45 protein-coding genes, 4 tRNA genes and 2 pseudogenes (1 of these 51 only partly in view) are annotated in these 48167 nt (G+C 60.1%); 20 read left to right on the top strand and 31 right to left on the bottom strand.

Going from position 1 to position 48167, the window contains the following annotated elements; all coding sequences use genetic code 11:
- Positions 1-37: 37 nt before the first annotated feature.
- On the bottom strand, positions 38-1576 hold the full coding sequence (locus HBJ55_RS02820) for an NCS2 family permease (protein WP_167110828.1): 1539 nt from the start codon (positions 1574-1576) through the stop codon (positions 38-40).
- Positions 1577-1729: 153 nt separating this feature from the next.
- On the opposite strand from HBJ55_RS02820, the gene HBJ55_RS02815 reads away from it, so the two are divergent.
- A complete protein-coding gene (locus HBJ55_RS02815; RefSeq protein ID WP_167110826.1) occupies positions 1730-2476 on the top strand; it encodes a Crp/Fnr family transcriptional regulator in 747 nt (248 codons plus the stop codon).
- Positions 2477-2565: 89 nt separating this feature from the next.
- Here the strand turns inward: HBJ55_RS02815 and HBJ55_RS02810 are convergent, their stop codons facing one another.
- From HBJ55_RS02810 to cfa, 4 genes and pseudogenes are all read right to left on the bottom strand, one after another.
- Entirely contained in the window at positions 2566-3753 is a 1188-nt protein-coding gene (locus tag HBJ55_RS02810) for an amino acid aminotransferase (RefSeq protein WP_167110824.1), read from the bottom strand.
- Positions 3737-3903 (bottom strand): annotated as a pseudogene (locus tag HBJ55_RS22680) (4a-hydroxytetrahydrobiopterin dehydratase). The gene HBJ55_RS02810 and the pseudogene HBJ55_RS22680 overlap by 17 nt, the downstream one beginning before the upstream one ends.
- A 161-nt stretch (positions 3904-4064) precedes the next feature.
- On the bottom strand, positions 4065-4976 hold the full coding sequence (locus HBJ55_RS02800) for a GGDEF domain-containing protein (protein ID WP_167110822.1): 912 nt from the start codon (positions 4974-4976) through the stop codon (positions 4065-4067).
- A 221-nt stretch (positions 4977-5197) separates the two neighbouring features.
- Positions 5198-6349, bottom strand: coding sequence for a cyclopropane fatty acyl phospholipid synthase (gene cfa / locus HBJ55_RS02795; RefSeq protein WP_167110820.1), 1152 nt, complete (start codon positions 6347-6349; stop codon positions 5198-5200).
- A 179-nt stretch (positions 6350-6528) separates the two neighbouring features.
- On the opposite strand from cfa, the gene pyrF reads away from it, so the two are divergent.
- Positions 6529-7230, top strand: a complete 702-nt coding sequence (pyrF, locus tag HBJ55_RS02790) for an orotidine-5'-phosphate decarboxylase (RefSeq protein ID WP_167110818.1) — start codon at positions 6529-6531, stop codon at positions 7228-7230.
- 6 nt (positions 7231-7236) lie between these two features.
- Here pyrF and lapB read toward each other — a convergent pair whose 3' ends face one another.
- The 3 genes from lapB to HBJ55_RS02775 are packed head-to-tail and all read right to left on the bottom strand — an operon-like array spanning position 7237 to position 9056.
- A complete protein-coding gene (gene lapB, locus HBJ55_RS02785; RefSeq protein WP_167110817.1) occupies positions 7237-8424 on the bottom strand; it encodes a lipopolysaccharide assembly protein LapB in 1188 nt (395 codons plus the stop codon).
- Entirely contained in the window at positions 8425-8730 is a 306-nt protein-coding gene (locus HBJ55_RS02780; RefSeq protein WP_167110816.1) for a LapA family protein, read from the bottom strand. It lies immediately after the preceding gene.
- Positions 8731-8759: 29 nt separating this feature from the next.
- Positions 8760-9056 carry an integration host factor subunit beta gene (locus HBJ55_RS02775; RefSeq protein ID WP_010629003.1) on the bottom strand — a complete coding sequence of 99 codons (297 nt, stop codon included), beginning with the start codon at positions 9054-9056 and terminating at the stop codon, positions 8760-8762.
- A gap of 201 nt (positions 9057-9257) precedes the next feature.
- On the opposite strand from HBJ55_RS02775, the gene HBJ55_RS02770 reads away from it, so the two are divergent.
- Together HBJ55_RS02770 and HBJ55_RS02765 are read left to right on the top strand one after the other, a co-directional pair.
- Complete coding sequence (locus tag HBJ55_RS02770; protein ID WP_167110815.1) at positions 9258-9551, top strand: FAD assembly factor SdhE; 294 nt, start codon at positions 9258-9260, stop codon at positions 9549-9551.
- Positions 9511-9903, top strand: a complete 393-nt coding sequence (locus tag HBJ55_RS02765) for a hypothetical protein (RefSeq protein ID WP_167110814.1) — start codon at positions 9511-9513, stop codon at positions 9901-9903. The genes HBJ55_RS02770 and HBJ55_RS02765 overlap by 41 nt, the downstream gene beginning before the upstream one ends.
- A gap of 20 nt (positions 9904-9923) precedes the next feature.
- On the opposite strand, the gene nadB is transcribed toward HBJ55_RS02765, so the two are convergent.
- From nadB to uvrY, 7 genes are all read right to left on the bottom strand, one after another.
- On the bottom strand, positions 9924-11516 hold the full coding sequence (gene nadB, locus HBJ55_RS02760; protein ID WP_167110813.1) for an L-aspartate oxidase: 1593 nt from the start codon (positions 11514-11516) through the stop codon (positions 9924-9926).
- A gap of 87 nt (positions 11517-11603) precedes the next feature.
- Positions 11604-11690, bottom strand: a tRNA-Leu gene (locus HBJ55_RS02755).
- Positions 11691-11729: 39 nt separating this feature from the next.
- Positions 11730-11803 (bottom strand) — tRNA-Cys (locus HBJ55_RS02750).
- A 99-nt stretch (positions 11804-11902) separates the two neighbouring features.
- A tRNA-Gly gene (locus HBJ55_RS02745) sits at positions 11903-11977 on the bottom strand.
- Positions 11978-12047: 70 nt separating this feature from the next.
- Entirely contained in the window at positions 12048-12596 is a 549-nt protein-coding gene (gene pgsA, locus HBJ55_RS02740; protein WP_167110812.1) for a CDP-diacylglycerol--glycerol-3-phosphate 3-phosphatidyltransferase, read from the bottom strand.
- Between the two features lie 69 nt (positions 12597-12665).
- Positions 12666-14480 (bottom strand): excinuclease ABC subunit UvrC, encoded by a 1815-nt coding sequence (gene uvrC, locus HBJ55_RS02735; protein ID WP_240935962.1) that lies wholly within the window; start codon positions 14478-14480, stop codon positions 12666-12668.
- A 50-nt stretch (positions 14481-14530) separates the two neighbouring features.
- Positions 14531-15178: a UvrY/SirA/GacA family response regulator transcription factor gene (uvrY, locus tag HBJ55_RS02730; RefSeq protein WP_167110842.1), complete on the bottom strand. Its 648-nt coding sequence runs from the start codon at positions 15176-15178 to the stop codon at positions 14531-14533.
- Positions 15179-15436: 258 nt separating this feature from the next.
- Here uvrY and HBJ55_RS02725 point away from each other — a divergent pair.
- Both HBJ55_RS02725 and HBJ55_RS02720 read left to right on the top strand, forming a co-directional pair.
- Positions 15437-15512, top strand: a tRNA-Ala gene (locus HBJ55_RS02725).
- 686 nt (positions 15513-16198) lie between these two features.
- Entirely contained in the window at positions 16199-18463 is a 2265-nt protein-coding gene (locus tag HBJ55_RS02720; RefSeq protein WP_167110810.1) for an EAL domain-containing protein, read from the top strand.
- A 792-nt stretch (positions 18464-19255) separates the two neighbouring features.
- Here the strand turns inward: HBJ55_RS02720 and HBJ55_RS02715 are convergent.
- On the bottom strand, positions 19256-20929 hold the full coding sequence (locus tag HBJ55_RS02715; RefSeq protein WP_240935958.1) for a methyl-accepting chemotaxis protein: 1674 nt from the start codon (positions 20927-20929) through the stop codon (positions 19256-19258).
- Positions 20930-22050: 1121 nt separating this feature from the next.
- Positions 22051-22293, bottom strand: coding sequence for a hypothetical protein (locus tag HBJ55_RS02710; protein ID WP_167110809.1), 243 nt, complete (start codon positions 22291-22293; stop codon positions 22051-22053).
- Between the two features lie 192 nt (positions 22294-22485).
- Between HBJ55_RS02710 and HBJ55_RS02705 the strand changes: the two genes are divergently transcribed.
- Entirely contained in the window at positions 22486-23472 is a 987-nt protein-coding gene (locus HBJ55_RS02705) for an SDR family oxidoreductase (RefSeq protein ID WP_167110808.1), read from the top strand.
- Positions 23473-23557: 85 nt separating this feature from the next.
- Complete coding sequence (locus HBJ55_RS02700; protein ID WP_167110807.1) at positions 23558-24982, top strand: amidase; 1425 nt, start codon at positions 23558-23560, stop codon at positions 24980-24982.
- A 28-nt stretch (positions 24983-25010) separates the two neighbouring features.
- Here the strand turns inward: HBJ55_RS02700 and HBJ55_RS02695 are convergent, their stop codons facing one another.
- Complete coding sequence (locus HBJ55_RS02695; RefSeq protein WP_167110806.1) at positions 25011-26756, bottom strand: diguanylate cyclase domain-containing protein; 1746 nt, start codon at positions 26754-26756, stop codon at positions 25011-25013.
- Positions 26757-27039: 283 nt separating this feature from the next.
- Here HBJ55_RS02695 and HBJ55_RS02690 point away from each other — a divergent pair, with 283 nt between their 5' ends.
- Positions 27040-29037 (top strand): sensor domain-containing diguanylate cyclase, encoded by a 1998-nt coding sequence (locus HBJ55_RS02690; RefSeq protein ID WP_167110838.1) that lies wholly within the window; start codon positions 27040-27042, stop codon positions 29035-29037.
- Positions 29038-29275: 238 nt separating this feature from the next.
- Here the strand turns inward: HBJ55_RS02690 and HBJ55_RS02685 are convergent, their stop codons facing one another.
- The 3 genes from HBJ55_RS02685 to flgA form a co-directional block, all read right to left on the bottom strand.
- Positions 29276-29725 carry a flagella synthesis protein FlgN gene (locus tag HBJ55_RS02685; protein ID WP_167110805.1) on the bottom strand — a complete coding sequence of 150 codons (450 nt, stop codon included), beginning with the start codon at positions 29723-29725 and terminating at the stop codon, positions 29276-29278.
- Positions 29722-30003, bottom strand: a complete 282-nt coding sequence (gene flgM, locus HBJ55_RS02680) for a flagellar biosynthesis anti-sigma factor FlgM (RefSeq protein ID WP_338071960.1) — start codon at positions 30001-30003, stop codon at positions 29722-29724. The genes HBJ55_RS02685 and flgM overlap by 4 nt, the downstream gene beginning before the upstream one ends.
- Positions 30004-30144: 141 nt before the next feature.
- Positions 30145-30834: a flagellar basal body P-ring formation chaperone FlgA gene (gene flgA / locus HBJ55_RS02675; protein WP_167110803.1), complete on the bottom strand. Its 690-nt coding sequence runs from the start codon at positions 30832-30834 to the stop codon at positions 30145-30147.
- A 183-nt stretch (positions 30835-31017) separates the two neighbouring features.
- On the opposite strand from flgA, the gene flgB reads away from it, so the two are divergent.
- From flgB to flgL, 11 genes are all read left to right on the top strand, one after another.
- On the top strand, positions 31018-31431 hold the full coding sequence (gene flgB, locus HBJ55_RS02670) for a flagellar basal body rod protein FlgB (protein WP_167110801.1): 414 nt from the start codon (positions 31018-31020) through the stop codon (positions 31429-31431).
- Between the two features lie 31 nt (positions 31432-31462).
- On the top strand, positions 31463-31870 hold the full coding sequence (flgC, locus tag HBJ55_RS02665) for a flagellar basal body rod protein FlgC (RefSeq protein ID WP_167110799.1): 408 nt from the start codon (positions 31463-31465) through the stop codon (positions 31868-31870).
- Positions 31871-31875: 5 nt separating this feature from the next.
- Positions 31876-32568 (top strand): flagellar hook assembly protein FlgD, encoded by a 693-nt coding sequence (gene flgD / locus HBJ55_RS02660; RefSeq protein ID WP_167110797.1) that lies wholly within the window; start codon positions 31876-31878, stop codon positions 32566-32568.
- A gap of 82 nt (positions 32569-32650) precedes the next feature.
- Positions 32651-33916 carry a flagellar hook protein FlgE gene (gene flgE / locus HBJ55_RS02655; RefSeq protein WP_167110795.1) on the top strand — a complete coding sequence of 422 codons (1266 nt, stop codon included), beginning with the start codon at positions 32651-32653 and terminating at the stop codon, positions 33914-33916.
- A gap of 20 nt (positions 33917-33936) precedes the next feature.
- The gene (locus HBJ55_RS02650; RefSeq protein ID WP_167110793.1) at positions 33937-34692 is read left to right on the top strand and encodes a flagellar basal body rod protein FlgF; all 756 of its coding nucleotides are present in this window, start codon (positions 33937-33939) and stop codon (positions 34690-34692) included.
- A 43-nt stretch (positions 34693-34735) separates the two neighbouring features.
- Complete coding sequence (flgG, locus tag HBJ55_RS02645) at positions 34736-35518, top strand: flagellar basal-body rod protein FlgG (protein ID WP_167110791.1); 783 nt, start codon at positions 34736-34738, stop codon at positions 35516-35518.
- Between the two features lie 141 nt (positions 35519-35659).
- A complete protein-coding gene (locus tag HBJ55_RS02640) occupies positions 35660-36313 on the top strand; it encodes a flagellar basal body L-ring protein FlgH (protein WP_167110789.1) in 654 nt (217 codons plus the stop codon).
- Between the two features lie 47 nt (positions 36314-36360).
- Complete coding sequence (locus HBJ55_RS02635; protein ID WP_240935957.1) at positions 36361-37473, top strand: flagellar basal body P-ring protein FlgI; 1113 nt, start codon at positions 36361-36363, stop codon at positions 37471-37473.
- Positions 37473-38594 (top strand): flagellar assembly peptidoglycan hydrolase FlgJ, encoded by a 1122-nt coding sequence (gene flgJ / locus HBJ55_RS02630; protein ID WP_167110785.1) that lies wholly within the window; start codon positions 37473-37475, stop codon positions 38592-38594. Before HBJ55_RS02635 ends, flgJ begins: the two co-directional genes overlap by 1 nt.
- 61 nt (positions 38595-38655) lie before the next feature.
- On the top strand, positions 38656-40566 hold the full coding sequence (gene flgK, locus HBJ55_RS02625) for a flagellar hook-associated protein FlgK (protein ID WP_167110783.1): 1911 nt from the start codon (positions 38656-38658) through the stop codon (positions 40564-40566).
- Positions 40567-40585: 19 nt separating this feature from the next.
- Positions 40586-41848 carry a flagellar hook-associated protein FlgL gene (gene flgL, locus HBJ55_RS02620; protein ID WP_167110781.1) on the top strand — a complete coding sequence of 421 codons (1263 nt, stop codon included), beginning with the start codon at positions 40586-40588 and terminating at the stop codon, positions 41846-41848.
- Positions 41849-41972: 124 nt separating this feature from the next.
- Here flgL and fliR read toward each other — a convergent pair whose 3' ends face one another.
- Positions 41973-42764 (bottom strand): flagellar biosynthetic protein FliR, encoded by a 792-nt coding sequence (gene fliR / locus HBJ55_RS02615; protein ID WP_167110779.1) that lies wholly within the window; start codon positions 42762-42764, stop codon positions 41973-41975.
- Positions 42765-42771: 7 nt separating this feature from the next.
- Positions 42772-43041, bottom strand: a complete 270-nt coding sequence (fliQ, locus tag HBJ55_RS02610; protein ID WP_167110777.1) for a flagellar biosynthesis protein FliQ — start codon at positions 43039-43041, stop codon at positions 42772-42774.
- 42 nt (positions 43042-43083) lie between these two features.
- A pseudogene (locus tag HBJ55_RS02605) lies at positions 43084-43793 on the bottom strand (flagellar type III secretion system pore protein FliP).
- Positions 43790-44227, bottom strand: a complete 438-nt coding sequence (fliO, locus tag HBJ55_RS02600; protein WP_167110775.1) for a flagellar biosynthetic protein FliO — start codon at positions 44225-44227, stop codon at positions 43790-43792. Before fliO ends, HBJ55_RS02605 begins: the two are co-directional and overlap by 4 nt.
- A complete protein-coding gene (fliN, locus tag HBJ55_RS02595) occupies positions 44224-44796 on the bottom strand; it encodes a flagellar motor switch protein FliN (protein ID WP_167110773.1) in 573 nt (190 codons plus the stop codon). Before fliN ends, fliO begins: the two co-directional genes overlap by 4 nt.
- On the bottom strand, positions 44789-45835 hold the full coding sequence (fliM, locus tag HBJ55_RS02590; RefSeq protein ID WP_167110771.1) for a flagellar motor switch protein FliM: 1047 nt from the start codon (positions 45833-45835) through the stop codon (positions 44789-44791). Before fliM ends, fliN begins: the two co-directional genes overlap by 8 nt.
- 18 nt (positions 45836-45853) lie before the next feature.
- Positions 45854-46330, bottom strand: coding sequence for a flagellar basal body-associated protein FliL (gene fliL, locus HBJ55_RS02585; RefSeq protein WP_167110769.1), 477 nt, complete (start codon positions 46328-46330; stop codon positions 45854-45856).
- A gap of 111 nt (positions 46331-46441) precedes the next feature.
- On the bottom strand, positions 46442-47692 hold the full coding sequence (locus HBJ55_RS02580; protein WP_206022162.1) for a flagellar hook-length control protein FliK: 1251 nt from the start codon (positions 47690-47692) through the stop codon (positions 46442-46444).
- Between the two features lie 19 nt (positions 47693-47711).
- Complete coding sequence (gene fliJ, locus HBJ55_RS02575) at positions 47712-48167, bottom strand: flagellar export protein FliJ (protein ID WP_167110765.1); 456 nt, start codon at positions 48165-48167, stop codon at positions 47712-47714.
- Positions 48164-48167 carry the final stretch of a flagellar protein export ATPase FliI gene (gene fliI, locus HBJ55_RS02570; protein ID WP_240935956.1) on the bottom strand. Its footprint extends 1394 nt past the window's final position, so only the last 4 of its 1398 coding nucleotides appear in the window; its start codon lies off the right edge, out of view; it ends in the stop codon at positions 48164-48166. The genes fliJ and fliI overlap by 4 nt, the downstream gene beginning before the upstream one ends.

Here is a 48167-nt window from a genome sequence, read left to right as displayed (position 1 = left end):
CAGGGCCTTTTGCCGTTTCGGGGCTCTACGGTAAGGCTCAGTCGGCCGGCGGCGGTTGCGTGGCTGGAGCAGGCCGCGACGAGGAGCCGTGAGGTGCTGCCAACTTCTCTTGCTGCCAGGCAAAGTATAGGAAGAGGGCGCCCATCACCATGTAACCGAGGGTGAAATCCCAGGCAGCGTTCAGGGCCAGTTCCGGCGCATGCATCAGGCCGACGAAGGAGAAGCCGGCCGCCACCCCGGCGAAGATGGCCGCGCGGCGGAATTGGTGATCGATGACCGAGACGGTCATGGCACCGATGAAAATGGCCATGAACATGGCCCCCTGGCCCATGGCGACGATGCCGCCCGAGATGTCCGCCACCACCTCGCCTGCGCCACGATTGAAGCGGGTCATCACGTAATTGGCGAAGTAGGGCAGCATGGCCAGCGCCACGGCAGGATAGTAGCGCGTATCGTTGCTCTGGAAGGCGGTAGCGATCATCGACATGCCGACGAAAACGAGGATGGGGGCAACCACCGAAACCGGGATGATGGCCGCCAGGGCGGCGATCAAACCGAACATGGTGGCCAAGGCATAGACCGCACCGTTGAGAATACTGTAACCGCGGCCTGCCCCCATCCATTTGGCGCCTACGGTGGCAATGTACACGGTGGTGGGGAAGACGCCGCCGAACAGAGCACCGATCATGGTGCCTGCGCCATCAACGGCCTGGCATTCGCGCACATCGTACTTGTCGCCGGCGGCTTCCATCGCCTCGACGTTGTTCATGGTTTCGATGGCGTTATACAGCGTGATCGGCAGCACGACGGTGAGTACCGCCAGCATACCGGTAAACAACAGCCCCAACCCCTCGAACCAGGCCAGATTGGGCAGCAACGGGTAGAAGCCGAGGTGGGTGAAGGCGTCGCTGAAACGCTCGCTTCCGGCATCGCCGATCAGGTAGGCCATGGCAGTACCAATGACGATGGCAAACAGCGAAGTGGGCAGGCGGAAAGGCATGCTGACCCGTGCCACCAGACCGACGATGATGATAGCCAGTACCAGTAAGCCGATGACAGGCATCTCCAAGGTCTTGAACAGCATCTCGCCGGCGATGAAGGTCAATGCAACCCCGGCCACGGCACCGAGCATGGCGGCGCGCGGTAAATGATACTGGACCCAGCGGCCGACCAGACTGACGGCTGCCTCGATGGCGCCGCTGATGAAGCAGGCAGCAACGGCCACCTTCCAGGCCAGTTCGGCATCGCCGGTAAGCTGCTTCGCGGGTAGCAGCACGCCGAACAGGAAGACGAACATGACCGGTGTGGAAATACCATAGGAGAGTGCGGTGACGTCCGCGCGGTTCTCCTTGCGCGCCAGGCGAGCCGCACTCCAGGCATAGTAGAAGTTGCCCACCATCACCGCTACTGCTGCTCCCGGTAATACCTGACCGAATACGATGGAGGCGGGGAAGCCCATGCCCAGCATGCTGATGGCAATGATGACGAAGTTCGCGATATTGTTCTGAAAGAGAGCGAAGAAGGCATCGGTGTCCTCCTTCTTGTACCAGGGGTAGTGCACAGGGGAAGCCGCCATGATGAGCCTCTTGTGTGTTGGGGTTGTAGTCAAGGCAGGCTCAGTGTGACCGTGTCCTGACTGATTGGTCAAGACTGCCTTTGTCGTATACTGCCATTAACTTCGGTGTCGTCATGTGCATGGCCCGCGTTCCTAGTCGAGAGGAGAGTGTCGATGAGCTCAGAGAAGAGCTGTATTGTCCGTCACTTCAACTATTTTCATCCGGTATCGGACGAGGACAGGGAACTGCTGGCGCAACTGGAGGATAGCGCTACACCAGTACGGGCGGGCACTATCCTGTGGGAAGAGCAAGATGAGGCTGCTGAGTTCAGTACTCTCAAGGCGGGCTGGGCATTTTCCTATCGCAATCTCGAGAACGGCTCTCGTCAGATTCTGGATATCTATTTGCCTGGCGATATCATCGGGCTGCGGGAATTCGCCTTCTCGCAGCGCCTGGCTGGGGTGCAGATGATCGAAGACGGTGAAATCTGTTTCTTTCCCCATCGCAACCTCGTCAATATCTTCCATCGCTCGTTCACCCTGACCTCGATCCTGTTCGCCGTTGCCAGCCGCCAGCAAGTGATGTTGACGGAACGTCTGGTCAACCTGGCGCGACGCAATGCGCGCCAGAAACTGGCACATTTTCTGCTCGAGATGTGCCAGCGCCTCAAGCAGACTCACGGCAATGGCTGTGAAAGCTTCCGTCTGCCGCTGTCGCAGGAAGTGCTGGCAGATCTGCTCGGGCTCAGTACGGTGCACGTCAGCCGAACCTTCACTGCGTTGAGCGACGACGGTCTTGTCTTTCGTGATCGCTACAACGTAAAGATACCGGACCTTGAAGCATTGAAGCAGGAGGCCGGGTTCGATGATCGCTACCTGATCGAGAACATGCGCCCGCTTTTCAACGGCGCAAAAGCCTGAGGCGGACACTAGACCAGCTTGCTGGCCATATACGCAATGCCCCGGCGACGGCCGGGGCATTGCGCTGTTCCCAGGAAGCGGGCAGTCGGTCAGTTGACTGCCGCAATGGCCTTGGCCAGGTAGGGCAGGTTCTCATGGGAGAAGCCGGCCACGTTGGCCCGGCCTGAACGTACCATGTAGATACCGAACTCATCGCGCAGGCGGTCGACCTGCTCCGGCTGCAGGCCGGTATAGGAGAACATGCCGCGCTGCTCGGCTACGCAGGCATATTTCTGGTCGAGCCCGTAGGGCTTCAGTGCTTCGACGAAATCGCGGCGCAGGGTGTTGATGCGATCGCGCATTTCCGTAAGCTCTTCGCGCCAGATGGCGGCCAGTTCGGCGGAGTGCAGGATCTCGCTGACGATGGCGCCGCCATGAGCCGGCGGGTTGGAATAATTCTCGCGGGCGACGATGGCCACCTGCGAACGAATGTTTTCCATCTGCTCATTGTTCTTCGCCACCATGATCAGGCAGCCAGTGCGCTCGCAGTAGATGCCGAAGTTCTTCGAGCAAGAACTGGTAATGATCACTTCGTCGAGGTTTTCGGCCAACAGGCGTACGCCGTAGGCGTCCTCGTCGAGGCCCTCGCCGAAGCCCTGGTAGGCAAAGTCGACCAGAGGCAGCAGGCTGCGCTCACGGATCACTTCCAGGATCTGCTGCCACTGCTCGCGTGAGAGATCGAAGCCGGTGGGGTTGTGGCAGCAGGCGTGCAGAACGATGACGTCGCCGGTGGGGATCTGCTTGACCGCTGCCAGCATACCGTCGAAATCAAGGCGGTTCTCGGCATCGACGTAGGGGTACTTGTGCAGTTCGATACCGGCGGCAGTGAAGATGCCGTGATGGTTCGGCCAGGTAGGGTTGCTGACCCAGATGCCCTTGCCGGGGAGCTGAGTGCTGATGAAATCGGCAGCCAGACGCAGCGCGCCGGTACCGCCCGGCGACTGGGTTGCGCTGGCGCGGCCGGCCTCGAGCACCGGCGAGCCTGCACCCAGCACCATCGGCAGGATGACTTCGCCATACTCGGGTGCACCGTGGGAGCCGATATAGGTCTTGGTGGCTTCGTTCTTGAGCAGCAGGGCCTCGGCTTCCTTGACGGCGCGCATCACTGGGGTGTTGCCCTGGGCATCCCTGTAGACGCCGACGCCGAGATCGACCTTCTCAGGATTGGTATCCTTCTTGAAGGCCTCGATCAGGCCGAGGATGGCGTCCCCGGGAACCCGCTCAATATGTTCGAACATTTTGTTTCGCTACCTCGTCGGTTCTAGCGGCAAGAATGGAGTCGTTGCGATGCAGGCCCTTGATCTTGTGTGTCCACCAGTTGACGGTGACCTGTTCCATTCGGTCAGTAGTGCCGGGTGGTGGCCCGCGGCCTCGGCAACGTCACCCACGCGATTGGTAAAGGCAGGGCTTGCCGAAAATCGAGTAAGATAAAGACCCGCTCAATAGCATGATGCCATCGCGCTCGACGATCCGCCACTCGTGAACCTCGGACCTGAACCGCCTGATTCCGGCTTCTGAGTTCGTGACGATCCCGGCAGCGGGACTGACGCTACCTACTGACGACACGGTTGCGCCCTTGATGCTTGGCCGCGTAAAGGCTGCGATCGGCCCTGTCGATCAAGGTGTCTCTTGGCTCGCCCAGGCGATATTCGGCAAGACCGATACTGGCCGTGACTTGGCCGGCATCGATACCGAAATTGTGCTCGGCGATGGCACGGCGCAGCCGCTCGGCCAAAGGGCGGCTGGCGACCAATGGGGTCAATGGCAGTATCACGGCGAACTCTTCACCACCAAGTCGGCCCACGACATCCTCTTCCCTCAGTAGTTGTTGACAGATAGTGGCAAACTCGGCAAGAACCTGATCGCCTTGCAGATGTCCCCAGGTATCGTTGATACGTTTGAAATGATCCAGGTCGATCAGCATCAGGGAGAGCGGGCTCCCATGGCGATTGCTCCTGGCAATCTCTTCGTCCAGCCGAGTCATCAGCCTGCGGCGGTTGGCCAGGCCGGTCAGGTCATCGGTATCGGAGAGCCGGCGTAGCCTGGCCTCCTCGGCCATTTGCTCGGTAATGTCGATCATCAGGCCATACCAGAGCACACCGGTCGTCGCGTCTTCCGGCTGGGCTCGCAGCGCCACCCAGCAACACCGTTGGCTCGACAGGCGTATGCGGAACTTGGTGGCGATGGGTATGCGCCAGCGAGCCGAGCGCTCGATGGCAGCCATCACGCGCGGGTAATCCTCTTCGTCCAGCCGGTCGAGCATATGGCGAGCGTCCTGGCTCAAGGCGTCGCGGTCGATTCCTGGCAGACCGGTACCGCTACCGGCCAGGTAGGGGAAATGCATGTGTCCATGATGGTCACGATGAAACTGGAAGACAACGCCGGGCAGGCGTTCCGTGAAGTCACGCATGCTGATCGGCTCGTTCAGCTCCCCTCCCGTCATGGCATTCTCATCAGGCATGCGGGCATCCCTTGTGGCCTGCTGCGCACAGGCATGAGTCCTGGTGTTGTTATGTAACGGCCCGATGCCTCGTCATGGTATCAGCGGAAGTCGCCTGCCTTCAGAAGGGAGCCGTTGTGTGAAGGTCTAATATACGTTGTAACAGTGCGTAAATCATCTAGCAGAAGCTGTAAGAAATTGTCCATGTCGCTTGTAAGAATAAGCCGCATGCAGCAACGATCTCATCGTGGTGCGTCGTAGCGCGCCCTTCTACCACGCGAGAAAACGACCTGCCAGAGCTGAAGGTCACGGGCACGAAAGGCGCCGGCGCACACCGAAAGGTAATAGCGGAACATACGCTCGGTGCGCTGGCTGTAGCGGTCTGCGATCTCGTGCCAGTGGGCGTCGAAGTTGTCGCGCCAGGCCATCAGCGTCCTGTCGTAGTCGGGGCCGAAGTTGTGCCAGTCCTCCATCAGCAGCAGATTTTCGCTGGCATCGGCAATATGACGTGCCGATGGCAGGACCCCGTTGGGGAAGATGTAACGGTCGATCCATGGGTCGACGCTGATCTCTGAGTGGTTCGAGCCTATCGTGTGCAGCAGGAACAGGCCATATTCGGCCAACAGTCGTTCGACGGTCTGGAAGTAGACGTCGTAGTTGCGATGGCCTACATGCTCGAACATGCCGATGGAGACGATGCGATCATAGCAGCCGGTCAGTTCGCGGTAGTCCTTGAGTTCGATCTCGACGGGCAAGCCGGCACAGCGTTCTCTGGCCAGCTCCGCCTGCTCGCGGGAGATGGTGATACCGGTGACCGAGACACCGTAGTGGCGGGCCGCATACTCGGCGAAGCTGCCCCAGCCACAGCCGATGTCGAGCACGTGCATGCCGGGGCGCAGTTCGAGTTTGCGACAAGCCAGTTCGAGCTTGGCAAGTTGGGCTTCGTGGAGCGTTCCGGCTTCTTTCCAGTAGCCGCAGGAGTAGCACATGGTGGGGTCTAGCATGCGCTCGAACAGGTCGTTGCCCAGGTCGTAGTGAGCTTCGCCGACGATATAGGCTCGGGCCTTGCTCTGCAGATTGAGCAACCCAGCCTGGAGGCGATACATGATGCGATCTGCTGGGGGGCGAGCCCGCTCTCCCAGGCCGTGCTGAAGCAGGCGGCAGGCCATTTCATCGATCTGCTCGCACTCCCACCAACCGTCCATGAACGACTCTCCCAGCCCCAGGGAGCCTTGGCGCAGGATTCTCGAGCAGAAATCGGGATGGTAGATCTGCGGGTCCCAAGGAGCCTCGCCGTTGAGTGTCACGCCGGAACCCTCCAGCAGCGTACTCAGCACTCGCTGGGCGCGGCTGTCGGGCAAGGCAATGGGGCCTATGCGTTGTTCACTTGTCATGGAGTCCTCCCGATCCATCAGTTCAGGGGCATAGCGCTGGCCGTTGTCGTTGTCTTGCTTGGGCGAATCTTGCCTCCCAACACATATTAGGTAAGAGCATAGTTCAGCCTGAAGAGAACGGTGAATCGTCAAGGACTGGTATAATCGAGCGAACTGACCACGCAGCCGGAGCACTCAACGTGTCTAGTGATTCGCCACTGATCATTGCCCTTGATCACCCCTCTCTCGATGCCGCCCTGTGCCTGGCCGACCGGCTCGATCCCGAGCGCTGTCGCGTCAAAGTGGGCAAGGAGCTGTTCACCCGCAGCGGCCCGGAGGTGATCGATGCGCTGCATGGGCGCGGCTTTCAGATTTTTCTCGACCTCAAGTTCCACGACATTCCGAACACCGTGGCTGGGGCCGTACAGGCGGCTGCTGAGCAGGGTGTGTGGATGGTCAACGTGCATGCCAGCGGTGGCAGGCGCATGATGGAAGCCGCACGAGAGCGACTGGAGCGCCATGGTTTGTCCACCCACCTGATTGCCGTAACGGTACTGACCAGCATGTCGGCGAGCGATCTTGCTGAAGTAGGCGTCGATGCGACCCCGGCACAGCATGTCGAGTGGTTGGCCATGCTGGCGCGTCAATGCGGCATGGATGGTGTGGTGTGTTCGGCTCAGGAGGCGGCCAGGCTGCGCGAGCTGTGTGGCGACGACTTCCTCAAGGTGACGCCGGGCATCAGGCCCCGCAGTACCGAGCATGGCGATCAACGTCGCGTGATGACACCGGCCGAGGCAATGGCGGTCGGAAGCACCCATCTCGTGATTGGAAGGCCTGTGACCCAGGCGGACGATCCGATGGTGGCCTTGACGGCCATCGAGCAGGAGCTGGCCGCTGGCTGAACACCCTTACTCGCCTTCGATGCCGGTAATGGGACGGGTGGTGCCCCAACTGCGGCAACTGGGGCACTGCCAGTGGAGCGGCTGACCGGCGAAGCCACAGCGCTGACAGCGATGCCTAGGCCGTGCCGTCAGCAGGGTATGGGTATGTTGCTTGAGCAGTTGCAGCCGGTTGTCGGGTGCACCTTGCTGTTGCTGCTGGTGCTGGTAGAGGTCCAGCAGGTAGTCGAGCGCACCCAGGCTGGGTGCTCGGTTGAGCTGCTCGCTGACCAGCTCGATGGCTACCTGTAGCCCATGGCGCTTGCGCTGAGTCTCCGCCAGCAGAATGATCAGGCTGGTCACGTGAGCACGATCGAGCAGCCGCTCCAGGCAATCCACCAGTCCCGCTTCATCATCCAGCATTGCATAGGCGTGGTGTAGCGGTTCCAGCGCAACCGGCATCATGTCCAGATCCTGATCCGGAATGCGCATGAGGGTCCGGATGGCCTCGCGATAATGCCCGGTATCCTGGGACAATGCCGCTAACAACAGGTTGGCGCGCACGCAGCGTGGGTCGATGGATAGCGCCCGGCGCAAGTGCTTGCGGGCCAGGCCCGGGCTTGCTGAGCGGCGCTCGTGATCGGCCATTTCGCAGAGCCAATGGGCCGCTGCCCGGCGGATGTCTTCGTGCTGGCGGATCAGATTGGGATAGGCCACGTCAAAGGCAGCCTGCCACTCTCCCTCACGATCGAACAGGTCCGCCAGCAGGCGCTTGGCGGCATGACGAATGTCATCATGGCTGGAGTCCTGTACCAACTGCTGGAGCAGTCGCTCGCTACGGTCGAACAATCCCAGATGGAGAAAATCCCGTGCCAGTTCGAGCTGTACCTGTTCGCTCTGCAGCGCCGTCAGGGTGGGGCGAGCCAGCAGGTTCTGGTGAATCTTGACGGCGCGGTCGGCCTCACCCCGGGTGCGGAACAGATTACCCAGGGTAATGTGGGTATCGATGGTCTCGCTGTTGACCTCCAGCGCATTGACGAAGGTCTCGATGGCGCGATCGGGCTGTTCGTTGAGCAGATAGTTCAAGCCGACGAAATAGTCCCGCGACAGCGTATTCGGTAGCGCGCGATCATGGCTACCCTGGCGCTCACGGCGGCCTAGCCACCAGCCAATGGCAACGGCGGCCACTAGCAGCACAAGCAGCAGGGCATCGAGCATTTACGGCAGTTCCTTGAGCTCCTGAACGCGAAGCCGGTCGAGTTCCTTGCGTTGCTGGCGATTCAATCGCTGGGCGCGGGAAAGTGCGGTGCGCAGTCTCAGCCAGACTCCTGTCATCGCCAGCATGCCCAGCACCACGCCGCAGACCAGGGCGGCTAGGAGCCAGACGGAAAGCGATATGGGCGGTAGCTCCAGCCAGATCAGGTTGAGCGGTACCGTCTGCTGGTTGTTGACGGCGAAGAGTATGCCGACAAGCAGCACCGCCAGCAGAATGATGGCCAGGATCAGGCCTTTGAGCCAACGCATGTTTCTATCCCTTGTGAATGACGAAAGTGTTAGTAGCCGAGGGCGCGGCTGGCATTGACCTGCTCGCGGAGCTCCTTGCCAGGCTTGAAGTGTGGCACGAACTTGCCTTCCAGCGCGACCGGATCGCCGGTCTTGGGGTTACGGCCTACCCGTGGCTCCCGGTAATGCAGGGAAAAACTGCCGAATCCCCTGATCTCGACTCGCCCACCCTCGGCCAGCGTATCGGTAATGTCATCGAGAATCAGGCGAACCGCTGATTCGACTTCCTTGATCGAAAGTTCAGGCTGACGCATGGCGATCTGTTCGATCAACTCAGATTTGGTCATCGGGTCATCTCCAGGCTTTGCCCGGTCCGGTGGGACCTGGGTGGCATTCTTGTTCTTCCGTCAGCATACTGCTCAAACCGAGATAAAACAACGCACTACGACCATGGTCAAGAAAAGTGAACAAGGCAGGCCGAAGCACTGCCCCATTTTTCCTGCTCCGGTATACTGGATGACTCATTCCCCCTACCATTGAGGCCGACGTTGAGCGAAGCGAATACCCCCGATGCCGCTGCCTTGCGCAAGCGGCTCTATTGGCACTCCCGGCGCGGGATGTGGGAACTCGACCTGCTACTGATCCCTTTCCTCGAGCACTGTTACGACCAGCTTGGTGCCGATGACCAGGCGGCTTATCGTGCTTTCATCGAGGGTGAGGATCAGGATCTCTTTGCCTGGCTGATGCAGCGCGATGAGCCCGCTCCGGAGTTTCGTCGCATCGTGGCGCTGATTCAAGAACATGCCGAGAACGCCGACAACGATCCGCATCGTCCCGTCTAGGCTGGCATGGGGCAGCCAGTGGCTGCTGGCGTTGGCAGTCAGCGGTGTCGTGTTGGTTCATACTCCCGGCTGGCTGGCGCTGCCGGCCCTGGCGTGGCTCTTGCCGCTGGGTTGGTGGCTCTGGCACGGGCAGGCTTGCGGTGAACTGCAAATGCTGCCGGAAGCAGGGGGCGGCTGGCACTGGCTATGGCGTCCGGCGGCGGCCACCGAGGCCGCTCCCGTCGAGCTGCGGTGCGCCTATCTCGGCCCTTGGCTGATTGCGCTGGAGGTCGGTCATCAGCGGGCCTGGCTATGGCCCGATAGCGCTTCGCCTGCTGCGCTTCGACAGTTGCGGCGCGCCTTGGCTCGTTGACCGAGGCTTCGAATGGCTTTTCAGGCTGGGTGCGAAAGGTCGTCCAGATGGAGTCTCGAGGGCTGAGGCGAAAGGTGTTGCTGGCAGTCCGGATTGAAGTGCAAGCCGCGTGACTCACGACGCTGGCGAGCCGCCAAAACCGTCAGGCGGGCCAGCCTGACGGCATGCCATAGACTCGCTAGCGCCGCGCTGGGCGCAGCGCTAGCGAGTACGGCTTCCACTTCCCGACTCAGCTCACTCAGTTCGCTTGCTGCGGCATCGAGCCCTGCGTCGCGGCGAACGATTGCCACGTGGCGGCTCATGATGTCACGCATTTCCTTGCGCCATTGCTGGATACGCTGGGCGTCCACCTTTCTTCCGCCCACGCCGCCTGCTGGCAGCGGCGCCATGGCTGGAGCGTGGCTGAGCGCCAGCTTGGCGGCACAGCTACGTGCGTAGACAAGGCATTCCAGCAGCGAGTTGCTGGCCATGCGATTGGCGCCGTGCAGCCCCGTGCAGGCGACTTCGCCGATGGCGTACAGGTGCGGCACGCTGGAACTACCGTCGAGGTCGGTGGCAATCCCGCCGCAGCTGTAATGGGCGGCGGGCACGACGGGGATCGGCTGTCGAGTAATGTCCAGCCCGCGGCTCAGGCAGTGGCTGTGGATGGTGGGGAAATGATGGCGAATGGCTGCCTCGCCGAGATGGGTCACGTCGAGCCAAACATGAGGCGAGTCGGTGCGCTGCATCTCGGCATCGATGGCGCGGGCAACGATATCGCGTGGCGCCAGTTCGGCACGCTCGTCCAGTGCGAGCATGAAGCGTCGCCCGTCCGTGCTGTAAAGCCGTCCACCTTCGCCTCTAACCGCTTCGCTGATCAGGAAAGGCGGGCCGTCCGGGTCGTAGAGACAGGTAGGGTGAAACTGCTGAAACTCCAGGTTCATCAGCTCGGCTCCCAGCTCGGCGGCCATTATCATGCCTTCGCCACTGGCCGGGTGTGGGCTGGTGGTATGTCGGTAGACGCCACTGGCGCCGCCGGTGGCCAGTACGGTATCGCTGGCCTGCAGTGCCAGTGGCTGGCTGCGCTCATCCAGACAGAGAGCGCCGCGACAGTGTTTCTCCGCGTCGGCCAGCAGGCCAATGGCGACGAGATCGTCGCGAATGGTGATTGCCGGATGTGCCTGGACATGAGCCTTGAGGGTATCGAGCACGGCACGCCCGGTGGCATCTTCGGCATGGATGATGCGGCGGGCGCCATGCCCGCCTTCCCGAGTCAGGTGGTAGGGGTAGCTGGCGTTTGGGCTGTCATCACGAGTGAACGGCACGCCTAGCGACAATAGCCACTCGATGGCAGCGGGCCCTTGTTCGACGGTGAAGCGCACGGCCCGCTCGTCGCACAGGCCATCCCCGGCCACCAGCGTATCCGCCACGTGGGCCTCGAAGTCGTCCTGGGGAGAGAGTACGGCGGCAATGCCGCCCTGAGCCCAGCGGCTGGCGCCTTGATCGTCGCTGGCGGGGCGCACCAGGGTGACACGGCGTGTCTCGGCGACGTGCAGGGCCAGGGTCAGGCCGGCAACGCCTCCGCCGATCACCAATACATCGTGTTCGCTACGAGTCGGGGTGCTAGGAGCCATGCGCGTTCTCGCTGAAGCCTACTATGCAACAGCCAGCATGCCGTAAAGGTGTCCGGCAGGATAGGAGCGAGGGGATAGCGAAGAGCCTGGTGCCCGGAGCCGGGCTCGAACCGGCACGGTGTTGCCACCGAGAGATTTTAAGTCTCTTGCGTCTACCAATTTCGCCATCCGGGCGGCACGGTTTCGAGCAGGCAGCTGAAAGGGGTCAAGAAATGGAGGCTGGAGTCGGAATCGAACCGGCGTACACGGAGTTGCAGTCCGCTGCATGACCACTCTGCCATCCAGCCTCGTTGAGTCGTTTGCGGTGAGAAGAAGATCGATCTGCCCGGCGTGCCGGTTCACGACCCTCGGTACCGCCTCTCTTGTGCGCTTGGCCCACAAGAATTTGGAGCGGGAAAGGAGATTCGAACTCCCGACCCTCGCCTTGGCAAGGCGATGCTCTACCACTGAGCTATTCCCGCTCGACTCGAGTGCGAATTATACGGATAAGCTCGTTAATGTCAATCACTTGATGGCATCAGGAGCATGCATCTACATCGCGCGAGACAGGTGGGGCCAGGCGGCGCGCAAGTACATATACATTGACCAGAGTGTCATGATGGCAGCGACGTGTAGGGTGGCTACGCCTACCAGTGAAAGCTGCGTGCCTGGGGTAAAAGCCAGCAGCAGCAGCAGGGCGACCATCTGCAGGGTGGTCTTCACCTTGCCCAACCAGGAGACGGCTACGCTGCCTCGCTTGCCCATCTCGGCCATCCATTCGCGTAGCGCCGAGATCACGATTTCGCGTCCGATGATTACCAGGGCCGGCAGGGTCAGCCAGATGCTGTCAAAACGCTCGATGAGCAGAGCCAGGGCCACGGCCACCATCAGTTTGTCCGCCACCGGGTCGAGAAAGGCACCGAAAGGCGTGGACTGGTTCCAGCGCCGTGCCAGGTAGCCATCGAGCCAGTCGGTGACAGAGGCCAGTGCGAAGAGGCCGGCCGCTATCGGCATGCTCCAGGCATAAGGGAGATAGAAGAACACCACCAGCAGCGGGATAAAGGCGATTCTAGCCAGCGTCAGGATGTTGGGGATGTTCATGTGACGGGGGGTCCTTGCCTTGGATCGGAAAAGCCTAAGTGGACCCCATTCTATCTGTACCGGACGTTATCATCCATGCAGGGAGCGATGAATCGTCTCTGCCAGAGTGGCACTGATGCCGGGCACACGGGCAAGCTCTTCGCGGCTTGCCTGCTTGACACCCTGGAGCCCGCCGAAAAAGCGCAGCAGTTCACGACGGCGCTTGGGGCCGATACCTTCGATATCTTCCAGTGCCGAGCTGCGGCGGGCCTTGTCGCGACGGTTGCGGTGTCCGGTGATGGCAAAGCGGTGGGCTTCGTCCCGCACGTGCTGGATGAGGTGCAGGGCCGGCGATGCCGTCGGCAGGTCGAGGGTGCGATCGACGGTTTCGATGAAAAGCGTTTCGAGACCGGCCTTGCGTGTGGTGCCCTTGGCCACGCCAAGCAGACGGATGTGGCCGAGCTCCAGTTCGCCCAGGACCTCGCGTGCCAGGTTGAGCTGCCCCTTGCCGCCATCCAGCAGCAAAATGTCCGGAGTGGCTCCTTCGCCTTCGGCGAGGCGACGAAAGCGCCGGCTTAGAGCCTGGCGCATGGCGGCATAGTCGTCGCCGGCAGTCACGCCTTCGATATTGAAGCGCCGGTAGTCCGATTTTCGCGGCCCATTGCGGTCGAATACCACGCACGAGGCTACTGTCGCCTCGCCATGGCTATGGCTGATGTCGAAGCATTCGAGCCGCTCGATGGTCGTCTCGAGCGCCAGGGCTTTCTGCAGCGAATCGAAGCGGCGGTCGAGTTCGTTCTGGCTGGCAAGACGACTGGCCAACTGCTGCTCGGCGTTGGTGCGTGCCAGTTCGAGCCACTGGCTGCGGTGGCCGCGGACCTTGTGGGTTACACGTACGCGCCGCTCGGCACGGCTACTCAAAGCGCTTTCCAGAATATCGTCGTCGGGGAGCGGCAGGCTGCTGATCACTTCACGAGGAATCTCGCGACCCTGACCAAGATAGTATTGGCTGACGAACTCTCCCAGCAGCTCCGAGGCTGCCAGGCCCAAGCCGTTGTCAGGCGTGTGGTGGCGAGCTCCCAGCAATCGCCCTTGACGTACCGCGAGAACAGAGATGCACAGCGCACCTTCGCGTTCGGCCAAGGCAAATACATCGGCGTCGCCGCCTTCGGTGTCGACGAACTGGCGGTGCTGGAGCTGGCGCAAATGCTGGATCTGATCGCGCAAGCGGGCGGCGTCCTCGAATGCCAAGTCACGGCTGGCGGCTTCCATGGCCTCGGTCAGTTCCTGAGTGACCTGCTCGCTGCGACCTTCGAGACACATCACTGCATGCTCCAGGTCGCGCCGATAGTCGGCTTCACTGATGTAATCCACGCAGGGCGCGCTGCAGCGTTGGATCTGGTACTGCAGGCAGGGGCGCGTGCGATGTGAAAAAACGCTGTCCTCACAGTTGCGTATGCGGAAGATTTTCTGCATCAGCGAGAGACTTTCCCGTACCGCGCCGCTGCTTGGGTAAGGGCCCAGGTAGCGTCCATCGTCGTGGCGCCTGCGGGCACGCTTGTACTCGAGCGCGGGGTAGGGATGGCGATCGCTGACGAAGACGAAAGGGTACGACTTGTCGTCGCGCAGCAGGATGTTGTAAGGCGGCCGGAGCTCCTTGATCAAGGTCTGCTCGAGCAGCAAGGCCTCGATTTCACTGCGCGTCACCGTGACCTGGACGTCAGCGATGCGAGACACCATGGCCTGAGTCTTGGTATTGAGCGCGCCGCGAAAGTAGCTGGCCAGGCGAGCCTTCAGTCGCTTGGCCTTGCCTACATAGAGGGTGTCGCCACGCTCATCCAGCATCCGGTAAATGCCGGGGGCTTGCGTGAGGTTGGCAAGGAACTGCCTCGGGTCGAAGGTCATGGCGCTCTGGCTGTCTTGCATGGAAGCAATAGATTACCAGAAGCGTGCCTTCAGTTGGCGGAGTCGAATCCTTCGATGAGGCCGTGCTTCAGTCCCAGGTGGGTGAGTTCCACGTCGGTTTCGACACCGAGCTTCTCGAAAATCCGGTAGCGATAGGTGTTGACGGTCTTGGGGCTGAGGAACAACCGATCGGAGATTTCCGAGACCCGCTGGCAGTTGACGATCATCATGGCCACTTGCAGCTCGCGCTGCGAGAGCTTGTCGAACGGGTTCTCCTCCGAGTCGAAACGCGAGAGGACCAGGCGCTGGGCGATGTCGGGGCTGATGTAGCGATGCCCGGCAAAGACGCTGCGGATGGCATCGACCATGTCCGGTACCTGGGTGTCCTTGCTGATGAAGCCGCCGGCACCGGCATCGAGCATGCGCTGAGCGAAATTGTCTTCCATGAAACCGGTAAGGGCCAGAATACGCACATCGGCATTGTTGCGCATGATCTTGCGAGTCGCTTCAAGACCGCCGATACCTGGCATGCGCAGGTCCATCAGAATGACATCCGGCTCCAGCTCGCGACAAAGGGTAATGGCTTCCTCGCCGCTGGCGGCTTCGCCCACCACATTTATATCCTCTTCATTCTCGAGCAAGCGAGCGAGACTGGTGCGAACCAGATGATGGTCATCGACAATGAGCACCTTGATCAAGACTGACATTCCTCGTCATTGCGGATAGCTGGCGGCGACGAACAGGCAGTCGCGGCGGAGCTTGAACTCGGGCTAGGCTCTGAACACCGAGCCTTCGGCATTCAGTTGCAAGCTTGCCATACTCATGAGGCAAGGGAAATTGAACGAGCATCCCAATCCCCGCTTTCTATCAACGAAGAGTATGTTCTCGTGCGGACTATTGACGGACTCGGCCGCGATGGGTAAGATACGCCTCGTTCTCGCAGGTCGAGAACGTGTGGGGCCTTAGCTCAGCTGGGAGAGCGCAACACTGGCAGTGTTGAGGTCAGCGGTTCGATCCCGCTAGGCTCCACCAACAAGTTTTGAAGAATCAGCCGCTTGGCGCATCGCGCCAGGCGGCTTTTTCGCGTGCCCGTAAAATTCCCGTAAACCTCCACTCCATTACTAGCCATTTTAGGACGCTCCAAGAAGGGCGTTCATGCCTTTTCCTGGGCCCTTCGCTTCCTGCCAGCGGATGCCGTGACCATCCAGGTAATGTTTTGTCATCGCTTCGTCTGCGTGGCTCGAACAGCTCGGAGCCGAGCGAGCGGATTCGTGGAACGTCGGCTTCTGCCTCACATCCAGGCGCGCAAGCAATCGACGGGTGCAGGGCGTAGGGCGCGAGCTATGACATGATTGCCGCCAACGTCGAGCATTATGGACGCCAGCTGGGCTTCAGCGTGTCCAGCTTTGCTGTTGACTGTTTTGAGCAGGTCGAGGACAGCCGGCGACCTGGGCGATTGGTAGAAATGCGCCAGCCGCACAGGGTTAGGGCCTTCAAGCCATGCCGCTTTTGAGACTCCTCGTAGCCGCAACCAGAACACAAGATTTGTGGTTAGGCTTCTTAATAAAATATGCTATGCCTAAAGCTTAGATGGCATGAGATACTTGGGTTAGGCGTGCTTGAACTAGTAAAACGATAATTTAACGCTGCAGGTGTTGAGCATGGGTCGAGATAGGACAAGACACAGGATGTAATGGGCCTCGCGAGATAGTGGACGTATGAGAATTAAGTTAATAAAAGTATGGTTCTGGGCTGTGGGGCTTACGATTATAGGGGTTACCACTAGCGCCTCACATGGCCAAGTAGAAACATCAGAGCCGGCAAAGGTTGTTTTTGTAGGCTCAGCAACCTATCGTCCGTTCCAGTGGGTTCCCCAAGATGGCCAAGCCAAGGGATTTGTTATAGATCTTCAGGATAGCTTGGCTCAACAAGGTAATAGGGTCGCCGAGCATAGGTTAATGGCATGGGAGGAAGCCATTGAGTCTGTCAGGCTGGGGCAGGCAGATGTTATACCTTTGCTAGCCTCGGAGGGGCGTAAAGAAGATTTCGATTTTACGGAGCCCTTTTATTATTTGTCGCATGGGATATTTTCATTAAATAACAAGAGTTATAGGACGTTAAATGAGTTAGTGGGGGGGCGGGTTGCTGTAGTACGAGGCAGTTATGCAGCAACTCGGCTTGAGGAAGAACAACATGATTTCATTCTGGTAGAGGTTGAAACGGAGCGAGACTGCTTGGTCGCTGTCAATGAACAAGAAGCAGATGCCTGCGTGGAAGTGGTTAACACTTCGCGCAGGCATGCCGCCGAGACTCAAGTAGAACAAACAAGCGCCCCTTTCTGGCCACAACCATATGTGTTCGGTGTACGAAAGGGCAACGATGAAATGTTGAGTTGGTTAAACACTAATCTAGCATTGATTCAGGCGGAAGGCACGTACCACGATATTTATCATGAATGGATACCAGAGCTAGAATGGCATAAGCACCGCATGTCTGATTGGCTTCGCTATTTCTACTGGTTACTTTTGCCGCTATCTTTTGCCACTCTTCTTGGATTTTCTCTCTCTTGGTACTTAAAGCGTTTGGTGCGCTTCCGTACACGTCGACTTTACGAGGAGCTTACAGCCAAAAGGGAGCTTGAGAAGGAACTGCGCTACAAAGCAGATTATGATGAGGTCACAGGTTTACCCAGCCGAGCGGCATTCATCGATAACTTGGGTCGATTGCTGGAAGAACGAAGCGAGCTGGCACCTACTGTCATCCTCCTTCGATTGCTCAATCTTGAACAGTTAACCAGCTTGTTCGGCTATCATTTCGGCCATGAGTTGTTGTTGCAAGAGTTTTCTAGCCGCTTGGAATCCCTGGGGTTTGCACAGATTAGCCATTTTGGCTCAGGTGTATTCGCTATCGTAAGAAAACATGAAATGTCACACGAAGACATTGTGGTATTCGTTAGTGAGTCCCTTGAAATAGGGAAGTTAAATATAAGCGCAAACGTGGTTATGGGAATTAGCGAGGGTCGCGCTGAAGTCGGTCATAAGAGCCAATCTGAGGCGGAGGAGTTAGTTAGACGTGCCATGACCGCTTACTCAGCAGCAACGAAAGCTTCTGAAGCATGGCGTGTTTACACTGGCGGCCTTGAACCTGATCCTAATGACCTCATCCTCGTAGAAGATTTTCGTCGGTTTGGCACCCGCGATATGTATTTATTGTACCAACCTAAGCTTGACTTGACGAGCGGATACATAAAGGAAGCGGAAGCGCTGGTTCGTTGGCAGCACCCGACTTTAGGCTTTGTGCCTCCTGGTCATTTTATTGGACTCTTGGAAGAGACGGGGTTGATTAAACAGTTGACTTATTGGGTTCTTAAAGAGTCGGTGGCTCAAATTGAACGATGCCGTTCTCATGACCCTGACTTTAGTATTAGCGTTAACGTTTCGGCTCGAGACTTGGCTGAGGGATACACGCTAGTAGACTACATTCTATCATTGAAACAGTTCTGGTACCCGCAGGGACTTTGCCTTGAAATAACAGAAACAGGCGTCATTCAAGATCATGATCATGCTCAGAAGGTGGTTAGTGAACTTCATGAAGCTAACATTAGCTGTGCAATAGATGACTTTGGAACTGGTTACGCTTCTTTATCTTACCTCAGCAAGTTTTCTGTTGATGAAGTGAAGCTGGATCGTAGTTTTATCGCCAATATGATGGAGAGTGAGAAAGATAGGGCCATCATCGCTTCTACAATCAACCTCGCCCATAAGATGGGGCTTCGGGTGACGGCGGAGGGGGTCGAAGATGAAGCAACACTACAGGCGCTAGCAAAAATGGGATGCGATACAGCCCAAGGATACCTGATTTCGCGTCCAATACCCGAGGCGGAACTGTACCGATTCATGTGCAGGAGACACTTTGTGGAAACCCTCTTACTCCCCGCTGAAGGGAACGTAACTGAACCAGATTCTGATAGGGCAGGCCCATGATGAGGGGTGCTATCGATCTACACTGGTTAAGTAGAAAGGAGGGAGTGCTAGATCTTTACAAAATTTGCACGCATCAGCATATGGCGTTTTCGTATCTGTAGGCTGGCGCGTATTTCCGCCGAGAGCCAGATTTACCAACGCCCTGCCGGCATCCGGAGGGGCGTTTTCGTTAGATGCGGTTGGCTAGTCGGGACGATCGCCAGGACGACGGTTGGGAGCCGCCCCGGGAGAGCGGCTGTCAGGCCAAGCGGGAACCCTGCCGTGCAATGGCCAGCCTAGCTGCAGCCGTATCGGCGAGATCGAGTCATGAGTGGGGTGCGGCGCCTTGGATTACCGGTCGCCGGGATCAATATAAGCATATCTTACGAACTTGATGTACGGTCACGCACAGAATCTACCTAACATAAGTGACGTCAGGTGCCACGCTGTGGGATGCGTCAGGGAGCGATGCGCAACGGGATGGCCCGGCCGTTCATTCGGCCGGGCTTTCGTGTTTCTGGAGGCTGCTGCTGGCGCTGGATACTCTACGGCCAGCACCGTGGATCGCTGGCCAGTCGGCAATTTGACAGATAAACGCAGCAGTAGGGCGCTGAGAGAGGGATTCGGTGCAGGTGCAGCTCTATCATTGAGCTACACCTGCAGAGAAGTGGCACGGGCGGGCAATTATTTGTCGGCGCCCGGGCCACCTGATGATACATACCCAATTATAGCCATAAAAAATGGCAGCTACACTAAAACGCTGCGGCCAAAAGAGAATTGCTAGGCAGCCTTGCGTAACGCATGCGTTCTAGCTTAATACTCACTCCTTTCTATTTCTTCGGGCTGAACCGGAGATCGAGATGATCTTGCAGTAGTAATCGAAAGCGACTGGCTCTCTCTTACATCTCGCTGAGGTGAAGGGCTCATTTCGATTTTATCCTCCGTGCGGAACGTGGAAACTAATTCAGTCAGTTGCTTGGCCTGGACCTCGAGAGAAGCAGCGGCGGCACTTGTTTGATCGACCAGAGAAGCATTCTGCTGAGTTATGGTGTCCATAGCAGTGAGTGCAATATTGATTTGATCAATGCCGCTACTTTGCTCACGGGTTGCGATCGCGATTTCCTTCATCAAGTTAGAGACTTGGCGAATTGATTCGACCGTCTGGTTGATGGTTTTACCGCTGCGCTTGGCCTGCTCGGCTCCATTGCCGATTTGGGCTGTAGTCGATTCCACTACTGCGCGTATCTCTTTTGCAGACTCTGCACTTCGACTAGCCAAAGAGCGAACCTCATTGGCCACTACAGCAAATCCTCGACCCTGTTCTCCAGCTCGGGCTGCTTCAACGGAAGCATTCAGAGCGAGGATGTTGGTCTGGAAGGAAATTGAATCGATTATCTCAACGAATTCGTTGATCTTGTTGGAGCTGGCTGCAATTTCTTGCATTAGTTCAATGGTGCGAAGAACATCCTGACTACCGGCTTCAGCTGTATCGGCAGCATCAGAAGAAAGTCGATCCGCTTCACTTGCAGAATCAGTATTTTGTCGTACAGTCGAAACTATTTGCTCCATGCTAGAGGTGGTTTCCTGCAAGGAGGAGGCCTGTTCTTCGGTACGTGTAGAAAGATCTTGGCTACCGATTGCAATTTCATTTGAGCCCGTATAAACGTTTTTACTACTACTGCGCAGCGAAACAACCAAACTACTAAGTTTGTTCTGCATAGTGTTAAGGCTGGACAATAGCAAAGATATTTCATCTGAGCCCTTGTTAACGATCTTCGATGTTAAATCCCCTTCGGCGACTCGATGGGCCACCTCTACTGCGCCTTTCAATGGGTTTACTATGCTGCGAGTAATCGCATAAGCTAAAAAAATAGCCATCAAGAGTGCTATTGTCGAAAAGGCAATAAGTGACCAGCGCGCGAAGTCGTATTGTTTAATTATATCACCTTTGGCTACGTTCACTCGAGCTAACGCGGCTTGCTCTATCTGTTCAGCCAATTCTTCTAATTTATAGATTGCTTGTTTGTGTTCACTGAAAGCAACGTTAGCACTCTCCGTGTCACTAATTCTACCGTTTGTGATGTTGTCATAGACCGTGTTAAAACCGTCGACGTAGCCATCTAAAGCAATGTCGGCTTCACTATATAGTTTGTGTAAGGCTTCTGATTCGGTCAAAGAGGATCCATTTGTTAGAGCTTCTCTGAGCCTAATTTGTGTATCTTGCCATTTGTCATAATAAGATGCTAGCTTTTCTTGGTTGCTGATGTTTATAAACGCATCTTTTTCGTAGCGGCGTTGCTGTAAAGATAGAATTTTAACTAGGGCAGAGTTTGAGGAAAGTGCCACATCTCTTTCCAGGGTAGTATTCACAGTTCTGTTAATTGAGTTAAGCCCAAGCATTCCTGCGCCGAAGATGCTTAGGAGTAGCAGAGAAACGCTACCGAAGGCGATGCCGAGCCTTGTACCAATTTTGACACGTGAGAGCATGTTTCAGTACCGCTTGTGAGGGAATGAGACCCTTCTATCGGCATCAGCACCTAGAACTTAAGTATAAGTAGGAAAAATACGCGCCCCGGCTACCCAGCCGCAGTCAGCCGCCAGCTGGGTCAGATCGGTACGAAGCAACAGGCCACACTTTTCCCTTTCAGGACTAGAGCCGTAAAACCCTGTCGGAGCGCCAGTAGCCACGTTGAGCGTATATGCTGTATGTGCTTCCAGTGGAAGGAGTGGGCTTATCTTTGCTAGCAGTACTTTAGGCGAACGCCTATGCAACACTGGCAGTGTTGAGGTCAGCGGTTCGATCCCGCTAGGCTCCACCAAAGTTTCGTAGAATCAGCCGCTTGGCGCATCGCGCCAGGCGGCTTTTTCGTTAGCCTGTAAACTGCGTTTTTGAGGTCGGACAGGTGCGGTTGGCTAGTCGGGACGATCACCAGGACGACGGTTGGGAGCCGACCCGGGAGAGCGGCTGTCAGGCTTTTTTCCTCGAAAGTTGTTCCAAGCGTTCTTCGCTTTGGCACGATTTGCTGGCTTTCTGAGCCAGTTGAATGCAGCCAGCATTAACCATTTTCTCATACAGACCTCCTTGCCTGGAATGAGTGATTCCGTCTAGGTATGGCTGGCCGCTGCCCTATGGTCAAGCGGGGCGGCTAGCTCGTTTTTCGTGCTGGTAGCGCCTGCTATCTCGTCCCTTTTGTGGAGGCTTTCTCTATTCCGCAGAAACGGCCACACCGAAACCGCTCATGTTGGCCAGACTCTGCTCGCCACGCTGTAAGCTATGTCTTACAAACTTGATGTACGATCACGCACAGAATCCACCTGACATAAGTGACGTCAGATGCCACGCTGAGGGATGCGTCAGGGAGCGATGCGCAACGGGATGGCCCGGCCGTTCATTCGGCCGGGCTTTCGTTTTTCTGAGGCTGCTGCTGGCGCTGGATACTCTACGGCCAGCACCGTGGACCGTTGGCCAGCCGGCAATTTGACAGATAAGCGCAGCGGTAGGCGCTGATAGAGAAGGGGATTCGGTGCAGCTCTGTCATTGAGCTACATGATTCGCCGCTTGGCGCATCGCGCCAGGCGGCTTTTTGCGTATATCTGTCGCTATTCCTCTACCTTTCCGCACACCATTGAGTATAGGTGCCCTGTTCGTCAGGATGGCCGAGACGCCACTTGGGCGCGACATCAAGCATCTCTTCCCGATACCACTGCTCGACGTTCTCGCAATAGCGCTGCTGGTCCGGTGACAGGTCACCTGGGTTTACCGTTTCCGCCTGGTCCCTTGCATCGTTGAGCAGATGGATGCCAGCGCCGATGCCGACTGCGCAGGCGGCAGCCACCAATGCCTTATTCATTTTCTTTTCCTTGTCATTGTGCGCATCTATTAACCAAGATTAGCTCCTTGAAACGCAATGATACAAAGTTGGTGGCACGCGCTCCGCCATTCTCGCGCTCCGTCGACTACGTTATGGGCACGGTCGGAGATGCCAACGACACCGCGCTGGCTATTGCCGGCTCGGAGTAGGCGTCATCAGGGAGGAGTCGAGATGCGTACAAAAGATTTGCGCGATGCGGTAGTCGTGTTGACAGGCGCTTCGAGTGGCATTGGCCGGGCCGCTGCCCAAGAGTTCGCACGCTGTGGTGCCGCGCTGTTCCTCGTCGCCCGCGACCGCCGGGCTCTTCACGATGTAGCCGAGACGTGTCATCGCCTGGGTGGTCAGGCCCGAATAGTCGTTGCCGACGTCAGCCAGCCCGACGACATGGAGCGAGTTGCCAGGAGTACATTCGATACGGCGGGCCGTATCGATGTCTGGGTCAATAACGCTGGAGTCGGTGCGCTGGGGCCATTCGAGGAAGTGCCGCGCGAAGTTCATGAGCAGGTGTTACAGACCGACCTGCTGGGCGGTTTGCGTGGTGCCCATGCGGTGTTGCCGTACTTCAAGCGGCAGGAGTGCGGTACTCTCATCAACAACGTCTCGCTGGGGGGATGGGCGCCACAGCCCTATGCAGCCTCCTACAGCGCCGCGAAGTTCGGCTTGCGCGCCTTTGGCGAGAGCCTGCGTGGCGAATTGCGCCATTGGCCGAACATTCATGTCTGCAATCTCTTTCCCTCCGTCATGGATACGCCGGGTTTCCGGGATGGGGCGAACTATACGGGCCGTGTCGTCAAGCCCGTTCCGCCGGTCTACGATCCACGGCGTACGGCGCGGGCCATCGTGGGGTTGGCCAGGCGACCACGGCCTAGCGTCTACGTCGGTCTGCCCGCCGTGCTGTCGCTGTTTGCGCAATGGGTGCCGGGTTACAGCACGATCAATGCCAGCTTGGTGGATGCCTCGCTGCGCCGGGCACGGCCGCAGGCCGAATCGTCAGGAAACCTATTCGCTCCTCCTGGCGGAGAGCGGCGCATCGATGGCCGCTTTCGCTCGCCACGCCTGCGCCGGCGCGTGTTGACGGTGGCTTCGGCGGCGACTGTCGTAGCATCGATAAGCTGGATGCTGAGTCAGCGCCACCAGCGCTCAGCGCGGCGTGGCTAATGGTTGCGCGAAGTCCCTATTTTGCCCAACGGGATGTTTTTTCCCCACACTCGTAGGAGGTCTCACTGGAAAAACGGAGGTTCTTGTGAGCGATACCGATCTTGGCACCATGGATGCGGGGCAGCTTCGACAGCTTTTCGAAAGCGGTGCGGCTTCACCCCTGGAGGCAACGAGAGCTGCTCTCGAGCGCATCGATCGCTTCAACGATCGCGTCAATGCTTACGTAGTCGTCGACAGGGAGGGTGCAGAAGCGGCCGCCGAGGCTTCGACCCGGCGCTGGCGCGAAGGTCGTGCTCTCAGCCGCATCGATGGCGTTCCGGTCTCATTGAAGGATCTGACCGAATCAATCGGCCTGCCGGCGCGCAAGGGATCGCTGACAGAGTCGGACGCCCCTTGCGAACGGGATTCTCCGCCGGCACGCATGCTGCGCGAGGCGGGAGCGGTAATCCTGGGCAAGACCAATACGCCGGAATTCGGCTGGAAGGCCATTACCGATAATCGCATCTTCGGCGCGACGGCCAACCCATGGGACACCAGGCTGACGCCGGGTGGTTCTTCGGGTGGCGCGGCGGCAGCAGCGGCGCTCAATATGGGCGTACTGCACCAAGGGGGCGATTCAGGCGGTTCGATCCGCATACCCGCATCATTCTGCGGTGTGTTTGGCTTCAAGCCCACCTTTGGCTGGGTGCCGGAGTGGCCACGCTCGAAGGAGGCCTCGCTCTCCCACTTGGGGCCATTGACTCGAACCGTGGCCGATGCGGCACGCATGCTGAACGTGATAGGGCGCTACGACTATCGAGATCCTTACGCCTTGCGTGGACAACCGGACGATTGGGGCGAAGAGCTTGGTCAGGGGATCGAGGGCATGCGCATCGCCTACTCACCCACGTTGGGCTATGCCCGGGTAGAGTCCGAGGTGGCCGAATGCGTACGCCAGGCAGCCTGTCGGCTCGCTGAGCTCGGCGCCGAGGTGGAAGAGGTAGACCCAGGTTTCGAGTCGCCCATCCGTATCTTCAATACGCTCTGGTTCACTGCTTCGCTTGCGCTGTATCGAGAGCACGGCGAGCGGCAGCGCCGGCTGCTCGACTCCGGCCTGGTGGCCGACGCGAAGCGGGCCGAGCAGTTGAGCGCACTGGACATGTTCTATGCGCTGAAGGAGAGGGCGCGCCTGACGGAGAAGCTCGAACACTTCAATCAGTGTTACCACCTTGTCATGACACCTTCGGTGGCAGTGCGTCCCTTTCCTCTCAATCACGACGTGCCGCCGGGCACCGGCATGCGCGACTGGGAGGAGTGGGCGCCATTTTCCTATCCCTTCAACCTCAGTCAGCAGCCCGCTGCGTCCGTTCCCTGCGGCTTCACGCCTAGTGGCCTGCCTGTGGGGTTCCAGTTGGCGGGTGGCAAGCATGATGATGCGCGAATCTTAAGGGTCAGCCACGCTTATCTGTCGGCTTTTCCGTCGCGCTTTCCCGATGAGCTCGATTTGTCGCGAGGCGACTCGGTCGTCTAGTGGCGAATCCCGGTCAGGTCGAGCCCAGTCATTCCTCGGCCGGCCTGTGCTCTTCGAGCCAGTGGCTCAGTGCCTCAGCCGACAGCGCCGGGCAGTAGAGGTTGCCCTGCACGAGACGGGCGGAGACCGGCTCCAGGTTGGATGCCAGGTTTACATTATCGATGCCGACGATCACCGGCTCGATATCGAGAGCGTTCAGCATGCGACACGAGGCCTCCACCAGACGCCGCCCATCCTGACGCATTCCGACCAGTTGAGCATCGATGGTGGCTTTGTGGAAAGGCAGGCGAGACAGCCAGGCAAGGTCGACGGAGTTTGTGCCGACTCCCTCGACCGCAAGGCGGATACCAAGCCGCTCGAGCCGCTTCAGTAGGTGAGTCGCCTTGTCCAAGTCGCTGCCAATGCCGTGGGAAGGTACCTTCAGGGTCAGCCATTCGAAGGCCCCCATCTCCTGGTGGCGCAGGAAATGGTCCAGTGGCCGGTGGTCGAAGGTATCCTGCGCCAGATGCGATTCGCAGAGCTGGATGGAAACCGGCAGTCCTCCCAGGGGAGAGCCGGTGTCATGCCACTGGCGATGATCGGATATCGAGGTCTGGATCATCCAGCGGTTGAGTCTTACGCCAAGCCCCAGGCGGGCGAGAACGTCCATATAGTACCCCGGTGGTTGCTGCCAGCGCTTGGGGCGTTTCCAGCGCAGCACGGCTTCCAGGCCGGTACAGAGAAGAGAGTGCCGATCGAGCTCCGGCTGGTAGTGCAACACGAAGTGGTGATCCGGCATATGAACGGCTTCGCTGAGCAGGCTCTCGAGCTGTTGTTTCTCCTTGAGTCGTGCCGTCAAACGATGATCGACGAAGGCAAGGCGGCCAGGCCCCTTCTTACGGGCGATGAACATGGCGCTCCGCGCGGCTGTCAGCAGCGTCTCGACATCCTCGGCATCGGTGGGATAGAAGGCGATACCGATCGATGCCGTCATCAGCAGGTAGCGATCCCCCGAGATGAAGGGGGGCTCCAGGGCTTCCTGCAGGCGTTCCGCTACCAGCTGCGCCGCCTCCGCCGTTCCATCCTTTTCCAGCAGAACCACGAACTGGTCGCTGCCGAGCCTGGCCAGGGTATCCTTGCTGCGCACCTCGCGTTGTAGACGTTGGGCCAATTCGCCCAACATGCGATCTCCCTCGATATGGCCTGCCGCGTCGTTGATGGTCTTGAATCGGTCGATGTCGATGAATAGAAGTGCCAGGGTGGTGTCGGCACGTTCGGCCTGGGCCAGAGCGTGGCCCAGGCGATCGCGCAGGAGCAGCCAGTTAGGCAGGCCGGTGATGGGATCGATGTGAATCCAGTGACGATCATCGAGCATCTCGCCGTTGGCGCTGGTGAGCTGGACGAAGCTATGCAGAAAGTGGCGTGGCTGCTGATGTTCGTCGAGTATCGCGTCGACCGTCATCAATACCGGTAGCGACTCACCGTCGGCGCGACGACAGAGTACTTCCTGTTGCCAGGAATGCGTCAGGTTCGGTGTGGTGTCAGCAGTAACCGGCAGGTGCGAAGGTGTGCGTCGAGAGACGTAGAAATGCTCGATTGGCCAACCGCTCGTTTCGGTGCTATCGCTACCAGCGATACGGCAAAAGGCATCGTTGACCAGCACAATGATGCCATTCTGGTCGGTGATGACCATACCGGTCTGGCTCTGCTCGAAGGCATGTTGCACCAACCTCGCCGGATGTTGAGCAAGGACATGCAGGTGCTTGCCCGGGGGGCGGTTACCTTTTTCGGTCATCTGAGCGGCTTCATTAAGTTGAGTGCGGATCGACTTTAAGTCTATATCGTCCTGCCTCGCCAGGACTTGAGCAAAGGTCCCCTCTTGCGTTGAGGGGCGGGGTCGTCATGTTGGGTAACATGCTTTGATGCGTCTGCAGGGCTCAAGTTCGCTTCGGGCTTGCCGATAACGAAATTAGTTCTCCTGCCTTCGGGCGGGGCTGCCAGGAAGAGGCGGTACACTCTGTCAAGGCGAAGCCGACAGGCCATATTTTACCTCCACCAAGGGGATTTCATTGCACGTGATGGCTCCAGTCGCGTCACTGGCTCGCTCGATCTGTTCGCTGCAGGGGCGCCTCCTTACGGGGTTGGCCATGACCTGGCTGGTGATTGTCGGCGTCGTTCTGGTATTGGCCTGGCAGTTCGGCAAGGGGCTCGTCGACGAAGCCAATCTATCTCATCTACGCTACGAGTCGCAGCTGGTCGCCGATGACCTGACCCGCCAGGTCGACCGCAGGATAGGCGCGCTCCAGCGACTCGAGCGGGCCCTGCGTGACGCCGAAGCGGCCGAGCTTACGTCACGGTTGGCAAATAGCCAGGTGCTGCTGGAGTGGTTCGAGGGGTTGATGGTGACCGACGCCGAAGGGCGTGTCGTTGCGGATTGGCCCATCGTGCCGGGGCGGGTGGGGCTTGAAACCGCCGACACGGAATATTTCCGCATGGTTCGTCATTCACCATGGCCTTACGTCAGCCGTCCTTTCACCGGCAGGGCGAGTGGTGATTCATTGGTGCTCATGCTGGTGCCGCGCTTCGATGAGCAAGGGCGCTTTGCCGGTGTGGTCGGCGGCATGATCAATCTCGCTCAAGGTGGTCTGTTCCGCCGGTTGGAGACGATCCGGTTGGGCGAGGATGGCTACGTATCGGTATTCACCGCAGAGGGAGAGCGACTCTTTCATCCGCGCCGCCAGCAGCCAGCCGAACACAGGAGTATCCCCAGCGATTTTCCGACGCTGCAACTCGCGCTGGATGGTTGGCAGGGGGAGACGGTCGCTCAGGCAGCGAGCGGTTCCACGACCCTGATGTCGTATCGCCAGATCTGGCCGGCTAACTGGATCGTCAAGGTGGCGGTACCGCAGGCCCAGGTTCGGCAGCCCTTGGGCGATTTTCTGGGCCGGCTATGGTGGGCCTGGCTGGTGCTGGCGGTCATGTTGTTGGTCACCATGCGTCTTTTGGTCCGGCGACTGCTGCGCCCGCTGCACCGGCTCGAGCGGCAAATCGCCCAGGTCGGAGCGGGCGAGAGGCGTTACCTGGAGCTCTCCACCAGCATGCATGAGCTGCGTCAGGTCGCCAGCAGCTTCAATCGCCTCGAGCACGAGCGACTGGCGGCGCTGGAGCACCTACGCGATCGCCAGGCGTTTCTCGATGCGGTGCTCGGTTCTACCCCCATTGGCATGTTCGTAGCGGATCTGAGCGGCCGCCTCAACTATCTGAACCCGGCGCTTCTCGAGCTGCTCGGGCTCGACGAGCTGCATAGCGACAGAGAGTGGTGGGAGCGCATACACCCCGCAGATCAGCGGGGAGCCGAGGACATGTGGCAGCATACCCTGGCGACCGGCAACGACTTCGTGCGCCAAATACGTTTCCTTCATTCGAGCGGGGCCACGCTGTGGGTCGAGGTGCATGCCAGCCAGGTACAGGGCAACGAGCAGTCACTGGGTTTCGTGGGCATGGTCAAGGACATCACTGAGCGACGGCAGCAGGAGGCACTGCAGCGCTGGGAAGCTGAACACGACCCCTTGACAGGGCTGCTCAATAGGCGTGGCTTCGAGCGACGCCTCGAGGAGGCGTTGGCGGAGTATGCCAAGACCGGCACTCCCTCGGTGCTGATTCTGTTCGATCTCGACCACTTCAAGCCGATCAATGACGAGGGTGGTCACGCCTTGGGTGACGAGATGTTGCGGCGAGTTGCCCAAGTAGTAGCCTGGGAAGTGCGGCGCAGCGATCATGTCGCTCGCCAGGGGGGGGATGAATTCGCCGTCCTGCTACCCAGTTGTACGGTCAAGCAGGCGGGCGAGATCGCTGAATCCCTGCGCCGCGCAGTGTCCGAGGTCACGGTGACCAATGAGGACAAGACCTATACCATCACGCTCAGTATGGGAGTCACGGCTCTCCAGGAGGGCGACGAATCGGCCGAGACCGTGCTTGCTCGCGCCGACGAGGCGAGCTACAAGGCCAAGGCGGATGGACGTAACACCGTGGTGATCACCGCTTTCGGTGATGACCTGATCGACAGCCTGTGGTAGCGGGACATGTGCGCGGCCAGGCCGGAGGAATAGGCTTGCTTCGGACAGTAGGCTTGCTTCGGTTGGGTGATGTAGTGGCGGTTACGCCAGGAAGTTGCCGGCTGGGACGTAGAGACTGAGCTGCCGACACTGCTCTGGAGCAGCCTGCTCAAGAGAGGGGGCGGCAGCGATGCACTGAAGCGTAGTCTTGAAGGGCAGGAAGTGAGAAAAGGGTGGGGCGTGGCGTTAGCAGGCGGTACTAGACCGAGGCATTGATGCGTCCCGATTGGGCGGCAACACGCCCGCTGGCGCGATATACGGTTTTCTCCGCGGCCTGATGGATGTACTCCAGAAGGCGTGTGTTCTGCTCCATGCGCAGTTTCACCAATTTCCCGTTCAGTGCATTGAGGCGCTGGGCTTCGCGAGTCAGCTCCAAGGTATGCGACCAGGCACTTTCACAGCCGGCGTCGGCCGCTGCTTGGCGTGCTCCTTCCGCTCCACTGGCATAGCCCAACCGCTGCTGTACACCTTGGCGCAGCGTTTCGCTGGCTTCCAGCTTGGCCAGCAGCGTCTGCTTGTGCCCGGCAATTTTGCCGAGCACACTGCCGTCGATCTCCGCATTGGTCAGCACGGCGCGCTCCTGCTGAAGCAGTTCGATGACGCCGCCCAAGCGCTGCTGCTGTTCCTGAAGAAGCTTCGCCAGGCTCATTCCCCGCGACTCTCCGCTGCCAGAGATTCGATCAGGGCATCGGCAATGCGCTCGGCACGGATTTCCAGCCGCCCCTCACGAATGGCCTCGCGAATTTCCTCGACTCGCGCCATGTCGACGTCGCGCGAGGCGTCGGCGGCCTTCTGGCTGAGATGGGTAGCGGCCGATGGGCCGGGCTCCTGCTGACCTGCAGGAGTGGCACCCTTGACCGGCTGAGTCTCCTCGCGCGGAGTCGTCTGGGTCGGGCGAGTCAGGGGGTTCTGGCTGTTGATTTTCACGATAATGGCCTCATGACCGAATGCTTTCATCTGCTATCGGCAGCGCGCTGGATAACTTTAGGCCTGTTTTTTCGGCACAAGTTTCCCGGGCGGATATGCCTTTGCTTGCCAGATGCACTCGCCAACGTACTGCGGTCGGTTTCAGAAGTCTACGACAAGGGTGCCTTCTCCTACCACCTCAGCCGTCACGACTTCACGGCTATCGAAGCGAACCCTGACGCGGTCGCCCAAGGCTCCAGGCTCCAGGGCCTGGCCCTCGCGGGATATGCGAAACGCGGAGCCGCGGGCTTCGACCACGACACGCTGGTTTCTCTCCACCAACGGTAGGCTGCGAAACTGGTGAGCTTGCAAGGGTTGGCCAGGAGCCAGGGGGCGTGTTGCCGCCTGGCCGACGATCTCGTCGATATCGAGCAAAGTGCGGTTCGGCAGCTCGGCGAGATTACCCGACTGCATCGTCAGGTGATCGCGGCGCACAGTCTCGCCCGCCGCCAGTGCGGCCGCAAGCACCGGATACTCTCCCATTACGCCAATTTCTGCCTGCAAGTAGCGCACCTGGCGGCCGTCGCTGCCGCAGCGTACGCCCACGGAAACACGCCCCAGAGGAACATCGCCAGGGCGTGCCAGGAAGGGCTCGGGGGATTCGCACCTCGGCAGCCTGGCGGACGGTGGGTGCAATTCGATGATGAGTTCGTCACCCAAGGCCTGGGCCTCTTCGTGCAGGAAGGCGTGTACGGCTTGCAGCAGTTCGGTGTCGTTGGCCGAGGCTGCCGCAATCGGCGGCAAGCCGGCCAGTGACAGCGGTAGCAACAGGGCGAATCGGATCAGACGCATGGGGCAAGACCGTCCAGCTGGGTGGTGATAGCAGGAGTCTAGCGGGAGGCGTCGGACTGAAACAGTGGAAATGAACGAGGAAAACCGGCCTGTTCCTGCCATTGAAATGACAGCGGCGTAGCTATTCTTCAACCTCAAGAAGTTCCGCATGTCATCCACTGGGTTTGTACGGGGAGTGCCGGCATGATCGACCAGCTCGAGGCCGCCTTTAATTACCACCAGCAGGCGCTGGGCCTGCGTCAGCAGCGTCACAAGATATTGGCGAGCAACATCGCCAATGCCGATACGCCCAATTACAAGGCGCGCGATATCGACTTTGCCAGTGAATTGAAGAAGGCAGTCGATCAAGGGCGCACCACTGGCAGTGGGCTGTCGCTGGCGCGCACCTCCGAAGGGCACCTGCCGGGCCGTGCCATGGCGGCACCCAGTCAGGAACTGCTCTATCGCATTCCCGATCAGCCAAGCCTGGACGGCAATACCGTGGACATGGACCGCGAGCGCACCCAGTTCGCCGACAATACGGTGCGCTACCAGGCGGCACTGACCATGATGAACAGCCGCATCCAGGGGCTGAAGAACGCCATGCAGCCGGAATAACAGCCCGGAGCAAAGGGAGAGAGATCTTACCATGTCGATGTTTTCCGTGTTCGATATCGCCGGCTCGGCCATGAGCGCCCAGTCGCAGCGCATGAACGTCACCGCCAGCAATCTGGCCAACGCCGACAGTGTGGCCGGGCCGGACGGCGAGGCCTATCGGGCCAAACAGGTCATGTTCGAGTCACGCCTGCAGGGCGGCCATGGTATTGGCGGTGTCGGGGTGCGCGAAGTGGTCGAGGATCCCTCGCCCCTGCGCATGGAGTACCGCCCCGAGCACCCGCTGGCTAACGAAGAAGGCTATGTGTCGATGCCCAACGTCGAGCCGGTACATGAAATGGTCAACATGATCTCGGCGTCGCGCTCTTACCAGGCCAACGTCGAGGTCATGAACACGAGCAAGCAGATGATGCTCAAGACACTCACGCTGGGCGAGGGCTGATCGTCATGTCCAACACCATCGACGCCAATGTCGTCACGCGAATGAACCAGGGTGGCCCCGCTGCACGCGATGCCAGCCAGTCCGCCGACCTGCGCAACAACTTCATGACTCTGCTGATTGCTCAGATGCAGCATCAGGATCCGCTCGAACCGATGGACAACCATCAGATGACCAGCCAGTTGGCGCAGATCAACACCGTCAGTGGCATCGAGGATCTCAACGAGACCTTGAGTGGCATCACCGACCAGATGAACGCCGGCCAGACCCTGCAGGCCACCGGCTTGATCGGCAAGGGCGTGATGGTGCCCGGCGACCGCGTGCTGCTCGAGCAGGGCGAGGATGGCGAGCCGCATACCACGCCGTTCGGCATCGAGCTGCCTCAGTCGGCCGAAAACGTGAGCGTGGTGATCACCAATGCCAGTGGCCAGGTGGTCAACCGCTACGACATCGGGTCGGCCAAGGCGGGGGTGGAGTCATTCACTTGGGACGGCCGTACCAGCGAAGGCGAGGCAGCCGCTTCGGGTTCCTATCGCGTACGCATCGAAGCTACCAGCGGCGACAAGACGGTGAACGGCACCACGCTCAACTACGCCGTGGTCGGCGGGATAACGCCTCCCGACCAGAACGGTGGCGTGAAGCTGGACCTGGGAGCCGTCTATGGCCAGGTCGGCCTCGACCAGGTCAAGCAGATCCTTTGAATCTTCATTCATTGACACAGCATACGCAGCATAAAAGAACCGCGCATAGCGGCACTTTCAGCGGTAGGCAGAGGAACGAAAAATGAGCTTTTCACAAGCACTTAGCGGCCTGAACTCCCAGGCGCAGAAACTCGGCACGATCGGCAACAACATCGCCAACTCCCAAACCGTCGGGTTCAAGGGCTCCAACGTTCAGTTCTCGGACGTTTTTGCCAACTCCAAGGTCGGCCTGGGTACACGGGTGTCGGCCGTGCTGCAAAACTTCAGCGAGGGCAACGTCGAATCGACCAATCGCAACCTGGACCTGGCGGTAGCCGGAGAAGGCTTCTTCCGCTATGCGGATACCAGCGGCGAGGTCGTCTATTCACGCAACGGCCAGCTCTCCATGACCTCTGAAGGCGACCTGATCAACGCCCAGGGCTTCCAGATCATGGGCTACGGGCTCAATGCCCAGGGCCAAGTACAGGTCGGTGGCCAGCCGGAGCCGCTCAACGTCTCCGCCGAGGAGCTGGCGGCAAGCGCTACGACTCGTGTGGGCACCACCCTCAACCTGGATGCGCGCAAGGTGACGGGTGAAGATTTGAGCACAGTGGAAGCGACCGACTCGACGGGCAACCCGGCCATGATCGACTATCACTACTCCAACAACTTCACCGTCTACGATTCGCTCGGTAATCCGCGCAACATCACCGTCTATTACGAAAAGGCTGCGGCCAACGAGTGGACTGCCAGGATGACACTCGACGGCACCACGCTGGACGATGGCGCGGGTAACGTGAACGAATACACCGTTCAGTTCGACAGTAACGGCAAGCTGGTCAACGGTGCCGGCGATGTCAATGCCAACGGTGCCATCCCGGGCATCACCTTCGCTGCCGGCGATTATCTTGGCGGCGGACCGGAGGATCTCACCTTCGACATCAACCTGGCCGGTACCACCCAGTTCGGCAACACCTCCACCGTCAGCAGCCTGACCCAGAACGGCTACACCTCCGGTACCCTGGTGGGCATCACCATCAATGACGATGGCACCATCATGCGCAACTACTCCAACGAGGAGTCGCGTCCCGCCGGTCAGGTCGCCCTGGTCAGCTTCCGCAACCCCGAGGGCTTGACGCCTGCCGGCGACAACGTCTGGCGCGCCTCCAATGAGTCGGGGCAGGAGCTGGTCGGCGCCCCGGGTACCGGCCTGCTGGGCAGTGTGGTGTCGGGTGCCGTCGAGACTTCCAATGTCGACATGGCGCGTGAGCTGGTCAGCATGATCGTGGCGCAGCGGGCCTACCAGGCCAACTCGCAGACGATCAAGACCCAGGACGAACTCCTGCAAACCGCGATCAACCTGCGCTAAGCCGGGACGGAGCCTGAGTCATGGACCGCATACTTTATACCGCCATGAGCGGGGCCAAGCAGAGCATGGACCAGCAGGCAGTGGTCAGTCACAACCTGTCCAATGTCTCCACCAGCGGCTTTCGCGCCCAGTTGCATGCCATGCGCGCCGTGCCGGTTCAGGGCGACGGCTTGCTGCCGACCCGCGTTTCGGTAGCGGCGACCACTCCGGGCAGCGATTTCAGCCCGGGGCCGATCACCCATACCGGGCGCGAGCTGGACGTGGCGATGGAAGGCGACGCCTGGCTCGCCGTCCAGGCCGACGACGGCACCGAGGCCTATAGCCGACGTGGCGATCTTCAGATAGACGGTAATGGCCTGGTCACGGTAATGGGGCGCCCGGTAATCGGTGACGGCGGTCCCATCGTCGTACCGCTGGGCTCAAGTGTCACCATCGGTGCCGACGGTACCCTCAGCGCCATCGGCGAAGGGGAGGGGCCCGAGGCCCTGGTCGACGTGGGCCGGCTCAAGCTTGTCACGCCGGAGCAGAATCTGCTGCGCGGCGACGACGGCCTGTTCCGCATGCCGCCCAATGCCGAGGGCGAGGTTGCCGCTCTGGAAGCCGACGATGAAGCCCGCGTTGTCAGCGGTTCGCTGGAAGGCAGCAATGTGAGCGCGGTGGAGGCCATGGTCGCCATGATCGACGTGGCCAAGCGCTACGAAATGCAGATGAAAGCGATCAGTACCGCCAATGAAAACGCCCAGCGGGCCAATAATCTGCTCTCTATCCAAGGCTAACGGCTCCATCCAGGGCTGAGGCCCGTAGGGTCAAGGAAAAATTATGATCAAGTCACTGTGGACGGCCAAGACCGGCCTGGAGTCCCAGCAGGTCAAGCTGGATGTCATCTCCAACAACCTCGCCAACGTCAGCACCAATGGTTTCAAGCGCTCGCGGGCGGTGTTCGAGGACCTGCTCTACCAGAACCTGCGTCAGCCTGGTGCGCAGAACGACGTGCAGAACCGCCTGCCTTCGGGCATGCAGGTCGGCACCGGCGTTCGCCCGGTGGCCACCGAACGCCTGCATAGCCAGGGTGGGCTCGAGCAGACCGAGAACTCGCGCGACCTGGCGATCAACGGCAACGGCTTCTTTCAGGTGCTGATGCCGGACGGTACCACCGCCTACACCCGCGACGGCAGCTTCCAGCTCAACGAGAACGGCCAGATGGTGAACGCCAACGGCTATCCGCTCGAGCCGGCCATCATCATTCCAGACAATGCCCTGTCAATTTCCATCGGTGAGGACGGCATCGTCTCGGTGACCCAGCCCGGTGTCAACCAGGCGCTGGAAGTTGGCCAGATCACTATCTCCACCTTCGTCAATGCGACCGGCCTGGAGAGTATCGGTGGCAATCTATATCGGGAAACCACTTCTTCCGGCCCACGTAACGAGGCCATGCCGGGCATGAACGGCGCCGGGCGCCTGTTCCAGGGCTACGTGGAAACCTCCAACGTCAATGTGGTGGAGGAGATGGTCAGCATGATCCAGACCCAGCGAGCCTATGAGATCAACAGCCGAGCCGTGCAGACCAGCGACGAGATGCTGGCGCGCCTGAGCCAGCTGTGATCGACGATCGACGTAACATCTTGGCTTGAAGCGTTCAGCCGGAAGCGAGTAAGCATGAAAGGTACGGGTACTCTCTCAAGTACTAACCCAAGTACTAAATCAAGTACTAGCTCGGCGAAGATATTGGCCGCACGAGTGGTCATGGCGGTTCTCGCCATCGCAATGCTGGCCCTGGGCGGTTGCGCCCAGGTGCCACGCGCCTCGGTGGTGGGAGAGCAGGAGCAGATCAACATCGTCGAGCCGCCGCCGCGAATGGCCAATGGCTCCATCTATCAAGCGCATCGTGGGGCTCAGCCGCTGTTCGAGGACCGTCGCCCGCGCATGGTCGGCGATATCCTGACCATCGTACTCGACGAGCAGGTCAGTGCCAGCAAGAATGCCCGTTCCAATATGGATCGCAGTGGCTCGGCCGGTCTCGATCTGGTTGAACTGCCCGACGCACTGGAGCGCCTGGCCGAATACGGTTTCGACCTCTCCGGCGAGAGTGGCTTTACCGGTGGCGGTGGTTCTCAGGCCAATAACAGCTTCACCGGAACGATTACCGTGTCGGTGCTCGAAGTGATGCACAACGGCAACCTGCGCGTGCGCGGCGAGAAGCAGATCGCCATCAACCAGGGAGTCGAGTTCATTCGCTTCTCCGGTGTGGTCAGCCCGCGCACCATCACCGGCCAGAATACCGTGCCTTCCACGGCCGTGGCCGATGCACGGATCGAATACGTGGGCAATGGCTATATCAACGAGGCGCAGTACATGGGCTGGATGCAGCGCTTCTTCCTGAATATTTCGCCTTTCTGATGGAAGCGCGGGGGCGAACGATGAAGCAGATCGGGATGAACCGGGATATGAGGCAGATTACCGTGTTGGCGAGAGTGCTGCTGCTGTTGGGGCTATTCCTGCTGGCGCTGCCGGTGCAGGCCGAGCGGATTCGAGAGATCGCCAGCTTCGCCGGCGTACGCGACAACCAACTGGTCGGATACGGCCTGGTGGTCGGTCTCGACGGTACCGGCGACCAGACCATGCAGGCCCCCTTCACAGGACAGAGCCTGACCAACATGCTGTCGCAGCTCGGCATTACCGTGCCGCCGGGCACCAACATGCAGCTGCGCAACGTGGCCGCGGTAATGGTAACGGCCGATCTGCCGCCTTTCTCGCGCCCTGGGCAGCGGCTGGACGTCAACGTTTCTTCGATCGGCAACGCTCGCAGCTTGCGTGGCGGTACGCTGCTGATGACACCGCTCAAGGGCGCCGATGGTGATACCTATGCCATCGCCCAGGGTAACCTGCTGGTCGGCGGGGCTGGAGCAGCGGCGGGAGGCGCCTCGGTACAGGTCAATCAACTGGCCGGCGGCCGCATCGCAGGCGGCGCCATGGTGGAGCGTGAGGTGCCGCTCGACCTGGGCAGTAATGGCGGGCTGCTCGAGCTGGAATTGAAGCAGGCCGATTTCGGCACCGCGCAGCGTGTGGTCAACGCCATCAACGACGAATTCGGCCGGCCGGTGGCGGCGGCGATGAACGGTCGTGTCATCGCGCTCGACGGGCCGATGAATGCCAATTCGCGGGTCAACTTCATGGCCCAGGTGGAGAACATCCAGGTTACGCCCTCGGAGGCCTCGGCCAAGGTTGTCTTCAACGCCCGCACGGGCTCGGTCGTCATGAACAGTGCGGTCAAGTTGCATCGCGCGGCGGTGGCGCATGGCAACCTTTCCATCGTGATCGATCCGCGCTTCATGGTCAGCCAGCCGGCACCCTTCGGCGAAGGCGAGACGGTAGTGGTACCCGATACCGAAATCGAGGTTCAGGAGCAGGATGCCTACCTGCGCGTGGTCGAAGGAGCTGATCTGGTGGATGTGGTCAATGCGCTCAACGCGCTCGGCGCCACGCCCACCGACCTGATGGCTATCCTCGAGGCGCTCAAGGCGTCCGGCTCGCTGCGTGCCGACCTGGAGATTCTCTGATGAGCATTCAGGACGCCACCGGCCAGTTCGCCCTCGACGTACAGGGGCTCGAGCGGCTCAAGCATACGGCGCGCCAGGATAGCGCGGCCGGCCTGCGCGGCGCGGCCCAGCAATTCGAGGCACTGTTCCTGCAGATGATGCTCAAGAGCATGCGCGACACCATTCCTTCCGGTGGCCTGCTCGACAGCCAGCAAGGCGAGTTCTATCAGTCGATGCTCGACCAGCAGTGGGCGCAGACAATGGCCGGACGTGGCATCGGCCTGGCCGACCATCTCGTCGCCCAACTCGAAGGACAAATGGGCGGGTCGCCTTCCCGCTCCGGTGTCGCCGACCAGGAACTGAGCGAGCTGATCGCCGGTATTCCTCGCGGTACGCCCAGGGTACTTCAGGATGCCCTGCAGCCGGCGAGCGAAGAGGAAGCGCGTGGCGATGAGCACGATGCGACAGTTCGCGAGGCTGAAGCGGTAACGACACCGGCCAGCTTCCTCGAAGAGCTCGAGGCGGTGCGTGGCGGCTTCATGTCGGCGCTCGATGCCGAGTTGCCCGCAGCACCTGCCGCGCAGGCCGCGGTATCTGCCCAGGGCAATTTGCCGACCACCGAGACATCGCGCAGCAGGGCATCAGCAGGCGAGCATGCGCAGCGCTTCATGGAGCGCCTCTCGGCACCCGCCCAGGCCGCCAGCCGCCAGACCGGTGTGCCGGCCGAGCTGATCCTGGCCCAGGCGGCGCTGGAAACCGGTTGGGGGCGTCACGAGATCGCCACTGCCGACGGCGGCAACAGCTACAACCTGTTCGGCATCAAGGCGGGCGGCCACTGGCAGGGACGCACTACCGATATGGTCACCCATGAGTACATCAACGGCAAGCGTACGCGTGTGGTAGACACTTTCCGTGCCTACGGCTCCTTCGAGGAAGCTTTCACCGACTATGCGCGGTTGATCGGCAACAATCCCCGCTATGCGGAAGTGACCGCCGCTGGGAGTGCCGAACAGGCGGCCAGGGCTCTGCAGGCGGGTGGCTACGCCACCGACCCGGCCTACGCCGATAAGCTGATCGCGGTAATGAACAGCATGGGTCCGGTGCAGCAGCGTGGCGATTCGCTGGTCTTTTTCAGTTATTGATCTCCTAAAGTTTCGCGTCTTCAGGCCGATATAACGGGCATTGGCGAAAGGAAACGACACGATGAGTACTATTTTTTCCGTCGGCCTGAGCGGCCTGAATGCCGCCCAGAACGCGCTGAACACCACCAGTAACAACATCAGCAACGTCTATACCCCCGGCTACAATCGGGAGCTGACGATCCTGGGGCAGAACCGTGCCGATGCCGGCGTGCAGGTCAATGACATCCAGCGCCAGTTCGACCAGTACGTGGCCTCGCAGCTCAATGCCGCGACGAGCTCATCCAGTGCGCTGAAGACCTACGAGAACCAGATCAGCCAGATCGACAACCTGCTGGCCGACCGGGATGCGGGCCTGGCGCCACTGATGCAGAAATTTTTTTCGTCGCTGGAAGACCTCGCCGGGGCGCCTTCCGACCCGGCTGCCCGTCAGGGCGTGCTCGGCACCGCGGCTACCATGACTGCCCAGTTCCGTGCCTTCGACGGCTACCTGCAAGACATGCAGGAGGGTATCAACGGCCAGATCGCGGATGAAATTACCCAGATCAACAACACGACCGAGCAGCTCGCGACCCTCAACCGCGAGATTGCACTGGCCCGCGCGCGCAGTGGCAACGCGCCCAACAGCCTGCTCAACCAGCGCGACCAGCTGGTGGCCGAGCTCAATGAACGCATGGACGTTCGGCTCGAAATTCAGGATGGCAAGAGCTACAACATCAGCCTGCCCAACGGCCAGCCGCTGGTCTCCGGCACCAACCACTATCGCCTGGAGGCGATTGACTCGCCAAGCGATCCGCAGCGCACAGTGGTGGGCTACAAGGATTCGGGTGGCAACGACGTGGCATTGCCGGAGGATACCATCAAGGGTGGTGCTCTCGGCGGCATGATGACCTTCCGCGCTGAAACGCTGGACAAGACCCAGAACCAGATCGGTCAGTTGGCCGTATCGCTCACGGCGGGCTTCAACGAACAACATCGTCTTGGCGTGGATCTCAATGGCGATCAGGGCGGCGACTTCTTCGACATTGGTCAGCCCAAGGCCTACTCGCGCGATAACAACACCGGCGGTGTCGACGTCATGTCTGCCAGCTTCGATATCGCCAACCTGGATCAGCTGCGTGCTACCGATTACACGGTACGTTTTGGTGCGCCTGGCGATCCTCCCCAGGTGATCCGCAAGGACAATGGTCAAGCGGTACCAAGCGATGAAATCGAGTGGGATAACGGAACCTCCACGCTTGGCTTCGGCGGTATTACGCTGCAATTCAGCGGCACGCCTGCGAATGGCGATCGCTACGAGGTTCAGCCAGTGCGCCGTGTCGCGGCAGGTATGGAATCGAACCTTTCCGACCTGGACAAGATCGCCGCGGGTCGCTTCGTGCACTCCGAAGGCGACATGGCGATCGGGAGTTTGCGGGCTCAGGATGGGGCGTTGACCAATGGTTCCGCTTACAGCCTCGAGTTGGATGAGAATGGCTCGCTCGCCGTGATACCGGGAGGTTCGCCGGTTACCCGCAACGGAGAGCCTTTCGATCCCGCGACGGAGACGGTTGATGCCGGGGATACGCTGGAAGTTGATGGAATCTCTTTCAAGGTAACCGCACTGCCCGGAGCCGGGGAGACAGCCAGCTTCGATTTCGGCATCGCGAGTTCCGGTACCGGCGACAACCGCAATGCACTGGCCCTGCAGAACCTGCAGAGTGAAGCCCTGGTGGCCGGCCGCTCTTCGTTCAGCCAGGCCTATGCCGGGATGGTCAGCGATGTAGGTAACCGCACCAATATCGTCAAGGTCAACCTCGATGCCCGCCAAGGGCTCACCGACCAGCTCAAGGCGGTGCAGCAATCCGAATCCGGCGTCAATCTGGATGAGGAGGCAGCCAACCTGATTCGCTACCAGCAGTTCTACATGGCCAACGCCCGGGTCATCGATACCGCTTCCACGGTATTCGACACCATCCTCGGCTTGCGTAACTGATTAATCGGAGACCAGTACGATGCGTATCAGCACCGTGACCATGTTTGACCAGAGCGTCTCGGCCATGAACCGCCAGCAGGGCGACTTCATGAAGGTCGGCCAGCAGATTGCCAGCGGCCGTCGTGTGGTCAATCCTTCCGACGATCCGCAGGCAGCTTCTCGGGCGGTTGGTGTTTCCCAGGCCAAGGCGGTTACTCAGCAGTTCGCCGATGCGCGGGTGTCGGCGCGCAACACGCTGTCCCAGGCCGAAAGCGTACTCAACAGCGTCAGTGATGCCATCACCAGCGCCAAGACGCTGCTGGTTCAGGCATCGAGCGACACCCTGAACGATGCTGACCGCCAATCGGTGGCTTCCGAGCTGCGCGGCATCTACGAGACGCTGATCGGCCAGGCCAATGCCACCGATGGCAACGGGCGCTACCTGTTCGGTGGCTATCAGGATTCGAGTGCTCCCTTCGTACGTAACGGCACTGGCGTGACCTATGTCGGCGATGACAATGCGAGGGCTCAGCGTATCGACGCCTCGCGCGAGATGCCGGTATCGGATAATGGGGCTCGTATCTTCAATAGCGTTGCAAGCGGCGCCGGTTACTTGACCGAGGCCGGCAAGCTTGATGCGAACGGAGTCATCGCCGGGGGAAACGGAGGTAGCGTCACTTTTTCAGGTCCGCAAGTCCTGGATAATTCGGATCCGAACCATGGCCGCGCGTTTCGCGTCGATTTCACCAGCGATACCGTAACGCACACCTATACCGTGAAGATGCAGGACGACAGCGGCGCCTGGGTCGATACTGTGCCGGCCCTGAACGATGAGGCCTATGATCCGGCTGGGCAGACGATCGAGGTAGGAGGTTTGAGACTCGAACTGCAGGGGACCCCTGAGGATGGCGATGGGGTCAGGTTTGCGACTGCCGACGAGATGAACCATGACCTCTTCAAGTCTCTGGAAAAGGCCCTGAACGTTCTCGAGAATCCGGCCGCTACACCTGCCGAGAAGGCCGAACTGCGTAATACGTTTCGGACCAGCATGAATGAACTCGACAACAGCCTCGATAACGTATTGACCGTTCGTGCCTCCATGGGTGCGCGCCTCAACGAGCTTGATGTTGTCGATGCCGTCAGCGGTAACCGCATGACGAACTACGAGCAGACGCTTTCCGACCTTGTCGACCTCGATTACAGCGAGGCGATTGCCGAGTACAGCCTGCGTCAGGTGGGGCTGCAGGCAGCGCAGAAGGCCTTCGTCGACGTCAAGGGCCTGTCCCTCTTCAATTACCTGTAAGGCGGGGTCACGGCAATGCAGCGATTCGCTCGCGCAGGCATTTGTCCCTAACGCTTCCCTGCAGACCTCATAGGTGCAAACCATGAGGTCTCTTTCGCCGCTCCGGCTTGCCGGGGCGGCTTTTTTAGGCGATGGGCGCTAACGCCTCGATGAGTGAATAGAGGAACTGGATGGCATGGCTGAACAGACGCTGAAGGAAGCGTGACATGTCTGTCATCAGCACCATCAGCAGCACGAGGCCGATGGTCAGCATCATGGGGAAGCCGATATTGAACACCGTCAGCTGCGGGGCAGAGCGGTTGAGGATGCCCATGGCCAGGTTGATGATCATCAACGAGCCCACCAGCGGTAGCGCCAGCGACATGCCCGCCACGAAGATGGTGCCGCCGTAGCGCACCAGCATCTCGAAGGCGGCGGGGTTGAAGGAGCCGATGCCGATGGGCAAACCGTGGAAACTCGAGACCAATGCTTCGAGCACCATCAGATGCCCGCCCAGGGCCAGGAACAGCAGCAAGGTAATCATGTAGAACATACGGGACAGTATCATTGTGTTGGTGCCGCTGCCGGCGTCGAAGAAGGTGGCGAAGGCCAGACCCATCTTCAGGCCGATGAACTCCCCCGCGGCCTGCACCACGGCGAAGGTCACGTGCATCACCAAGCCCATGGCGATACCGATCAGCATCTGCTCCACTATGATGCCAAACCCTGCCCATGACATGATCGGCACGTCGGGCATGGGAGGGAGTACCGGGGCGATGACCAGCGTAATCAGCAAGGCCAGCCCGATCTTGGCCTGCCTGGGTACGCTGGAGTGACCCCACAGTGGGGCCGCGGTGAAGAAGGCCAGGATTCGCACGAATGGCCACAGCAGGATTACCAGCCAGCCGTGCAACTGGGCGAAGGTCACCTCGACCATGCGTGCCTCACATCAACATGCTGGGTATGTTGGTGAAGAGGTTACGCGTGAAGTCGACGATCAACCCGATCAACCAGGGGCCTGCGAGCACCAGCACGGTAAAGACGCCGAGAATTTTGGGGATGAAGGAAAGCGTCATCTCGTTAATCTGAGTGGCGGCCTGAAACAGGCTCACGATCAGGCCGGTCAGCAGGGCGGTGATCAGTAGCGGGCCAGCCAGGAACAGCGTGACGCGCATGCCCTGGTAGGCAAGGCTCATGACCATTTCCGGTGTCATATCGACTCCTCGCCGAGCATGGCTCGGTCTTGTTACGTCGGCCTAGATGAAGAAGCTTTCCGCCAGCGAGCCGATGATCAGCTGCCAGCCATCCACCAGCACGAACAGCATCAGCTTGAACGGCAGCGAGATTGTCGCCGGCGGCACCATCATCATGCCCAGCGACATCAGCGTACTGGCCACCACCAGATCGATGATCAGGAACGGAATGAAGATGGTGAAACCGATCTGGAACGCTGTCTTGAGCTCGCTGGTGACGAAGGACGGCACCAGGATGCGTAGCGGCACGTCCTCGGGGCCCTGCATGGGGCCGACCTCGGCCAGGCGCGCAAACAGTGCCAGGTCGGGCTCGCGAGTCTGGGCCAGCATGAACTCACGGAAGGGCTGCTGGGCCAGCTGCAGGAACTCCGGAAACGTGATCTCCTCAGCCGACAGGGGTACCCAGGCAGGGCCATGCCCAGCATCACTTGATTGGGCGGCGTTGCCTGGGTGCCGATGGCGGTGCGTAACAGGCTGAGTACGATGATGATGCGCGTGAAGCTGGTCATCATCAGTAGCGCTGCCGGCAGGAAGGCCAGCGAGCTCAGCAGCAGCAGGGTTTGAAGCGTGATCGACCATTGCTGGCCGCCGCCTTCCAGCGGCCGGCTGACGAGGCCGGGAATCTGCTGGGCATCGGCCCCCTGCGGCAGCAGGGTGAGAACCAGCGCGACAAGCAGGACGAGCAGGCGCAGCGAGCAAGAAGAGACGATCATGAATCTCCCCGCCCACGACCGCCCAGGCCGGCATTTTGCTTGAGCGCGCGCGCGAAGCGGGCGGCGAAGCGCTCACCCTCGGGCGCGGAGCCGGAGGAATCGCCGAGCGGGCGAGCCGGTGCTGCAAGCTCATGCAGCTTGTTGATCTGGCCGCCGCCGACACCGAGCACCAGCCAGGTGCCTTCGACCTCGACGATCACCACTCGCTCACGGCTGCCCAGGGCGGCACTGCCGATGACCTGCAGATGGCCGCCGGCTGCGCGCTTCTGAGGGTTCCAGCGACGCAGCAGCGCCGTGCAGACCAGAATGATGGCGATGACCAACGCCAGGGCGGCGGCAGTCTTGCCGAGGGTGGCCATGCCCACCAGGGCATCGCCACCGACGGCAAGGGACTCGAGCCCGGCGGAAGCTTCTGAAGTGACGGTGCTGCTCATCGGTTGAGTTTCTGCACCCGCTCGGAGGGGGTGATGATCTCGGTAATGCGGATACCGTACTTGTCGTCGACGACGACGACTTCGCCCTGGGCGATCAGGTAGCCGTTGATCAAAATGTCCATCGGCTCACCGGCCAAGCCGTCGAGTTCGACGACGGAGCCCTGGGCCAGTTCCAGCAACTGCTTGATGGTCAACTTGGTGCGGCCCAGTTCCACGGTCAGCTTGACCGGGATGTCCATGATCATTTCGAGATCACGAGCGGTACCGCCTTCCTTGCCCTTGTCGAGCGGGCGGAACACACGATCACCGGCGGACTGAGGAGCGGAGGCAGGCGCACTGGCAACTGCCGGGGTCTCGTCGGCCGCGGCTTCAACCGCTTCCTGCTCGGCTAACGCTTCCGCCCAAGGATCGTCCTCGGCGCTGGCAGTGGACTCGGCCGCTTCCTGCTCGGCCATGGCTTCGGCCCAGGGGTCGTCGTCGGTTGCAGGTTCGTTGTCCTGCTGCTCGGACATGGCGGAGGCCCAGTCGTCGTCGGAAACGTTCTGATCGGGTTTCTTGGGATCAGTCATGCTTGAAGTCCTTGGCTTGAGGCGCTGCGCCCTTGATGAAGGCGTCCTTTGACACCGGATTCTGTGCACCATGGTCGATGATGCGGATGACACGCAGCGCGCGTTGCTCGTGCTGGCTACCGTAATCGCACTCCATCACCGGCACGCCATCGACGCTGGCGGTGACCGTCTCGGGTAGCTCGAGAGGAAGAACGTCGCCCACCTTGAGCGCCATGACATGGGCAATGCGAGTGGGAACATCGGCAAAATTGGCGATCAGTTCCACTTCGGAGCGACGAAGTTCGCCCGCCATGCGCTTGGTCCAGGATCCATCCTGATCGTGATGGCCATCGTTGAGCGGGTTGGCCAGCAGGTCGCGCAGGGGCTCTACCATCAGGTACGGAATGCAGATCTGAAAGCTGCTGGAGAGATTGCCGACCTCGATGTTGAAGTTCGTGTTCACCACGATCTCGTTGGGCGAGTTGGTGATGTTGGCGAACTTCGACTGCATCTCCGAGCGCAAGTAACTGATTTGCAGTGGGTAGACCGACTTCCACGACTCTTCATAGGCATCAATGGCCAACTGCAGCAGACGCTGGATGATGCGCTGCTCGGTATTGGTGAATTCACGGCCTTCCGACTTGGTCAGGAAGCGTCCGTCGCCACCGAACAGGTTGTCCACGACCATGAAGACCAGGTTGGGCGGGAACACTATCAGCGCCGACCCGCGCAGCGGCTTCATGCCGATGATGTTGATATTGGTCGGCACCGGCACGTTGCGGGAAAACTCGCTGTAGCTCAGATAGCGTACCGAGTCGACGGTTATGTCGGCACTACGGCGCAGCAGGTTGAACAGCCCCATGCGGAAGTGCCGCGCGAAACGTTCGTTGATGATATCCAGCGCCTGCAGACGCTCGCGAATGACGCGGTGCTGTGTCGCCGGGTCATAAGGGCGTACGCGGGAGTCACCGTCGCTGCGCGCAACGGGCTCGTCATCGCCGCTGACGCCCTTCAGAAGGGCATCGATCTCATCCTGTGACAGCAGATCGTCTTGGGACATGGTGGCCAGGGCACCCGTTTATTGCACGATGAACTCGGTGAACAGCACGTCCTGTATCTCGAGGGACGGCTGAGGCTCGGTCAGCGGTTCTGAGAGCGTGGCGATGACTTCCTCGCTCAGGCGGCGCTTGCCATTCGGCGTGGTCAGCTCGCTTGCCTGCTTGCCGGAGAACAGCATCAGTAGTCGGCTGCGCACCTGTGGCATGTGTTCATCCAGGATTTCGCGAGTTTCGTCGCTGCCTACCTTCAGCGAAATGCCGGTGTAAAGCAGGCGCGAACCGAAATTGTCGTCGGCGAGATTGACCGTGAAGGGGTCGATCTTGACGAAGATGGGTGCCTGGCGCTCCAACTGTTGCGTCTGGGCGCCTTCTTCCTCATTGCCGTTGCGGTCGTTCATGACCATGTAGATGGCCGCTCCGGCAGCTGCCGTTGAGAGCAGTACCAGCAGTATCATCAACCACAGGAGCTTGGAGGAGCCACCCGTCGATTTCGCCATTGCCTTGCCTTTGTCTGTGTTGGTCTAGCAGTTGGAGAGAGTATGCCGTAGGCGCGCGGCCCCTGATGACAGGAACAAGCCGCGCGAAAGGGCTTATCTTGCCTTTTTGTCTCAGGCGTAAAGGTTCACGCGACCATCCAGCGAAAGCGTGGTGGTGGAGAGCGCTGCGCCCTCTTCATCAATCAGGGTCAGGTTGTCTTCGGCCTGTGTACCCTGGCCACGCTGGCCGTCACGACCCGCGAATGCTTGGGCATCCTGCTGACGCTGTTCGCCCACGGAGGTCTCGCCCAGGCTGATCCCCTGTTCGGCCAGCGCCTCGCGAAGCTGAGGAATGGCCTGTTCCAATACTTGGCGTACCTGGGCATGGGCAGACAGGAACTGGGCCTGAGCACCTTGTTCCGTCATTTTCAGGGTCACGGAAAGCGGTCCAAGCTCGGCTGGATTCAAGCGCATCTCGACATGTTGTTCACCGCCTTGCCGGGCGAATTGCACCATTTGCTGACCCAATTGGCCAGGCCAGGCCGGGCTCTGAACCGGTGCGGCAAGGCTGGCTTGGGCGAACGGAGTGGGCTGGGCGGGTACGCTGGCCGGTGTTGTCGTACTGGCGGATGACTGCGCCATTGGTGCGGATTCCGGCACGAAGCCTCCGCGCGCTGCGTCGGCTGGCATCGCACGCAGTTCGCTGCCGCCGGGCTGGGGCGCAGAGACCTTGGCCAGGGCAGTCGTGAAGTCGGCAGGACGTGCCGGAGCGCCGGCGTCGCCATCGACTTCCTGGACGGCAGTAGCGGAGGCAGCCAGCTGAGCCGCCAATGGGTTGCCCGAGGCGGCCGAAGTGGGCGTAGCCGGCATACCAGAGGGAGCGGTGCGATCTCCCAAGGTCGTCACACCCGGGGTGGCGGTGCTGGGACGCGGTGCTTCTGCTGCCGTGACGGATGCTACCAGAGTGGCAGCCTGGGGTTGCTCGGCGAGCTCGATGGTCATTTCGTCAGCAGGTGGTGCCAGCTCCTGGCCGGGTAGCGGCTGTATGGCAGCTATGACCGGCTGCTGCTGGCTGCCTTCGATCAACGCGAGTCTTGCCATGATCTCGTTCAGCTCGGCATCGGGCAGAGCCATGTCACCCTCGCCATTGAGCCGCTGGCCGGCATGGGCATTCAAGGCCTGGAGCAGTGCTTGCTGTGCCGCCATGGTTTGCGGCAGGCCCTGTCCCGGCATGGCATCGAGTTGAATGGGCAGCGCGGTATCACCAGGGGTGGTCTGAGCTGCCTGGCTCAGGGCCAGGGCGAACTGGCCATGGCCGGCACCGGTTTCCGGCTTGCCGGAGAGTTGCGTCGGCAGGGCGGACAGAATCATCTGAATATTCATGGGTTTCTCCTTTGCCGAATCACGCTGTGTATCCGGCACGCAGGCGCAATAGCCGTCCGGCTGACATCTCGTCATTGATACGCTGTTCGCGGCGCTCCTCCTGCCGCTGCCGCTCGACATCCCGACGCGATACCAGCGTATCGTAGGCCGAGAGCCGCTTCTGTTCCTGCTGCCACTGCTGCTGGCTCTGCTGGACCCGTTGCTGCTGGGCATCGAGTGCCTGCCTGGCCCGCTGCAGGGCAGCATCCAGCGAAGCCAGGAACTGCTGATAGTTGTGCATGCTGGCCGGATCGATGCCTTCACGCATGGCCTGTTGCAGGCGTTCGGCATACTCGAGCCGATAACGATTGAGCGACTCCAGTTGGGAGGCCACCTGGCGCTCGTTCTGGCGTTCACCCGCCAGCAATTGACCCGCCTGATCGCGGGCATCGCGGGCCAGATCGCTCAGCATGGCGAGTTGAGACGATGCACTCAT

Origin of the sequence: Billgrantia bachuensis (genome assembly GCF_011742165.1) — a bacterium.
GTDB classification, from domain to species: Bacteria; Pseudomonadota; Gammaproteobacteria; order Pseudomonadales; family Halomonadaceae; genus Halomonas; species Halomonas bachuensis.
Note: the sequence above shows the minus strand (reverse complement) of the source record. Positions and strands in the feature narration are given on the sequence as shown.

Excerpts from the sequence above, each read along its gene's own strand:
- HBJ55_RS02820 (WP_167110828.1), bottom strand. The coding sequence starts at position 1,576 with ATGGCGGCTTCCCCTGTGCACTACCCCTGGTACAAGAAGGAGGACACC.
- HBJ55_RS02815 (WP_167110826.1), top strand. The coding sequence starts at position 1,730 with ATGAGCTCAGAGAAGAGCTGTATTGTCCGTCACTTCAACTATTTTCAT.
- HBJ55_RS02810 (WP_167110824.1), bottom strand. The coding sequence starts at position 3,753 with ATGTTCGAACATATTGAGCGGGTTCCCGGGGACGCCATCCTCGGCCTG.
- HBJ55_RS02800 (WP_167110822.1), bottom strand. The coding sequence starts at position 4,976 with ATGCCTGATGAGAATGCCATGACGGGAGGGGAGCTGAACGAGCCGATC.
- cfa (WP_167110820.1), bottom strand. The coding sequence starts at position 6,349 with ATGACAAGTGAACAACGCATAGGCCCCATTGCCTTGCCCGACAGCCGC.
- lapB (WP_167110817.1), bottom strand. The coding sequence starts at position 8,424 with ATGCTCGATGCCCTGCTGCTTGTGCTGCTAGTGGCCGCCGTTGCCATT.
- HBJ55_RS02780 (WP_167110816.1), bottom strand. The coding sequence starts at position 8,730 with ATGCGTTGGCTCAAAGGCCTGATCCTGGCCATCATTCTGCTGGCGGTG.
- HBJ55_RS02775 (WP_010629003.1), bottom strand. The coding sequence starts at position 9,056 with ATGACCAAATCTGAGTTGATCGAACAGATCGCCATGCGTCAGCCTGAA.
- HBJ55_RS02765 (WP_167110814.1), top strand. The coding sequence starts at position 9,511 with ATGCCGAGAACGCCGACAACGATCCGCATCGTCCCGTCTAGGCTGGCA.
- nadB (WP_167110813.1), bottom strand. The coding sequence starts at position 11,516 with ATGGCTCCTAGCACCCCGACTCGTAGCGAACACGATGTATTGGTGATC.
- pgsA (WP_167110812.1), bottom strand. The coding sequence starts at position 12,596 with ATGAACATCCCCAACATCCTGACGCTGGCTAGAATCGCCTTTATCCCG.
- uvrC (WP_240935962.1), bottom strand. The coding sequence starts at position 14,480 with ATGACCTTCGACCCGAGGCAGTTCCTTGCCAACCTCACGCAAGCCCCC.
- HBJ55_RS02720 (WP_167110810.1), top strand. The coding sequence starts at position 16,199 with ATGAGAATTAAGTTAATAAAAGTATGGTTCTGGGCTGTGGGGCTTACG.
- HBJ55_RS02715 (WP_240935958.1), bottom strand. The coding sequence starts at position 20,929 with ATGCTCTCACGTGTCAAAATTGGTACAAGGCTCGGCATCGCCTTCGGT.
- HBJ55_RS02710 (WP_167110809.1), bottom strand. The coding sequence starts at position 22,293 with ATGAATAAGGCATTGGTGGCTGCCGCCTGCGCAGTCGGCATCGGCGCT.
- HBJ55_RS02705 (WP_167110808.1), top strand. The coding sequence starts at position 22,486 with ATGCGTACAAAAGATTTGCGCGATGCGGTAGTCGTGTTGACAGGCGCT.
- HBJ55_RS02695 (WP_167110806.1), bottom strand. The coding sequence starts at position 26,756 with ATGACCGAAAAAGGTAACCGCCCCCCGGGCAAGCACCTGCATGTCCTT.
- HBJ55_RS02690 (WP_167110838.1), top strand. The coding sequence starts at position 27,040 with ATGGCTCCAGTCGCGTCACTGGCTCGCTCGATCTGTTCGCTGCAGGGG.
- HBJ55_RS02685 (WP_167110805.1), bottom strand. The coding sequence starts at position 29,725 with ATGAGCCTGGCGAAGCTTCTTCAGGAACAGCAGCAGCGCTTGGGCGGC.
- flgA (WP_167110803.1), bottom strand. The coding sequence starts at position 30,834 with ATGCGTCTGATCCGATTCGCCCTGTTGCTACCGCTGTCACTGGCCGGC.
- flgB (WP_167110801.1), top strand. The coding sequence starts at position 31,018 with ATGATCGACCAGCTCGAGGCCGCCTTTAATTACCACCAGCAGGCGCTG.
- flgC (WP_167110799.1), top strand. The coding sequence starts at position 31,463 with ATGTCGATGTTTTCCGTGTTCGATATCGCCGGCTCGGCCATGAGCGCC.
- flgD (WP_167110797.1), top strand. The coding sequence starts at position 31,876 with ATGTCCAACACCATCGACGCCAATGTCGTCACGCGAATGAACCAGGGT.
- flgE (WP_167110795.1), top strand. The coding sequence starts at position 32,651 with ATGAGCTTTTCACAAGCACTTAGCGGCCTGAACTCCCAGGCGCAGAAA.
- HBJ55_RS02650 (WP_167110793.1), top strand. The coding sequence starts at position 33,937 with ATGGACCGCATACTTTATACCGCCATGAGCGGGGCCAAGCAGAGCATG.
- flgG (WP_167110791.1), top strand. The coding sequence starts at position 34,736 with ATGATCAAGTCACTGTGGACGGCCAAGACCGGCCTGGAGTCCCAGCAG.
- HBJ55_RS02640 (WP_167110789.1), top strand. The coding sequence starts at position 35,660 with ATGGCGGTTCTCGCCATCGCAATGCTGGCCCTGGGCGGTTGCGCCCAG.
- HBJ55_RS02635 (WP_240935957.1), top strand. The coding sequence starts at position 36,361 with ATGAGGCAGATTACCGTGTTGGCGAGAGTGCTGCTGCTGTTGGGGCTA.
- flgJ (WP_167110785.1), top strand. The coding sequence starts at position 37,473 with ATGAGCATTCAGGACGCCACCGGCCAGTTCGCCCTCGACGTACAGGGG.
- flgK (WP_167110783.1), top strand. The coding sequence starts at position 38,656 with ATGAGTACTATTTTTTCCGTCGGCCTGAGCGGCCTGAATGCCGCCCAG.
- flgL (WP_167110781.1), top strand. The coding sequence starts at position 40,586 with ATGCGTATCAGCACCGTGACCATGTTTGACCAGAGCGTCTCGGCCATG.
- fliR (WP_167110779.1), bottom strand. The coding sequence starts at position 42,764 with ATGGTCGAGGTGACCTTCGCCCAGTTGCACGGCTGGCTGGTAATCCTG.
- fliQ (WP_167110777.1), bottom strand. The coding sequence starts at position 43,041 with ATGACACCGGAAATGGTCATGAGCCTTGCCTACCAGGGCATGCGCGTC.
- fliO (WP_167110775.1), bottom strand. The coding sequence starts at position 44,227 with ATGAGCAGCACCGTCACTTCAGAAGCTTCCGCCGGGCTCGAGTCCCTT.
- fliN (WP_167110773.1), bottom strand. The coding sequence starts at position 44,796 with ATGACTGATCCCAAGAAACCCGATCAGAACGTTTCCGACGACGACTGG.
- fliM (WP_167110771.1), bottom strand. The coding sequence starts at position 45,835 with ATGTCCCAAGACGATCTGCTGTCACAGGATGAGATCGATGCCCTTCTG.
- fliL (WP_167110769.1), bottom strand. The coding sequence starts at position 46,330 with ATGGCGAAATCGACGGGTGGCTCCTCCAAGCTCCTGTGGTTGATGATA.
- HBJ55_RS02580 (WP_206022162.1), bottom strand. The coding sequence starts at position 47,692 with ATGAATATTCAGATGATTCTGTCCGCCCTGCCGACGCAACTCTCCGGC.
- fliJ (WP_167110765.1), bottom strand. The coding sequence starts at position 48,167 with ATGAGTGCATCGTCTCAACTCGCCATGCTGAGCGATCTGGCCCGCGAT.